Source organism: Mesobacillus jeotgali, from assembly GCF_031759225.1.
GTDB classification, from domain to species: Bacteria; Bacillota; Bacilli; order Bacillales; family Cytobacillaceae; genus Mesobacillus; species Mesobacillus jeotgali_B.
Genome location: NZ_CP134494.1, coordinates 1,685,595 through 1,743,265, shown reverse-complemented (window position 1 = coordinate 1,743,265; position 57,671 = coordinate 1,685,595). Strand labels below are relative to the sequence as shown.

At 43.2% G+C, this 57,671-nt stretch carries 58 protein-coding genes (2 of these 58 cut by a window edge); all 58 read right to left on the bottom strand.

The features are described from left to right. Nucleotides 1–610, bottom strand: the 5' portion of a protein-coding gene (dapA, locus tag RH061_RS08605) for a 4-hydroxy-tetrahydrodipicolinate synthase (RefSeq protein ID WP_311075385.1). Its footprint begins 257 nt before the window's first position; only the first 610 of its 867 coding nucleotides appear in the window; its start codon is at nt 608–610; the stop codon falls past the left edge of the window. A 59-nt stretch (nt 611–669) separates the two neighbouring features. Continuing rightward, nucleotides 670–1,914 (bottom strand): aspartate kinase, encoded by a 1,245-nt coding sequence (gene dapG / locus RH061_RS08600; protein WP_311075384.1) that lies wholly within the window; start codon nt 1,912–1,914, stop codon nt 670–672. 40 nt (nt 1,915–1,954) lie between these two features. After that, nucleotides 1,955–3,004, bottom strand: a complete 1,050-nt coding sequence (asd, locus tag RH061_RS08595) for an aspartate-semialdehyde dehydrogenase (RefSeq protein WP_311075381.1) — start codon at nt 3,002–3,004, stop codon at nt 1,955–1,957. A gap of 374 nt (nt 3,005–3,378) precedes the next feature. Continuing rightward, a complete protein-coding gene (dpaB, locus tag RH061_RS08590; RefSeq protein ID WP_311075379.1) occupies nt 3,379–3,975 on the bottom strand; it encodes a dipicolinate synthase subunit B in 597 nt (198 codons plus the stop codon). Continuing rightward, nucleotides 3,972–4,874: a dipicolinic acid synthetase subunit A gene (dpaA, locus tag RH061_RS08585; RefSeq protein WP_311076324.1), complete on the bottom strand. Its 903-nt coding sequence runs from the start codon at nt 4,872–4,874 to the stop codon at nt 3,972–3,974. Before dpaA ends, dpaB begins: the two co-directional genes overlap by 4 nt. A 212-nt stretch (nt 4,875–5,086) precedes the next feature. Continuing rightward, nucleotides 5,087–5,332: a YlmC/YmxH family sporulation protein gene (locus tag RH061_RS08580; protein WP_167832858.1), complete on the bottom strand. Its 246-nt coding sequence runs from the start codon at nt 5,330–5,332 to the stop codon at nt 5,087–5,089. Nucleotides 5,333–6,281: 949 nt separating this feature from the next. Further along, on the bottom strand, nt 6,282–7,514 hold the full coding sequence (locus RH061_RS08575; protein WP_311075376.1) for a M16 family metallopeptidase: 1,233 nt from the start codon (nt 7,512–7,514) through the stop codon (nt 6,282–6,284). Between the two features lie 84 nt (nt 7,515–7,598). Beyond that, nucleotides 7,599–8,564: a polysaccharide deacetylase family protein gene (locus RH061_RS08570; protein WP_311075375.1), complete on the bottom strand. Its 966-nt coding sequence runs from the start codon at nt 8,562–8,564 to the stop codon at nt 7,599–7,601. 212 nt (nt 8,565–8,776) lie between these two features. Next, nucleotides 8,777–10,894, bottom strand: a complete 2,118-nt coding sequence (gene pnp, locus RH061_RS08565) for a polyribonucleotide nucleotidyltransferase (RefSeq protein ID WP_311075373.1) — start codon at nt 10,892–10,894, stop codon at nt 8,777–8,779. Between the two features lie 298 nt (nt 10,895–11,192). After that, nucleotides 11,193–11,462, bottom strand: a complete 270-nt coding sequence (gene rpsO / locus RH061_RS08560) for a 30S ribosomal protein S15 (RefSeq protein ID WP_167831706.1) — start codon at nt 11,460–11,462, stop codon at nt 11,193–11,195. A gap of 123 nt (nt 11,463–11,585) precedes the next feature. Next, complete coding sequence (gene ribF, locus RH061_RS08555) at nt 11,586–12,539, bottom strand: bifunctional riboflavin kinase/FAD synthetase (protein ID WP_311075371.1); 954 nt, start codon at nt 12,537–12,539, stop codon at nt 11,586–11,588. 97 nt (nt 12,540–12,636) lie between these two features. Further along, nucleotides 12,637–13,554, bottom strand: a complete 918-nt coding sequence (gene truB / locus RH061_RS08550) for a tRNA pseudouridine(55) synthase TruB (RefSeq protein ID WP_311075369.1) — start codon at nt 13,552–13,554, stop codon at nt 12,637–12,639. Between the two features lie 120 nt (nt 13,555–13,674). Continuing rightward, on the bottom strand, nt 13,675–14,055 hold the full coding sequence (gene rbfA / locus RH061_RS08545) for a 30S ribosome-binding factor RbfA (RefSeq protein ID WP_311075368.1): 381 nt from the start codon (nt 14,053–14,055) through the stop codon (nt 13,675–13,677). A gap of 19 nt (nt 14,056–14,074) precedes the next feature. Next, nucleotides 14,075–14,356, bottom strand: coding sequence for a DUF503 domain-containing protein (locus RH061_RS08540; protein WP_167831710.1), 282 nt, complete (start codon nt 14,354–14,356; stop codon nt 14,075–14,077). Then, on the bottom strand, nt 14,356–16,647 hold the full coding sequence (gene infB, locus RH061_RS08535; RefSeq protein WP_311075367.1) for a translation initiation factor IF-2: 2,292 nt from the start codon (nt 16,645–16,647) through the stop codon (nt 14,356–14,358). Before infB ends, RH061_RS08540 begins: the two co-directional genes overlap by 1 nt. Nucleotides 16,648–16,666: 19 nt before the next feature. Next, on the bottom strand, nt 16,667–16,969 hold the full coding sequence (locus tag RH061_RS08530) for a YlxQ family RNA-binding protein (protein ID WP_226643846.1): 303 nt from the start codon (nt 16,967–16,969) through the stop codon (nt 16,667–16,669). After that, nucleotides 16,969–17,250, bottom strand: a complete 282-nt coding sequence (rnpM, locus tag RH061_RS08525) for an RNase P modulator RnpM (protein WP_311075365.1) — start codon at nt 17,248–17,250, stop codon at nt 16,969–16,971. Before rnpM ends, RH061_RS08530 begins: the two co-directional genes overlap by 1 nt. A 16-nt stretch (nt 17,251–17,266) precedes the next feature. Further along, the gene (gene nusA, locus RH061_RS08520) at nt 17,267–18,376 is read right to left on the bottom strand and encodes a transcription termination factor NusA (protein ID WP_311075363.1); all 1,110 of its coding nucleotides are present in this window, start codon (nt 18,374–18,376) and stop codon (nt 17,267–17,269) included. 199 nt (nt 18,377–18,575) lie between these two features. Continuing rightward, complete coding sequence (gene rimP, locus RH061_RS08515) at nt 18,576–19,046, bottom strand: ribosome maturation factor RimP (RefSeq protein WP_311075361.1); 471 nt, start codon at nt 19,044–19,046, stop codon at nt 18,576–18,578. 214 nt (nt 19,047–19,260) lie between these two features. Further along, entirely contained in the window at nt 19,261–23,586 is a 4,326-nt protein-coding gene (locus tag RH061_RS08510) for a PolC-type DNA polymerase III (RefSeq protein ID WP_311075359.1), read from the bottom strand. Between the two features lie 648 nt (nt 23,587–24,234). Further along, complete coding sequence (locus RH061_RS08505; RefSeq protein ID WP_311075357.1) at nt 24,235–25,938, bottom strand: proline--tRNA ligase; 1,704 nt, start codon at nt 25,936–25,938, stop codon at nt 24,235–24,237. Nucleotides 25,939–26,016: 78 nt separating this feature from the next. Next, on the bottom strand, nt 26,017–27,279 hold the full coding sequence (gene rseP, locus RH061_RS08500) for an RIP metalloprotease RseP (RefSeq protein ID WP_311075355.1): 1,263 nt from the start codon (nt 27,277–27,279) through the stop codon (nt 26,017–26,019). A gap of 50 nt (nt 27,280–27,329) precedes the next feature. Then, entirely contained in the window at nt 27,330–28,472 is a 1,143-nt protein-coding gene (dxr, locus tag RH061_RS08495; protein ID WP_311075353.1) for a 1-deoxy-D-xylulose-5-phosphate reductoisomerase, read from the bottom strand. Nucleotides 28,473–28,568: 96 nt separating this feature from the next. Beyond that, nucleotides 28,569–29,357: a phosphatidate cytidylyltransferase gene (locus RH061_RS08490; RefSeq protein ID WP_311075352.1), complete on the bottom strand. Its 789-nt coding sequence runs from the start codon at nt 29,355–29,357 to the stop codon at nt 28,569–28,571. Between the two features lie 19 nt (nt 29,358–29,376). Beyond that, entirely contained in the window at nt 29,377–30,153 is a 777-nt protein-coding gene (locus RH061_RS08485; protein ID WP_311075350.1) for an undecaprenyl pyrophosphate synthase, read from the bottom strand. Between the two features lie 426 nt (nt 30,154–30,579). Continuing rightward, on the bottom strand, nt 30,580–31,137 hold the full coding sequence (gene frr, locus RH061_RS08480; RefSeq protein ID WP_311075349.1) for a ribosome recycling factor: 558 nt from the start codon (nt 31,135–31,137) through the stop codon (nt 30,580–30,582). After that, entirely contained in the window at nt 31,137–31,862 is a 726-nt protein-coding gene (gene pyrH / locus RH061_RS08475; RefSeq protein ID WP_167831722.1) for a UMP kinase, read from the bottom strand. The genes frr and pyrH overlap by 1 nt, the downstream gene beginning before the upstream one ends. A gap of 126 nt (nt 31,863–31,988) precedes the next feature. After that, the gene (gene tsf / locus RH061_RS08470) at nt 31,989–32,873 is read right to left on the bottom strand and encodes a translation elongation factor Ts (RefSeq protein WP_311075347.1); all 885 of its coding nucleotides are present in this window, start codon (nt 32,871–32,873) and stop codon (nt 31,989–31,991) included. A 149-nt stretch (nt 32,874–33,022) separates the two neighbouring features. Continuing rightward, nucleotides 33,023–33,733 (bottom strand): 30S ribosomal protein S2, encoded by a 711-nt coding sequence (gene rpsB / locus RH061_RS08465; RefSeq protein WP_311075345.1) that lies wholly within the window; start codon nt 33,731–33,733, stop codon nt 33,023–33,025. Nucleotides 33,734–33,877: 144 nt separating this feature from the next. Next, nucleotides 33,878–34,480, bottom strand: coding sequence for a hypothetical protein (locus RH061_RS08460; RefSeq protein WP_311075344.1), 603 nt, complete (start codon nt 34,478–34,480; stop codon nt 33,878–33,880). A gap of 9 nt (nt 34,481–34,489) precedes the next feature. Further along, nucleotides 34,490–34,804 carry a hypothetical protein gene (locus tag RH061_RS08455; protein WP_311075342.1) on the bottom strand — a complete coding sequence of 105 codons (315 nt, stop codon included), beginning with the start codon at nt 34,802–34,804 and terminating at the stop codon, nt 34,490–34,492. Between the two features lie 12 nt (nt 34,805–34,816). Then, on the bottom strand, nt 34,817–36,187 hold the full coding sequence (locus RH061_RS08450; protein ID WP_311075340.1) for a flagellar assembly protein A: 1,371 nt from the start codon (nt 36,185–36,187) through the stop codon (nt 34,817–34,819). A gap of 20 nt (nt 36,188–36,207) precedes the next feature. Then, the gene (locus RH061_RS08445; protein ID WP_311075338.1) at nt 36,208–36,969 is read right to left on the bottom strand and encodes a FliA/WhiG family RNA polymerase sigma factor; all 762 of its coding nucleotides are present in this window, start codon (nt 36,967–36,969) and stop codon (nt 36,208–36,210) included. Nucleotides 36,970–37,031: 62 nt separating this feature from the next. Further along, nucleotides 37,032–37,529 carry a chemotaxis protein CheD gene (locus RH061_RS08440; RefSeq protein ID WP_311075336.1) on the bottom strand — a complete coding sequence of 166 codons (498 nt, stop codon included), beginning with the start codon at nt 37,527–37,529 and terminating at the stop codon, nt 37,032–37,034. Beyond that, complete coding sequence (locus RH061_RS08435; protein WP_311075334.1) at nt 37,522–38,163, bottom strand: chemotaxis protein CheC; 642 nt, start codon at nt 38,161–38,163, stop codon at nt 37,522–37,524. The genes RH061_RS08440 and RH061_RS08435 overlap by 8 nt, the downstream gene beginning before the upstream one ends. A gap of 17 nt (nt 38,164–38,180) precedes the next feature. Continuing rightward, nucleotides 38,181–38,636, bottom strand: a complete 456-nt coding sequence (locus RH061_RS08430) for a chemotaxis protein CheW (protein WP_311075332.1) — start codon at nt 38,634–38,636, stop codon at nt 38,181–38,183. 45 nt (nt 38,637–38,681) lie between these two features. Further along, the gene (locus RH061_RS08425; RefSeq protein ID WP_311075330.1) at nt 38,682–40,745 is read right to left on the bottom strand and encodes a chemotaxis protein CheW; all 2,064 of its coding nucleotides are present in this window, start codon (nt 40,743–40,745) and stop codon (nt 38,682–38,684) included. Between the two features lie 19 nt (nt 40,746–40,764). Next, nucleotides 40,765–41,850, bottom strand: a complete 1,086-nt coding sequence (locus RH061_RS08420) for a protein-glutamate methylesterase/protein-glutamine glutaminase (protein WP_311075329.1) — start codon at nt 41,848–41,850, stop codon at nt 40,765–40,767. Between the two features lie 7 nt (nt 41,851–41,857). After that, nucleotides 41,858–42,724, bottom strand: a complete 867-nt coding sequence (locus tag RH061_RS08415) for a MinD/ParA family protein (RefSeq protein ID WP_311075327.1) — start codon at nt 42,722–42,724, stop codon at nt 41,858–41,860. Next, on the bottom strand, nt 42,717–43,895 hold the full coding sequence (flhF, locus tag RH061_RS08410) for a flagellar biosynthesis GTPase FlhF (protein ID WP_311075325.1): 1,179 nt from the start codon (nt 43,893–43,895) through the stop codon (nt 42,717–42,719). The genes RH061_RS08415 and flhF overlap by 8 nt, the downstream gene beginning before the upstream one ends. After that, on the bottom strand, nt 43,892–45,928 hold the full coding sequence (gene flhA / locus RH061_RS08405; RefSeq protein WP_311075323.1) for a flagellar biosynthesis protein FlhA: 2,037 nt from the start codon (nt 45,926–45,928) through the stop codon (nt 43,892–43,894). The genes flhF and flhA overlap by 4 nt, the downstream gene beginning before the upstream one ends. A 32-nt stretch (nt 45,929–45,960) precedes the next feature. Then, on the bottom strand, nt 45,961–47,046 hold the full coding sequence (flhB, locus tag RH061_RS08400) for a flagellar biosynthesis protein FlhB (protein WP_311075321.1): 1,086 nt from the start codon (nt 47,044–47,046) through the stop codon (nt 45,961–45,963). Beyond that, a complete protein-coding gene (fliR, locus tag RH061_RS08395; protein WP_311075320.1) occupies nt 47,047–47,823 on the bottom strand; it encodes a flagellar biosynthetic protein FliR in 777 nt (258 codons plus the stop codon). A 4-nt stretch (nt 47,824–47,827) separates the two neighbouring features. Next, entirely contained in the window at nt 47,828–48,097 is a 270-nt protein-coding gene (fliQ, locus tag RH061_RS08390; RefSeq protein ID WP_167831738.1) for a flagellar biosynthesis protein FliQ, read from the bottom strand. Between the two features lie 14 nt (nt 48,098–48,111). Further along, the gene (fliP, locus tag RH061_RS08385) at nt 48,112–48,777 is read right to left on the bottom strand and encodes a flagellar type III secretion system pore protein FliP (protein WP_167831739.1); all 666 of its coding nucleotides are present in this window, start codon (nt 48,775–48,777) and stop codon (nt 48,112–48,114) included. Next, nucleotides 48,770–49,435 (bottom strand): flagellar biosynthetic protein FliO, encoded by a 666-nt coding sequence (locus tag RH061_RS08380; RefSeq protein WP_396654864.1) that lies wholly within the window; start codon nt 49,433–49,435, stop codon nt 48,770–48,772. Before RH061_RS08380 ends, fliP begins: the two co-directional genes overlap by 8 nt. A gap of 20 nt (nt 49,436–49,455) precedes the next feature. Beyond that, the gene (locus tag RH061_RS08375) at nt 49,456–49,818 is read right to left on the bottom strand and encodes a response regulator (RefSeq protein ID WP_079508438.1); all 363 of its coding nucleotides are present in this window, start codon (nt 49,816–49,818) and stop codon (nt 49,456–49,458) included. Nucleotides 49,819–49,836: 18 nt separating this feature from the next. Then, nucleotides 49,837–51,102 carry a flagellar motor switch phosphatase FliY gene (gene fliY, locus RH061_RS08370; protein WP_311076323.1) on the bottom strand — a complete coding sequence of 422 codons (1,266 nt, stop codon included), beginning with the start codon at nt 51,100–51,102 and terminating at the stop codon, nt 49,837–49,839. Next, nucleotides 51,089–52,090 (bottom strand): flagellar motor switch protein FliM, encoded by a 1,002-nt coding sequence (gene fliM, locus RH061_RS08365; protein WP_311075316.1) that lies wholly within the window; start codon nt 52,088–52,090, stop codon nt 51,089–51,091. The genes fliY and fliM overlap by 14 nt, the downstream gene beginning before the upstream one ends. Before the next feature lie 41 nt (nt 52,091–52,131). Next, the gene (gene fliL / locus RH061_RS08360; RefSeq protein WP_311075314.1) at nt 52,132–52,560 is read right to left on the bottom strand and encodes a flagellar basal body-associated protein FliL; all 429 of its coding nucleotides are present in this window, start codon (nt 52,558–52,560) and stop codon (nt 52,132–52,134) included. Further along, on the bottom strand, nt 52,550–52,771 hold the full coding sequence (locus RH061_RS08355) for a flagellar FlbD family protein (protein ID WP_311075312.1): 222 nt from the start codon (nt 52,769–52,771) through the stop codon (nt 52,550–52,552). Before RH061_RS08355 ends, fliL begins: the two co-directional genes overlap by 11 nt. 54 nt (nt 52,772–52,825) lie before the next feature. Further along, entirely contained in the window at nt 52,826–54,049 is a 1,224-nt protein-coding gene (locus RH061_RS08350; RefSeq protein ID WP_311075310.1) for a flagellar hook protein FlgE, read from the bottom strand. An 81-nt stretch (nt 54,050–54,130) separates the two neighbouring features. Then, nucleotides 54,131–54,520, bottom strand: coding sequence for a TIGR02530 family flagellar biosynthesis protein (locus RH061_RS08345; RefSeq protein WP_311075308.1), 390 nt, complete (start codon nt 54,518–54,520; stop codon nt 54,131–54,133). 17 nt (nt 54,521–54,537) lie between these two features. After that, nucleotides 54,538–55,167 (bottom strand): flagellar hook assembly protein FlgD, encoded by a 630-nt coding sequence (flgD, locus tag RH061_RS08340; protein ID WP_311075306.1) that lies wholly within the window; start codon nt 55,165–55,167, stop codon nt 54,538–54,540. A gap of 10 nt (nt 55,168–55,177) precedes the next feature. After that, a complete protein-coding gene (locus RH061_RS08335; RefSeq protein WP_311075305.1) occupies nt 55,178–56,407 on the bottom strand; it encodes a flagellar hook-length control protein FliK in 1,230 nt (409 codons plus the stop codon). 29 nt (nt 56,408–56,436) lie between these two features. Continuing rightward, nucleotides 56,437–57,036, bottom strand: coding sequence for a MotE family protein (locus RH061_RS08330; protein WP_311075303.1), 600 nt, complete (start codon nt 57,034–57,036; stop codon nt 56,437–56,439). A gap of 4 nt (nt 57,037–57,040) precedes the next feature. After that, complete coding sequence (fliJ, locus tag RH061_RS08325; protein WP_311075302.1) at nt 57,041–57,487, bottom strand: flagellar export protein FliJ; 447 nt, start codon at nt 57,485–57,487, stop codon at nt 57,041–57,043. A gap of 7 nt (nt 57,488–57,494) precedes the next feature. Beyond that, nucleotides 57,495–57,671 carry the 3' portion of a flagellar protein export ATPase FliI gene (gene fliI / locus RH061_RS08320; protein ID WP_396654889.1) on the bottom strand. The gene runs 1,119 nt beyond the window's last position, so 177 of the gene's 1,296 nt are visible here — the last part of the coding sequence; its start codon lies beyond the right edge, outside the window; the stop codon is at nt 57,495–57,497.

Sequence of the window (57,671 nt, the reverse complement as noted above, 5' to 3'; positions counted from 1 at the left end):
TACCTGTACCGCCGATTGCGAGAACCGGCAGGGTCAATCCGTCATCACCACTGTATAAAAGGAAATCATCTGGTGTATTTGCAATGATTTTAGTCATGGCATTCAAGTCACCACTAGCTTCCTTTACAGCGACAACATTTGGGATTTCAGCCAGCTTGATCACTGTTTCGGGCAGGATATTCACGACTGATCTTCCCGGAATATTGTAAACCATCACAGGCAGAGATGTAGCTTCTGCTGCTGCTTTAAAGTGCTGGTATAAGCCTTCCTGGTTCGGCTTGTTATAGTATGGTGCTACGATCATGATTGCATCTACACCAATTTCTTCTGCCTTTTTTGTCAGTTCGATGGTGGCATAGGTGTTATTGCTGCCTGTTCCTGCAATGACAGGCACCCTCTTGTCTACAACCTTCACGACGTGCTGGAATAATGCGATTTTCTCTTCTTTGGAAAGAGTCGGGGATTCACCTGTTGTCCCTGCAACCACGAGTGAATCTGATCCGTTATCAATCAAATGGTTAACTAGCTGGGTCGTTTTAGCGAAATCAATGTGACCTTTGTGATCAAATGGGGTCACCATTGCTGTGGATACTCTTCCGAATTGAACCATTCCTGTTCACTCCTCTTCTGAAAGGCTTCCGACAGCAAATGCTGGGAAGCAAGATCTTTTTATATGTCTTGACGCTCGAACTCTGCTGTTTCTTCCTCGAGCTGGAAGGCATCATGCAAAGCATTTACTGCCTTTCCTAAATCCTCTTGTTTCACCAACACCCAAATGGTTGTATGGCTGTCAGCGGATTGAAGGATGCGAATGCCTTTTTCTGATAAAGCTGTTACAATTTTCGAAGTTACCCCTGGTACTCCCGCCATACCTGCTCCGACAACGGAGACCTTTGCGCAATGCTTCTCAATTTGCGGCGTGTGTCCCAAGCCTTCCAACACCCTTACCGCTCGATCCGTCATTTCATCAAGGACCGTGTAGACCACCCCATTTGGGGAAATATTGATAAAATCTACACTGATGTTTTCATTTGCCATTGCCTTGAAAACTTCAGATTGAAGATTATATTGGTCTTTTTTTGCAAAAACCTTAATCTGGCTGACATTTGAAACATGCGCTATTCCTGTTACAGGTCGTTCCTTAATGTCAGTCCCTTTATTTTCACGATTAAGAGCCGTAACCAGCGTTCCGAGGCCATCGGAATAGGTAGACCTGATTCTGATCGGCACTTTTGCCTGCATGGCAATCTCTACGGCACGAGGATGGATTACCTTTGCTCCCTGATATGCCATATTGCAAACTTCAGTATACGTGACCACTGAAAGAGGTCTTGCATTTTCTGCAATCCTTGGATCGGCTGTCATGATGCCCTCAACATCGGTAAAGATGTCAATCCATTCCGCGTTTAACGCTGCGCCAAGTGCTGCAGCAGATGTGTCACTGCCGCCCCTGCCGATTGTTGTCACATCTCCATTTTTCGCAGCCCCCTGGAATCCAGCTACGACGACCACATCGACTTGATCAAGTTCCCGCAACAGACGGTCGCATTTCATATCAAGGATCCTGGCGTTTGTATGCTCGCTATTTGTCCTGAACCCTGCCTGGGCACCTGTGAGGGCCGTTGCACTGATCCCATTCTCAAGCAGCATGTTTGTAAAAACGATACTGGAAATCGTTTCTCCGCATGATAACAGCAGATCATGCTCGCGCTTGCTGATCTTGCTGTCACTTCCACCTAACAGGCTGAGAAGGGTGTCTGTTGCATACGGATCCCCTTTCCTACCCATCGCAGAAACGACCACAACAGCTTTATATCCATCAGAGATTGCTTTCTTTATATGTCTCATCGCCTGGCTGCGGCTTTGTTCGTCCCGTACAGATGTACCGCCAAATTTTTGAACGATTATCTTCATCGTAACACCTCAGAAATTCTGTCATTAATCAATTATGCTTTTATTTTACCAACCCAAGCTTCACAAGGCTTTCAGCAATCTGGACTGAGTTCCATGCAGCACCTTTTAACAGATTGTCAGAAACAACCCACATATGGAAGCCCTTTTCATTGTCCAGATCCTTCCTGATTCTGCCGACAAATACGTCATTTTTGCCGACACAGAATGCAGGCATTGGATAAAGCTGCTGTGCAGGGTCATCCTGAAGGACTACTCCTGGTGCATCAGACATAAGTTCTTTAATGTCTGCTGCTGAAACACCGTCCTGGCCAATCTCAATATAAACAGACTCTGAATGACCAGTGCCAACCGGCAGCCTTACACATGTTGCAGCAACCTGAAGCTCAGGCATGTGCATGATTTTCTTCGTTTCATTGATCATTTTCATCTCTTCGTATGTGAATCCGTTATCTACGAATGTATCGATCTGTGGGATCGCATTGAATGCAATTTGGTAGTGCTTTTCCGCTGACTTCACCGGAAGAATCTTTGGTTCATATTCTTCTCCGTTCAGGATTGCCTGTGTCTGTTCCTCCAGCTCCTCGACAGCCGCCGCACCTGCACCTGATACTGCCTGGTAAGTTGATACAATGATCTTTTCCAGGCCGAACTTCTTACGTAATGGCTCCAGAGCAACAACCATTTGGATCGTAGAGCAGTTCGGGTTAGCAATGATTCCGTTATGAGAATGCAAATCTTCCTCATTCACTTCAGGCACAACAAGCGGAGTGTTCTCATCCATGCGGAATGCACTTGTGTTATCAACAACGATCGCTCCGCGTTTGACTGCTTCGGGTGCCAGCGCTTTTGAAACACTTCCTCCTGCGCTGAACAGGGCAATATCCACACCTTCAAAGCTTTCTGGCTTGGCTTCCTGTACTGTTATCTCTTTTCCTTTATACTGGACCTTTGTACCAGCTGACCTTGAAGATGACAATAATAAAAGCTCGGATACAGGAAAGTCCCTGCTTTCGAGCGTCTGGATCATCTGCTGTCCTACTGCTCCTGTTGCTCCCACTACTGCTATACGGTAACCTTTTCTCTCTGACATTGCTGTTTCCCCTTCCACTACAATTATCGTTTAATATCCCCGCATTTCAGCTGGGGTTGTTTGAACCATAAGTAAACCGGTGGTCTAATAGAATGCGCAAGCGCCTTGTTCAGTCCACCTAGTATATTATCCTATATTTTATCATAATCAATCATTAAGAAAAGAAACATTTTGCTTCACTGCCGGAGAAAAGCATTTCCAAATTAAATTGGTCGTATTTGGGACAGGATTGGTTGTGATTCAAGCTTTCTGGAACCTATTTTTTCTGGCTTCTAATACGATTCCAGACCCTTTCCGTTGTTGCCTGTATCCTGATTGCGCAATATTTAACTGCGCAAATAACAAGGCGTGCGAAAAGAGCCTGGTATTAAGCATTAATTATCCTTATAACGTTCCACTAGTACTGGCTGAAGCTGATTTCCGTTCATTGCTTCAATGATTGTTTCGGAAAGCATCCCCATTCTTGCAACCATGGAATTTGGCTTTTTAACTGGATCATCCTGGCCAAAAGGAATCATGTAAATGTTTTTTGTCGCCATTAACCTCATAAGATTGACGCCGTTAAGCCCTAAAGCGTCATTAGTCGAAATACCCAGTACAACCGGCTTTTGGTTCCTTAATGTAGCTTTTGCAGCCATTAGAACTGGTGAATCTGTCATTGCATTCGCAAACTTGCTCATGGAGTTACCCGTAAGCGGCGCAATGACCATACAGTCAAGCGGGATTTTGGGACCAAGAGGTTCTGCCTTCACAATCGAGTCTATCACATTATTGCCAGTGAGTTCCTCAATCCGCTGTACCCAATCTTCTCCTTTACCAAATCGTGTTTCTGTATTTTTTACAGTGAATGTGACAACAGGTAAAACTTCAGCACCAGCATTCACCAGCTTTTCAATTTCAGGAAATACAGCATCATACGTACAATGCGAGCCCGTTAATCCGAATCCGATCTTTTTTCCTTTTAAACTCATACTTCTTTCTCCTTTCGGTCATTAAAGTCTTCCATAAGCAGCTGAGAAAGAACGTTCGCCAATATTTGCCCTGCAGTTTTCGGGGCTACGATCCCCGGCAAGCCTGGCGCAAGCAAAGCTTTGATTCCGCGCTTTTCCGCATAGCGAAAATCCGTTCCACCTGGTTTGGATGCAAGGTCAATGATCAAGGTATGAGCTGGCATCCTCGAAATGACGGAGGCAGTAACGATTTGATGAGGAACCGTATTGATGCAAATATCGATATCTGACACTTCTTTTCCAATATCTGATAGCAGGAACGGCTTTAATCCCATTTCCGAAATCCTTGCAATATGTTCACTTTTTCTTGCTCCGACCTTTACCTTGGCACCAAGGGCATGGAAGGTCCTGGCTACACTCATACCAACTCTGCCTAATCCGAGGACGGCAACTTTAGAGCCGTGAATGGTGAAATCTGTATGTTGGATTGCCATCATGATCGTTCCTTCGACAGTCGGGATTGAGTTGTAAATTGCTACATCATCTCTAGCAAAAAGCTGTACAAGTTTCCTGTTAGCTTGCTTAGTAATCCCGGTCAAATATGAATTACTGATGCCCGAGTAAACTGTGCAATGATCAGGGGTCTTTTCAATCATTTCTTTAATAATAACTACTTTTTCATTCGAGAAAATCGTTTCGACCTGACCCTCCAAACTTGTTCCTGGCACAGGCAGGATCAAAGCGTCCTGGACGGAAAAATCAACTTCATCTATCTTTTCTTTTGAGGCACCTGTGAAAGCATGGTCCAACTGCTCGAAGCCTATTAAAGAAAGCTTTGCATCAAGCTCTGTCAGCTTGCGAATAATCTCCAGCTGTCTCGCATCACCGCCGATAACTGCGATTTGCATTCCTGTCAGCATGAGAACAATCACCTTCTTTTCCATTAATCCTGGAATATATATTTCATCCAATTTGAACTACTTCAACATCATATGTATCTAACTTCCAATAGGTGAGTTTTCCATAAAAGAAAAGCGCCAGCCTTATGGCCAGCGCTTGAAACAATATTATAAGGGTAGATTTTTATTGAATAATAATGGCAAAAAAAATAAAGCCGGCTCTGTGCCCGCTTTTACTCTTCATCATCAGGAATATCAATGATAATCATGTCTGTACCTATTTTCTTTATATGCTTCCACGGAACCCTAACTTCTCCTGACTGTTTGCGAAGTCCGAACCATTTTAAAGATGGAATGATCAAAGCTTCAATTTGGCCCGAACGTTCATTGATTTCTAAATCCGTCTGACCAAGAACACCCAATCTTTCTGCCCTTTTTGCATCGACGATTTCCTTTCCGCCAAGTTCACTTAATTTCATGATGCCCCTCCCTGTCACTTTGTCCTTATTCTATATGTATCAATATGATAATGTTTTTAGAATACATTTGCGTGAAAAAAGGGGTGAATTGTTGTGGAGGTAGGGATAACATGTTCAAATTTTTCGGTTTCTTGACAGCTTTTCAGCTGCAGAGGCTAAACCTGTCATAATTCCTTCGTTTTCTTGACAGCTTTTCAGCTGCAGAGGTTAAACCTGTCACAATTCACTCGTTTTCTTGACAGCTTTTCAACTGCAGAGAACAAAGCTGTCATAATTCCCTCGTTTTCTTGACAGCTTTTCAGCAACAGAGGCCAAACCTGTCATAATTCCTTCGTTTTCTTGACAGCTTTTCATCTACAGAGACCAAACCTGTCATAATTCCTTCGTTTTTTTGACAGCTTTTCAGCTGCAGAGGCTAAACCTGTCATAATTCCTTCGTTTTCTTGACAGCTTTTCATCTACAGAGGCCAAACCTGTCATAATTCCTTCGTTTTCTTGACAGCTTTTCAGCTGCAGAGAACAAACCTGTCATAATTCCTTCGTTTTTTGACAGCTTCTCATCTACAGAGGCCAAACCTGTCATAATTCTCTCGTTTTCTTGACAGCTTTTCAGCAACAGAGGCCAAACCTGTCATAATTCCTTCGTTTTCTTGACAGCTTTTCAGCTGCAGAGGCCAAACCTGTCACAATTCACTCGTTTTCTTGACAGCTTTTCATCTACAGAGACCAAACCTGTCATAATTCCTTCGTTTTCTTGACAGCTTTTCATCTACAGAGACCAAACCTGTCACAATTCTCTCGTTTTCTTGACAGCTTTTCAGCAACAGAGGCCAAACCTGTCACGATTCCTGCTCGTCTTTCATCTTTCCGGGGGCTGTAACTTGTAGGGCTAAATTACCTTAAAATTAAAACAGCAGCTTCACAAGGAAACTGCTGTTTTAGTCATATCTTATAAATTTGGCATTTCGCCATTTGGACTGATCAAGGAAACGGAATATTTGTCTGTGAAAATCTTATTGGCCATTCCGTCGACGCTGTCCTTGGTCACTTGATCGATTTGTTCGACGATTTCATCAAGGGAGCGATGCCTTCCGAGCAGAAGTTCATTTTTTCCGTTCCTGCTCATGCGGCTGTTGGTGCTTTCAAGGCTTAACATCAGGCTGCCTTTTAGCTGTTCTTTGCTGTTGTTGAGTTCTTTCTCGGTAATTCCTTCCGCACGCAGCTTCGCGAGCGTGTCCTGGATTGTTTCATATAGAACATTCAGTTGATTAGCGCCGGTCCCGCCGTAAATCGTTACCATACCGCTATCCCTGTAAGCTGAGTGATAGGAGAATACAGAATAAGCTAGACCACGCTGTTCCCTTACTTCCTGGAACAATCTGCTGCTCATGCTGCCCCCCAGTACATTGTTCAAGACGATCAGGCTATAGACATCAGAGTGGCCGATCTGCAATCCTTCGAACCCAAGGCACAGGTGGGCTTGTTCAGTTTCTTTTTTCCTGGAAGCATGTGTTGCATGGAAGTCCGGTTTTATGTACTCCATCTTTTCCTTGCTCGCTTCATATGAGCCAAAGAAGTCTTCAGCATTCTTAATGAAAGATTCAGGTACGTTCCCAGCAATGGAAATGACCACATTTTCTGGTCTATAGGTATCATGCATATACTGTTCGAGCTTTTCACCGGTGAAACTTTGGAGCGTTTCTTCTGTACCAAGGATTGGATAACCAAGCGGATGGTCACCGTATACAGCCTGGCTTAGCAAATCGTGGACGATATCATCAGGAGTATCTTCATACATCTTGATTTCTTCATTCACAACGTTCTTCTCTTTATTCAATTCCTCTGAATCAAAAGTAGAGTTAAAGAACATGTCCGCTAAAACTTCTAGCGCGAATGGTGCATGATTATCCAACACCTTGGCGTAATAGCAAGTATACTCCTTGGAAGTGAATGCGTTCACTTGGCCGCCAATGCTATCAAAGGATTCTGCAATCTCTCTTGCAGTCCTTGTTTTGGTGCCTTTGAAAAACATATGCTCAAGAAAATGTGAAATCCCATTGTTCTCCGGATTCTCATTACGGGAGCCCGTTCCGATCCATACACCGATAGCGACTGAACGGACAGTCGGGATTTGTTCTAGTACGATTCTTACACCATTTTGACATGTATATTTCTTTATCATTATATTCCTCCTCTGGAACCAGCTGCTAAAACTACCGCATTTACTTAGTATAGTCCATTTAACTTACTTTTTCCAAATACAATGCTATTCTTTCATTTTTTTTGGCGTTATTATCCGGTTTTCACTTAATAAATCGGAAACAGTTCCTATCTGCAGGTCCTTGGCTTTAATTTGAGTGATCAATTGATCAAGCGAGACAGCAGTAGACTCTGTTGGATGCATCAGGATCATTGCGCCATTATGGATCTTCCCCATCACCCTGTTGATCAGTTTATCTGGAGTGGGCTTCTGCCAATCGATCGTGTCGACGCTCCACATTACGGTCCCTAATTTATGTGCTGCAGCAATTTCAACCACTTCATCCTTGTATGAACCACTCGGGGGTGCAAACCACTTAGTCTTGACCCCAGTCACTGCTTCAATCACTTCATTCGTCTTGCGAATTTCTTCATTGATTTTTGGAGCAGAAAGCTGCTTCATGTTAGGATGCGTGAATGAATGATTCCCTATCTCATGGCCCGCATCCGAAATCATCTTAGCCATGCCCGGGTTATTCTTTACCCATCTGCCTTCAAGGAAAAAACTTGCGGTGACATTATGCTTCTTCAATGTCGCCAGCATGCCTGTCAAATATTCATTTCCCCATGCAACATTAATAATGAAGCTTACCATCGGCTTCTCAGGATGTCCTTTATAAATGGCCATTGGCGGTAAATCACTTAAATGGACTTGAGGGGGTACCTGCTTGAAAACCAGCTTTTGCGGATCGAATTTATCTTCCTTCTCCATTTTGCTGTAGGACTTTTTGATATCTACTTTAAGCCCATTATAGCCGGGAACTACCTTCCAGACTGGATCTTTTCTGGCATCAGATGGTTCGATTTCATATTCTATTGCCTTCATTTCAATTTCTGACATCAACGAGTTCTTATTCCCTGCCACTTCAAGTGTCCCGCTTTTAAGTCCTGATACATATGTATGGGAGAATGGATTATTGACGATGATCCACGCAGCAATCAATAAAACAGAAATTAATACAAGCTTTCTCATTTAATATGCCTCCTCTTCTGTAAAGGCCCCCCATAATCATGCTGACAACGAAAAGGGCCTTATTTTACTTTATGAAGCCGAAGGACAAGGTAGAACGGCAGGCACTGGGAAGAGAACAGAAAAACGATCTTACACAAGAGCCCGGCGAGCGTAAATACTGTTCATGGAAAAAGAATATAAAAAGGCCGGGGTTGCCCCCGGCCTTTACTATCTTAAGATTGCTTTTCAGCTTTTTCGCGTTGTTCTTTCAAGACTGCCTTGCGTGAAAGGTTGACTCTGCCTTGCTTGTCGATTTCAGTTACCTTGACGAGGAGTTCATCTCCCAGCTTCAGTACGTCTTCTACTTTGCCAACTCGTTCTTCAGCAAGCTCAGAGATATGGACTAAGCCATCCTTACCAGGGAAGATTTCAACGAACGCACCAAACTTTTCAATACGGCGGACCTTTCCAAGGTACATTTCTCCGACTTCAACTTCACGGACAATGTCTTCAATGATTTTCTTCGCTCTTTGGATCATTTCTTCATCTACTGAGCCAATGAATACCGTACCATCTTGTTCGATATCGATTTTCACGCCAGTTTCTTCAATGATCTTGTTGATTTGTTTTCCGCTTGGCCCAATGACGTCGCGGATTTTATCAGGTTTGATCCACATAGTGATGATTTTTGGTGCATATTTTGAAAGCTGTTCACGCGGTTCTTTGATCGTTGCCAGCATGGATTCAAGAATATGCATACGGCCTTTTTTCGCCTGTTGTAAAGCTTCCTCAAGAATCTCACGGGATAATCCTTCAATCTTAATATCCATCTGCAAGGCTGTAACACCTTTTGCAGTTCCAGCTACTTTAAAGTCCATGTCCCCAAGGTGGTCTTCCATACCCTGGATATCTGAAAGAATAGAATAATGTACTCCAGATTTGATCAGACCCATTGCAATACCGGCAACCGGTGCTTTGATTGGCACCCCTGCATCCATAAGCGCTAATGTACTAGCACAAATACTTGCCTGTGAAGTAGAACCATTCGATTCGAGTACTTCTGATACAAGACGGACAGTGTAAGGGAAGTCTTTCTCATTCGGAATTACAGGCTCAAGAGCTCTTTCACCAAGTGCACCGTGCCCGATTTCACGTCGTCCCGGCCCACGGATTGGACCCGTTTCGCCAACAGAGAATAATGGGAAATTGTAATGGTGCATGAATCGTTTTTCTTCTTCGATTCCAAGACCGTCAAGGATCTGAACATCACCCATTGCACCTAGTGTACAGATGCTTAGTGCCTGAGTTTGTCCCCTGGTGAACAATCCAGAACCATGTGTTCTAGGAAGCAAGCCTACTTCAGAAGAAAGCGGTCGGATTTCATCGACTCCACGGCCGTCTGGACGTACTTTTTCTTCCGTAATCAAGCGGCGGACTTCACCTTTGACGATTTTATCAAGGATTTGTTTCACTTGCTTAAGCTTGTCATCATCCGCTTCCTGCTCTTCATAGCGTGCGACGACTGCATTCTTCACTTCTTTGATCGCATCTTCGCGAGCATGCTTTTCCTGTACCTGGATAGCAGAAATCATATCCTGCTCACAAACTCCGCGAACTTCAGCTTCAAGATCTTTATCTAATTCAAAAAGTTTAATCTCTCTTTTTTCTTTACCTACTTGCGCGACGATTTCCTGTTGGAAGGCAATCAGACGCTTGATTTCGTCATGTCCGAACATGATCGCTTCAAGCATGACTTCTTCAGGCACCTCTTCCGCACCAGCTTCAACCATGTTGATTGCATCCATTGTACCTGCTACAACCAAATGCATATCACTCTTTTCTGTTTCTTCAACAGATGGGTTGATCACAAACTTGCCATCAATCCTTCCCACTGTGACACCAGCGATTGGTCCTCCAAATGGGATATCTGAAACGGATAGAGCTAATGAAGATCCAAACATAGCGGCCATTTCTGATGAACAATCCTGATCCACACTCATGACAATGCTGATTACCTGGACATCGTTGCGGAATCCATCAGGGAATAACGGACGGATTGGACGGTCAATTAATCGGCTCGCAAGAATCGCCTTTTCACTTGGACGTCCTTCACGTTTAATGAATCCGCCTGGAATTTTTCCGACAGCATATAGTCTCTCTTCATAATTGACAGTCAATGGGAAGAAATCTAAATTCTTCGGTTCTTTTGATGCAGTAGCTGTACTTAATACAGCTGTATCTCCGTAACGGACAAGGACTGCACCATTTGCTTGCTTTGCAAGCTGTCCAATTTCGACTGTTAGCTTGCGCCCTGCCCAGTCGAAGGAAAAACTTTGTTTTTCTTGTTCCATGCTTTTTTAGCCCCTCTCTACCACTAAGTACACCCTGGCTCTGCCCGGGTATTTATTTAAAACAGCAAACGCATGTCTTATATAACAAATATACCTTTATAATGAATGATAAAACCATGAACGACCCAACCAGCCTGTTTTATACAGAACTTGTCCAACAGAGAATGGGGCTCCCATGTTAAAATGTCTTTTATGTTATATTATGCTCAAAAAAGGAGCACTTCATATCAATGAATCGTTATGTACACTACAAAAAATTTGCCTAATAAAAAAGCGGGAAAAATCCCGCTTTTACAGACTATCTACGTAGACCAAGCTTGTTGATTAACTCGCGGTAGCGAGCAACGTCCTTGTTACGAAGGTAAGTCAAAAGATTACGACGCTTACCTACCATTTTCAAAAGACCGCGACGTGAGTGGTGGTCCTTCTTATGAACGCGCAAGTGGTCGTTCAAAGTGTTGATTTCTGCAGTAAGGACAGCGATTTGAACTTCTGGAGATCCAGTATCACTTTCGTGAGTCTTGAATTCATTGATAAGTTCGTTTTTACGTACTTTTGAGATTGCCATCCGTATTCACCTCCATTTAATAATCCCCTGTTACCGAGCAAGCGTCGGTGACTCGACTTGCCAAGCAAAGGTTCTTTTTTGATACGTTAATAAGAATACATCTTTTTACGACAAAAAGCAAGTCTAACCCTTGTTTTTTTCAAAGTATAGGAGTGCTTCTTGCTTATCTTTTTCGATTTGGGCAACAAGCTGCTGTATTCCCTCGAATTTTCGTTCACTTCTCAGGCGAAGGTGCCACTCGATTGTTGCGGGTTCACCGTAAATCTCTTTGTTGAAATTGAAGATGTGGACTTCAACAGAAGGTTTGTCCTTTTTTTCCTTGTGGAAGGTTGGTTTATAGCCAACATTGCAGACACCTTCATGCCATGCCCCTTCTACTTGAATCTTTACAGCGTATACTCCAGTTGGCGGGAGAATGTAATGGTCTTCGATGCCTACATTCGCAGTCGGGAAACCAATTGTACGGCCTCGGCGCTCTCCATTTATAACGGTTCCCTTTGTCGTATAAAATCTCCCCAGCAAACCTGGCATTTCATCCACCTTTCCGTCTCTTAAAAAGGAACGGATCAAGGTAGAGCTGACCTTCTCTTCTTCTTGAGTGGAAAGCTTGGATACTACAGTGGAATCAAACTTGCCTCTAGAATGGAACTGGATTGTCTCCATATTCCCTTTCCCCATTTTTCCGTAGGAATAGTCGAATCCTGCTATGACATGTTGAACATTCAAGCCGATGATATATTGATCGACAAATTCCTGAGGCAGCAGACTCGAAAAATCCGTTGAGAAATGAACGACAAATAAGTAGTCCACTCCCATTTCTTCAATAATTCGAGCCTTGTCATCCAATGGTGTTATATATTCCATGTGCTGAACACTCTTGCTAAGGACTACTGAAGGATGAGGGTCAAATGTCATGACCGCACTCTTCAGTCCTTTGGCTGCTGCCTCTTTTCTTGCTTCTTCGATGACCTGCTGGTGGCCTAAGTGGACTCCGTCAAAATAGCCCAATGCCATGGCCATGGGAGGGAAATCTTCTTTTTTATGTTCATGAGGATGTTTTAGCATAATCATTTCCACGATATTGTTCACCTTTTCTGACCCAGCTGCTCTATTAATCAAGACTAATTGTTCACATCGCTCATTTGTACATTAGCACAAATTTTAACCGATCGTCTTATTGATCATTTCTCAAAACTTTATCAGGCTTCATCATCCCTGTTTTTGTAGGATGTGACCTATAGATTGCGAGCGCTTTTCCGTCTTCTGTTACTACGATAATCGGGCCGCTAATCCCCACAAATTCCTCTGGAATCTGCAGCAGCGCCCCATTTTTCACTTTCTCTGCTACTTTATCATTAATGCGATATTTCGGCAAATAAGAAATACCAGCTTCCAATGGTTGCAATGCATCTGCCAGATTGCCTTCTGCAGCCATTTCCTCCAGCTGTTCAAATGTATAGCAATCCTCGATGGTGAAGTCCGCGGATTGTATTCTCACAAGGGATGACATATGCGCTGGATATCCCAGCTTTTCTCCAATCGTCACTGCCAGAGTCCGAATATACGTCCCTTTGCTGCACGATACCCGGAATTTAAAGCTAACCTGTTCACCTTCAAATGATTCTCTGTTATCAAGAAGCTCGATGGCATAAATAATGACCTTTCTAGTAGGCCTTTCAACTTCGATCCCTTGTCTCGCGTATTCATATAGTTTTTTTCCATTTACTTTTACTGCTGAATACATAGGAGGAGTCTGTTCGATTTCACCTGTCAGCGATTGCAGGACCTGTTCGATCTCTTTCCTTGTTATTGTCCTGTCCACTGGCTTTTCTTCAACCTTCTCACCCGATGCATCTTCTGTCGTTGTCGTGAAGCCCAGGGTTACTTCTCCCTCATATGCTTTTCCAGCATCCGTTATGTATTCGGCAATCTTGGTCGCCTTGCCTACACATATAGGCAATACCCCGGTGACATCCGGGTCAAGGGTGCCTGTATGTCCCACCTTCTTCGTTCTTAACAGTTTCCTGAGTTTAAACACACAATCATGTGAAGTCATTCCCGCTGGCTTAAAAAGAGGCAGAATCCCTTCCATTTCATTCACCTTCATTTTCTTATGTATTGATGGTAGCTTATCGAAAAAAATGGATAGACATAATTGTCTATCCATTTTTCATATCAAGATCAATGGTGCTGACATATATGTCAACTCCGGTTAATCATTGTCCTTTTCTTGCGTTTCTTCTCCAGGCTGCTCATCCCTGTGCAACTCATGGATCAATGAATTGATACGATTACCATAAGCCATCGTTTCATCAAACTCAAAGATCAGTTCAGGCGTTTTTCTCAGGCGGATCCTTTGGCCAATTTCTGTCCTGATGAAGCCTTTGGCCTTGGCTAATCCTTTAAGAGTGTCCTCTCTTTGTTGTTCGTCGCCTAAAACAGAGATATAGACCTTTGCCTGTTGAAGGTCCCCAGTAACCTGGACATCTGTTACTGTTACGAAACCTACTCGCGGATCCTTGATTTTGCGGCTGATGATATCGCCTAATTCTTTTTTCATTTGTTCGCCAACACGATTTACTCTATGACCCATTTTCAATCACCTCGTTCTATCAAAGCCATTCTATTTCGGTGATGGTACGTTCGATCTCTGGAAAAGAGTCAATCATTTTCAAGGCATTCTGAAGTTCTCTTTCGGTTGACACCTTCGAAGCTGAAACAGCTGCAACGGCAATTGTCGTCCGCTGCCAAACATCTTGATGATCCACTTCAGAAACCGAAATATTGTACTTCTGCTTCAGCCTTGTGATGATCCGCTGTAGGACAGCTCTTTTTTCCTTTAGAGAATGAGCATCATAGATGATGCATTCACAGGCTGCTAAGCCTACTACCATTAACGTTCCACTTCTTCCATGATATATGCTTCAATAACATCGCCTTCTTTGACGTCATTGAAGTTTTTAATGGTAATACCACACTCATAACCCTGTGCTACTTCCTTTGCATCGTCTTTGAAGCGCTTCAGTGCATCGACTTCACCTTCGAAGATGACGACTCCGTCACGGATCAAACGAACACCGCTGTCACGAGTGATTTTACCGTCGGTCACATATGAACCGGCAATCATGCCAATCTTTGATACCTTGAAGGTCTGGCGTACTTCAGCCTGGCCGATGACCTTTTCGGCATAAACCGGATCAAGCATGCCCTTCATCGCTGATTCGATTTCTTCAATCACTTTGTAAATAATGCGGTGCAGTCTGATATCGACGCTCTCTGACTCTGCAGCGCGCTTCGCGTTATTATCCGGACGGACGTTGAAGCCGATGACGATACCATTAGAAGCTGCCGCAAGTGTGATGTCAGACTCGTTGATCGCACCAACACCAGTGTGAATGATTCTTACATTTACACCTTCCACATCCAGTTTTTGCAATGCTGCTGCAAGTGCTTCAACTGATCCTTGGACGTCGGCTTTAATAATTAGATTTAGGTCTTTCATTTCCCCTTGTTTCATATGTTCAAACAAATTATCGAGGCTTACGCGCGCTTTTTCGCTTCGCTGTGCCTGCAATGCCTGCTGTGAACGCATTTCACCAATCTGACGCGCAGTTTTCTCGTCTTCAAATACGACAAAGCGGTCACCGGCTTGCGGAACATCACTAAGACCAGTAATTTCAACTGGTGCTGATGGACCTGCTTCTTTGACGCGGCGCCCTAAATCATTCACCATTGCACGGACACGGCCGAACGTGTTTCCGACAACGATTGGATCGCCGATTTTCAATGTACCGTTCTGTACTAGCAATGTGGCAACTGAACCACGGCCTTTATCAAGCTGTGCCTCGATAACCGTACCAATTGCGTTCCTGTCAGGATTTGCTTTGTATTCTTCCACTTCACCAACAAGCAGAATCATTTCAAGCAGGCTGTCAATGCCTTCGCCAGTTAGCGCGGAAATTGGAACAAAGATCGTGTCGCCGCCCCATGCTTCTGGAACAAGGCCATACTCTGTCAGTTCCTGCATAACTCGGTCTGGATTCGCTGTCGGTTTGTCCATTTTATTTACCGCTACGATGATCGGAACCTCAGCAGCTTTAGCGTGGTTCAAAGCTTCTACAGTCTGAGGCTTGACACCATCATCAGCAGCTACGACAAGGATAGTGATATCGGTAATCTTTGCACCACGAGCACGCATTGTTGTAAACGCCGCGTGACCAGGAGTATCAAGGAAAGTGATCTTCTTGCCGTTCTCTTCGACCTGGTAAGCACCGATATGCTGAGTGATGCCACCGGCTTCCCCTGCCGTAACCTTCGTATTACGGATTGAATCAAGCAAAGTTGTTTTACCATGGTCAACGTGGCCCATGATTGTGACAACCGATGGTCTTTCAACCAATGATGCTTCATCATCTTCTGTGAAATAAACTTCAAGATCAGTTGTGTCAATCTTGATTTCCTCTTCCACTTCAACACCGTAATCAGTAGCAATCAGTTCGATCGCATCTTTATCGAGGTCCTGGTTGATTGTAGCCATGACACCTAGCATGAAGAGCTTTTTGATAATTTCAGATGGCTCACGGTTCAACTTCTTAGCCAGTTCAGCAACTGTCAATGATTCACTGAAAGTGATTTTTGAAGGAAGCTCTTTGACCTTTTTCGGCTGCTGTTGAGCCGGCTGCTGATTCTGTCTGCCTTTATTCTGGTTTTGCTGGTTTCTGTTCTTATTATTCTGTTTGTTCTTATTGTTGTTTTTATTGAAAGGCTGGGAGTTACCAGGCTTTTTGGCAGCTGCTGAGGTTTTCACCTTTTCAGGAGTTGTAGCACGGCGCTCATCGTCTGAAAAAGCACTGGCTGTTGTCTTCAGCTGAGCTTTTGGCTGTCCCTGGTTGTTTCTTTGCTGGTTTTGGTTTTGGGATTGATTGTGATTCTGGCCCTGATTAGGCTTTTGGCCTTGATTGCGGTTCTGGGCTTGCTTCTGTCCCTGTGAAGCCTTTTGCTGGCTTTGCTGCTGTGGCTTATCTTCTTTCTTGTTATAGACAGCATCAAGCTTCTTCACGGTTTCATCTTCCATAGCAGTCATATGGTTAGAAACCTCAATGTTCATTTCTTTTAATTTTATAATCACGTCTTTACTCGATAAATTATGCTTCTTTGCATATTCATAAACGCGTGTTTTACTCATATTTTCACCCCCGCTAGAATTAATCGAGCAACGTCAACAGTTTTTTTGCAAAACCCTCGTCCAACAGGGCTACTACAACACGTGCTTCCTTGCCGATCGCCTGGCCAAGCTGGTGCCGGTCCGGGACCACTTTATAAGGTACATTATAGGATTTGCACTTGTCGGTAATCTTCTTTGTAGTATTTGCGGATGCATCCGCAGAAAGCAAAATGAGTTTCGCCTTCCCGCTTCTGATTTCTTTGACGGAAAGCTCTTCCCCTGAGATGATTTTCCGTGCTCGATTGGCTAAGCCAAGCAATGACATCCATTGATTTGAGTTCATCAGGATAGTCTGCTCTCCTTTTCGATGAGATCATTCAGCTCATCGTATATTGCATCGTCCACTTGTGTGTCAAGCTGTCTGGACAATATATTTCGTTTCTTTGCTAATTGCACTGCTTCTTTATCTTTAGAAAGATAAGCGCCACGGCCCGATTTCTTGCCTGTCAGGTCAATGGAAACTTCTCCTTCCTTTGAGCGAACGATGCGAACTAGTTCTTTCTTCGGTCTCATTTCACCGGTTGCGACACATTTTCGCATAGGAACCTTTTTACGGCTGTTCACGATCATTCACCTCACATTAATCGATGTCTTCATCTTCAAAATCGTCGTCTGCAGTCAAAAGCGGCTCATTGTCACGAGGGTAAATCCCGGACTCCCTTGCGTCAGTCTCTGCTTTGATATCAATCTTCCAGCCAGTCAGCTTGGCAGCAAGACGAGCATTTTGTCCGCGCTTACCGATTGCAAGCGACAGCTGATAATCAGGTACGATAACGGTAGTCGCTTTTTCTTCTTCATTGACAATGACATCCAAAACCTTCGATGGGCTCAATGCATTGGCAACAAATACAACTGGGTCTTCAGACCATTTCACAATATCGATTTTTTCACCCTTAAGTTCATTGACGACAGCCTGGACACGAGTTCCACGTGGGCCGACACATGAACCAACCGGATCTACTTCCGGATTATCTGAGTGAACAGAAATCTTCGAACGGTCGCCTGCTTCGCGCGCAACTGATTTAATTTCAACTGTTCCATCATAGATTTCAGGAACTTCAATCTCAAATAGTCTCTTTAACAGTCCCGGATGGGTTCTGGAAACGAAGATTTGTGGACCTTTAGTGGTTTTTTCAACCTTGGTGATGAATACTTTGATGCGGTCGTGAGGCTTGTAGTGCTCGTTCGGCATCTGTTCATTCGCTGGCAGGATCGCCTCGATTTTGCCAAGGCTTACATAGATGAACTTAGGATCCTGGCGCTGAACGATACCTGTCATGATATCTTCTTCACGATCGATGAACTCAGAATAGATGATTCCTCTTTCTGCTTCACGGACACGCTGAGTCACTACCTGCTTGGCAGTCTGGGCAGCTATCCTTCCGAAATCCTTAGGCGTAACTTCCAGTTCAACGACATCTTCAACCACGTAGTTCGGATTGATCTTTTGTGCATCTTCTAATGAGATTTCCAGACGTGGATCGAATACTTCGTCAACAACTTCCTTCCTTGCAAAAACGCGCATTGAACCATTTCCAAGATTCAAATCGATACGTACGTTTTGTGCCTGGTTAAAGTTGCGGCGGTATGCAGAAATCAACGCTGCTTCGATCGCATCAATTAAGATGTCCCTCGAAATTCCTTTTTCTTTTTCAAGAATCGTAAGAGCATCCAACAATTCGCTGCTCATGAGATATAAATCCCCCTTTTTTACTACCCTACTTTGTAAGGCTCTTTTCGAAACTCTGCCCTTTGACCGCCAGTTCACACCGAAACGTTTTCACCTTCCTGTGAAGGATGCACACGTTTTAGCGTTTAGAACTTTTGCTTAAAAAAGAAGGGTTCGAAACGATCCTTTAATTATTAACTGCAGATATTTTCTGGACAGATTATGAAAAAGTGACTGCAAGCCTCGCGCTGGCAACCTTATCAAATGGGATGACAACTGTCTTCTTGCGAGTTTTGATCTTCATTTCAACAGTGACGGTTTCCCCGTTGTATTCAGTCAAGATCCCTTCGAAAGCCTTTTCACCATCAATTGGTTCATAGGTTTTGATGAAGACATTCTTGCCGATTGCTTTTTGATAATCCTTCTCCTTTTTCAGCGGGCGTTCTGCACCTGGTGAGGAGACTTCCAAAAAGTAGTTATGCGGGATTGGGTCAATGGCATCGAGCTTTTCGCTAAGGCGCTCACTGACGATGCCGCATTCTTCGATATCAATTCCGCTGTCCTTATCAATGTATACGCGCAGGAACCAGTTCTTTCCTTCTTTGACATATTCGATGTCTACTAATTCTAGTTCGTTTTCATTTAAGATGGGAGTTACTAGCTCTTCCACAACTTCGGTAATCTTGCTCATAAAATCCCTCCTTTGACACAACCTCATGACTTAATCACTATTTGGTTTTTATCCCCGTAAAAGTGCCTAACAAACAAGAAAGAGCGGGTTGCCCCACTCTCATCTGCCAGAGATATCCTTAGTATTTCCAATAAAAATATAACATAACCAGATATTTATTGCAAACAAACGGCAGTTATGGCGTGCCTATCCAGTAGTTTTTTAAAAAACTCAATTAAAATAATGACAACTGGTTCTGGTCAGGCATGCCTTCCAGGCAGCCATGGTTATCGAGGTATTCCAGAATTGTCTTGGAAATCTTGCCTCGCTGCTGAAGATCTTCTTTGGAAAGGAATTCTCCTTCTTCACGTGCTTTAACGATATTTATTGCCGCGTTCGTTCCGAGTCCAGGAATCGCATTGAATGGCGGGATGAGCTTATCGCCTTCGATAATGAACTCTGACGCACTCGATTTGTATAGATCTACCTTTGCAAATCCAAATCCTCGCTCACACATTTCCAGCGCGAGTTCCATTACGGTCATCAAGTTCTTCTCTTTTGTCGACGCCTCCAGACCCTTGGCATTGATTTCTTCAATCACTGCCCGGATGCTTTCGGAGCCGCGAACCATTGCATCGACATCGAAGTCATCTGCTCTGACCGTGAAATAGGCTGCATAATACATGAGCGGATGGTGCACTTTGAAATAAGCAATCCTCACGGCCATTAAAACATAAGCTGCGGCGTGAGCTTTAGGGAACATGTACTTGATTTTTTTACAAGAATCGATATACCATTCAGGCACTTTATTCTTGCGCATTTCCTCTTCCATTTCATCCGACAGCCCTTTTCCTTTACGGACCGATTCCATGATTTTAAACGCGAATGCCGGCTCTAACCCCTGGTAAATCAGGTAGACCATGATATCATCACGGCAGCCGATAACTTCGCTGAGGTTACAGATATTGTTATGGATCAATTCCTGGGCATTACCGAGCCAAACGTCCGTACCGTGGGACAGACCTGAGATCTGTACCAGCTCCGAGAAGGTCGTCGGCTTTGTATCCTCAAGCATCTGGCGAACAAAGCGCGTACCGAATTCAGGGATTCCCAAAGATCCCGTCTTTGACATGATTTGTTGTTCAGTCACCCCGAGCGACTCTGTTCCGCTGAAAATCTTCATCACTTCAGGGTCATCAGTCGGGATGGTCTTAGGATCAATCCCGCTTAAATCCTGAAGCATCCTGATAACAGTCGGGTCATCGTGCCCGAGAATATCCAGTTTCAACAAGTTATCATGAATCGAATGGAAATCAAAGTGAGTTGTTTTCCATTCGGACGTGCTGCTGTCTGCAGGGAACTGGATTGGCGAAAAATCAAAAATGTCCATGTAATCAGGAACAACAATGATTCCCCCCGGGTGCTGTCCAGTCGTCCTTTTTACACCGGTACAGCCAGATGCAAGACGGTCAATTTCCGCTCCGCGAAGCTGCAAGTTATTATCGCCCTGGTAGCCTTTTACATAACCATAAGCCGTCTTATCCGCAACGGTACCTATTGTACCTGCACGATAAACATAATCCTCACCAAACAGGACTTTCGTATAGTTATGGGCACGAGGCTGGTATTCACCCGAGAAGTTCAAGTCGATATCGGGTACCTTGTCCCCTTTGAAACCAAGGAAGGTTTCAAACGGTATGTCATGGCCGTCTTTTTTATATTTGATTCCGCAATCCGGGCAATCCTTATCTGGAAGGTCAAAACCTGAACCGACTGACCCATCATTGAAGAACTCAGATTTCTTGCACTTAGGGCATACATAATGCGGCGGCAGTGGATTAACTTCGGTGATCTCCGTCATCGTCGCTACGAAAGAAGATCCGACCGATCCACGCGACCCTACCAGATAGCCATCATCCAGAGACTTTTTAACAAGTTTATGAGAAATCAAATAGATAACGGCAAATCCATTGTCAATGATACTCTTCAATTCTTTTTCAAGACGGGCCTCAACGATTTCAGGAAGGTCATCCCCATAGATGCTGCGGGCCATTCCATAGCTCATGCTGCGCATTTCTTCATCTGCGCCCTCGATTTTCGGCGTGTAAAGATCGTCTTTGATCGGCTTGATGACATCGATCATGTCTGCGATCTTATTTGTATTTTCAACAACAATCTCTTTCGCCTTTGCCTCTCCTAAAAACTTAAAAGCATCCAGCATTTCATTCGTTGTCCTGAAGTGCACGTCAGGAAGCTGATGGCGATTTAGCGGGTTAGCTCCACCCTGGGAATTAATAAGGATTTTCCGATAGATTTTATCATTTTCATTTAAGTAATGAACATTCCCGGTCGCTACTACCGGCAAGTCCAATTTCTCCCCTAGCTTGACGATATTGTTAATGATATCTTCAAGTGCTTTCTGGTCCCGCACTAATTCAAGCTCAAGCAGGTGGGCATAAACAGCTTTCGGATGGACCTCAAGGTAATCATAAAACTGTGCTGCTTCTTCGACCTCTTCAGGCCCTTTTTGCATCATGCCTTCAAAAACTTCACCCTTGTCACATGCGGAACCTATAAGGATCCCTTCACGGTGCTTATTCAGAACGGATCGAGGAATCCTCGGCACTCTGTAAAAGTAATCAATATGAGAAATCGATACAAGTTTGAAGATGTTTTTCATGCCGACTTCGTTTTTAGCCAGCAAAGTAGCATGATATGGGCGCGCTCTCTGGAATGCTTTTCCTTGCCCCATATTGTCATTAAGCTGATCGTGGTATTCCAGTCCTTTTTCGGCTGCATCCTTGAGCATTTTCAGCAATAGATAGCCGGTAGCTTCAGCATCATAGATTGCACGGTGATGCTGAGTCAGTTCAATATCGAATTTTTTCGCCAAGGTATTCAATCTATGGTTTTTCATATCAGGATACAGAAAACGGCCAAGCTCCAATGTATCGATAACCGGGTTTGGCGATTTCCCCAATCCAATCTTTTTATAGCCGACGTTCAGGAAGCCCATATCGAATGATGCGTTGTGGGCAACCAGGACGCTGTCGCCTGTCCATTCATGGAACTTTTGCAGTACTTCACTTACTTCCGGTGCATTGCGGACCATATCATCGGTAATACCGGTAAGGTTGATGGTTGTCGCTGATAAACGGTGATGCGGATTTGCGAATGACTCAAACCGGTCGATGATTTCACCGCCGCGGATTTTGACCGCAGCCAATTCAATGATTGTATCGTATACGGCGGACAGCCCTGTTGTTTCTACGTCGAATACGACATACGTGTCGTCTGCAAGCACTCTGTGCGCGTCGTTGTAAGCAATCGGCACCCCATCATCAACAAGGTTAATTTCCACACCGTAAAGGATCTTGATGTCATTTTTCTTTCCCGCCCCGAATGCTTCAGGGTAGGATTGCACAACTGCATGATCAGTGATGGCCACGGCTTTGTGGCCCCACTTAGCTGCCTGGCTTACCAGTGCGCTGACAGGTGATACCGCGTCCATCTGGCTCATTGGTGTATGAAGGTGAAGCTCGACTCTTTTTTCGCCTTCTGGCGCAGAATCGATTCTTCCTTTAGGTTTGATTTCGTTCACGTCATTTCCTATCATGACAAGATCGCGGACAAAGGTGTCATTCTGGATGCTTCCTCTTACCTTTAGCCACATCCCTTTTGTGATGCGCTGGTAAATTGCCGCGTCTTCTTTATCACGAGAGAACATTTTTACCATGATGGAGCTTGTATAGTCCGTAATCTTGAAGGTCAAAAGCGTCCTGCCGCTGCGAAGCTCTTTTGTTTCGGCAAAGAATACAAAGCCCTCAACTGCTACACGGCGCTCTTCATCAACGATGTCTTCAAGCTTGCGGAAGTCAGCATCATCCTTAATCGTAAGCCCGATGTTAACAGGACCATCCTGCGGCACTCCATCTCCCTTGGCTTGTTCTGCTTCCTTTTTCTGCATTTCGATCATCGCCATCAAACCGCGTTCCTGGTCTTCCTTCTCTTTAGCCTTCATGAATTTTTCGTATTCATCTGAAGAACTTTCTTCACTTACAATCGTATCAATCGTCAGTAAAGGGAATCCGAAACTCTGGTAAATCTCCGCGATCATGCCGCCATATTTACGCTTAAGCGCAAGTCCTTCAGCTTCATTCCTTGCTGTTAAAACAAGTTTTGTTCCCTGGACTTGCGGAACTTGCTCATTCAGGAGCTTCAACAACGGAGGGGCGATTCCATCTATTTCTTTAATGCATGACTTCCAGTAATCAAGGATTTCCTGGTCACTGATTGCCTGTTCAAGTACTTTTACCGAGTATGATATTTTCGCAATATGCGAGAAAGTCTGTTCCAGCTTGCCAATGAATGTGTTATACAGATGACAAGGAATGATTTTTTCAAACTGGAAAAAGAAATGCCATTTCCTTGCCTGTTTCTCAATCACTACCCTATCGATTTCAGCGTTTTGAAAATGAGTGACAATTGCATCTTCTGTTAGCTGCAGCTGCTGCAGCAGGAGCTGAAACCTTTCTTTTTTCCCTGAAGAAAGATCACCCATGGTTATTTCTCTCCCATCTGAAAAGCTTAAATTCTATCTATCAGGCGAATTTGCCCGTTTAAAAACAACTCTAGTTGGATGTTATGGTGTTTAATAGCAAAGGTAATTATAACATAAAATGCTAGTACCGTTACCTGTGTTTGATATTACCATTTCGATTAATCAACAAAAATATCTTTTATCTAGACCGTAAACAAACTCAGCAATCATTAAGCTCTTGATTTGCTAATTTAAGCAGTGAAGAGCAGGGGAATGTGTCCTTATGGGGAGTGAAAATGATGCACAAGAGCATGTATAGATGCTTAATTTACCCTTATCTGGAGCAAAGGGGAGGCATAAAGGGTACGTTTATACCGTATAGGGAGTGAAGAGGAGGCATAAGGGTACGTTTTGCAGGGGAAGTATATCTGCAATTGGGGTTTCACATACTGGAAAAATTATTCTCTTATACATGACTGATAATTTCTTAAAACAAGCTAATATTTTCTTAAATATCTGCATTAATCTCTCAAAGCAGAGCGATAATTTATCAAAAAGCCACTATAATTGCGTCCTCTTCCAATTATCAGGGAAATACCATCTCTTTGGAATGAAGTTTTCCGCGAATAACTAAAAAAAGCGGACCCTGATAAAGGATCCGCCATCTGATTATAGTTCTTGCAAAATATTTTTCAAGACTCCTGCTAAGTCGTCTTTTTGCACTTCTTGCATTTCGCCGTTTTTACGGACTTTCACTTCGACGATTCCTTCGCTTGCTTTCTTGCCGACTGTAACCCTTACAGGTAAACCAATCAAGTCTGAATCCGCGAATTTGACTCCAGGTCTTTCCTGACGATCATCAAGAAGTACTTCCATTCCTGCAGCCTGCAGGCTGGAGTATAACTCTTGTGCTAATTCTGCCTGGGCGCTGTCCTTCATGTTCACTGCAATAAGATGGACATCGAACGGTGAGATATTGGTTGGCCATACGAGGCCGTTTTCATCATTGAATTGTTCTGCTACTGCAGCCATTGTACGGGAAACACCAATTCCGTAGCAGCCCATGATCATTGGCTTTGTTCTTCCATTCTCATCAAGAATCTCTGCATTCATTGCCTCACTGTATCTCGTGCCAAGCTTGAATACATGTCCTACCTCAATGCCTTTGGCGAAAACAATTGTTCCCTGGCCATCCGGAGATGGATCTCCCTCTTGAATGAAGCGCAGGTCGGTAAAGGCTGCAACCTTGAAGTCACGTTCAGGATTAACATTTGTATAATGATAATCTTCTTCATTTGCTCCGCAGACACCATTTACGATAGCCTGTATAGCATTGTCAGCGATTACCTCGACACTTTCTACTCCGACCGGTCCTAATGAGCCTACTGAGCAGCCAAGAACCTCTCTTGTTGTCGCTGTGTCGGCAAGCTCAACAACAGAAGCCTCAAAGTAATTTTTCAATTTGATATCGTTCACATCATGGTCACCCCGGACTAAAACAAGGACATAGCGATCATCCACTTTGAAAAGGAGAGACTTGATGCAATCTTTTGCTTCAACATTAAGGAAGGAAGATACTTCATCGATTGTCTTCTTGTTTTCAGTGTGTACTTTTTCAAGTTCCTTAACTGGTTCGCTGCTCTTCTCATAAACAGCTGTTACTGGTGCCATTTCAATATTCGCTGCAAATTCAGATGTATCGGAATAGGCAATTGTATCTTCTCCGATATCTGAAAGGACCATGAATTCATGTGTATCCTTTCCTCCCATTGCTCCTGAATCGGCAATAACTGCACGGAAGTTCAATCCACAGCGTCTGAATACGTTCGAATAAGCCTGGAAAATACGCTCATACACCTCATCAAGACTCTCTTGTGTTGCATGGAAGGAGTAGGCATCCTTCATGATGAATTCACGGCCGCGTAATAGTCCGAATCTTGGACGTTTTTCATCACGGAATTTAGTCTGGATCTGATAAAGTGTCAGTGGAAGACGCTTATAAGATTTCACTTCATCACGCACAAGGCTTGTGATCACCTCTTCATGTGTCGCGCCAAGCGCAAACTCCCGGTCATGCCTGTCCTTTAGTCTCATAAGTTCTGGGCCATAGGAATACCAGCGGCCAGATTCCTGCCATAGTTCAGCTTGCTGCAGCGCTGGCATGAATAGCTCAGCTGCACCTGCGTTATTCATTTCTTCCCTGATGATGGCCTCTACTTTTTGCAGGACCTTGCGCCCTAAAGGCATGTATGTATAAACACCGCTCGCGGTTTGGCGGATGAATCCAGCTCTGAGCAAAAGCTGATGGCTTTTGACTTCTGCATCTGATGGTACTTCTCTTAAAGTAGGAATAAGCGACATACTTTGCTTCATTGATTAACACCTCATTAGGATAAGTTCATGTTTTTAAAAATTTTCCTGCCCGATGGAGACCGGGCAGGAAGTTATATGTTACAGGAAGAATCTTTGAATATCATTCCAGGTAACCACCAGCATCAGCAGCATTAACAAAGCGAAGCCGATGAAGTGGACCATTCCTTCTTTTTGCTTATCGATTGGCTTGCCTCTCAGCGCTTCCACTGCAAAGAAGGTCAGCCTGCCGCCATCCAGTGCCGGGAATGGAAGCAGGTTCATGATTCCCAGGTTGATACTCAGGATTGCCGCCCATTTCATTAGATAGAAGATGCCGGATTTAGCAACCGTGTCAGTTGAGACATAAATACCCACAGGTCCCGATAAGGCATCGATTGAGAATTGGCCGGTCAGCAATTTCCCTAGCATGCTGAAAATTTCTTTTGTCCAGAAGTAAGTTTCCTTCACACCATAGGATATCGATTTCAATGGCGACTTTTCTACCGGGCTGTAGACGCCGATCAATCCGATTTTTTCCCCTTCAACATCCTTTACTTCAGGTGTAACAGGCATCTCAATGTTTTGTCCTTCACGAACAATTGAGAAATCCAATTCATTCCCAGGATTCTTGCGGATGATTTCAACCACATCCTGCCAGCTTGATACCTCTGAGCCTTCAATGCTGTTAATGACGTCACCCTCTTGCAGACCTGCCTTAAGGGCACTGCCATCCGGGGTCAACTTTCCTAAAATGGGTTCGTTAGACGGGATCCCCTGAAAAATGGCCAGGATGATGAAAATAACCATTGCAAGGAGGAAGTTCATCATTGGTCCAGCAAAGATAGCCATCGTACGCTGCCCAAGCGTTTTTGATCCGAACTGTCTGTCAAATGGAGCAATTTGTGTTTCTACTCCATTCTCTACAAGCACCGCTGATTTACTGATAGGGAAAGAGGCCAGCTGGCTGTCATCCTCCCCTTCTTCATAACCTTTAATATAAAGGTCGCGTTCGATATCGGCTCTTTCCACTTCGATAATTCTTGCGTCTGGATACTTTTCCTTATTATTCAGAATGATTTTATGAACTTCTTCACTGTTATTAAAAAGCAAACCTACTCTATGCCCTGGCTTGATCTCAATCATTTCCGGATCTTCGCCAGCCATTCTGACAAACCCGCCGATAGGCAGGAGGCGGATGGTATAAGTCGTTTCATTTTTCTTGAATGAAAAGACTTTTGGACCGAATCCAATTGCAAATTCACGGCAGAGGATCCCTGCACGTTTGGCGAAAATCAAGTGCCCAAGTTCATGGAAGAACACAAGGGCGCCAAAAATGACGATAAAGGCAATAACTGTATTCAAATTTTCTAACCACCTTTTAATAGGATAAGAATCCACTATAGAGACTTAAATTATAGTAGTGACTTTACATACCTTCTTGTCTCTTTGTCAACCTCTTGAATCGTTTCAAGGTCAGGTCCTTCTATGATGTTATGGTTTTCCATTGCTTTCTCTATCAAGTCTTCAATTTGGAGGAAAGTGATTCTGTCATCCAAAAAGGCGGCTACTGCTGCTTCATTAGCGGCATTCATGACCGCCGGCAAAGTGCCGCCCGCCCGGCCAGCATCATAAGCAAACTTCAGGCAGCGAAAACGGTTAAAGTCCATTTCCGAAAAGTGGAGCTGCCCAATTTCCGCCAGGTTCAATCTTTTCCCCGATACTAACGGCAGCCTGTCTGGATATGTAAGGGCGTATTGAATGGGCACTTTCATATCTGGTGTTCCCAGTTGAGCCATAATACTTGTGTCATGGAACTCTACCATCGAATGAATGATGCTCTCACGATGGAGAAGCACAGATATATCGTCATAAGGAAGTGAGAAAAGCCAATGAGCTTCAATGACTTCCAGACCCTTATTCATCATCGTAGCGGAATCGATCGTGATTTTTGCTCCCATCGACCAGTTTGGATGGTTCAATGCATCTGCTTTCGTCACACCTTGCAGTTCATCTCTTTTCCGGTCTCTGAAGCTTCCGCCTGATGCCGTTAGGATCAATCTCTCGATATTTTTTTCCCTTTCGCCTTGCAAGGCCTGAAAAATCGCCGAATGCTCGCTGTCAACAGGAAGGATCGGCACATTATGGCGTTTTGCCTCAGCCATAACAATATGGCCTGCGGTTACAAGCGTTTCCTTATTGGCAATCGCAATCGTTTTTCCTGATTTAATTGCCTCCAATGTCGGCCCTAAACCAACACTTCCGAGTACTGCATTCACAAGAATATCTGCCTTTTGAAAAACGGCTACTTCTTCGAGGCCTTCTTGTCCAAATACAATCTTCATCTGTGGAAACTCTGATTTTAGCTTTTCAGCATCGTCTTTCTCCTGTACAGAAACAAGTTCTGGCAAAAATTCAGATATGATTTTCCTGGTAAGTTCCATGTTCCTGCCAGAAGACATCGATACTAGCTTGAACTCTTCAGGATGCTCCCTGATTACATCGAGAGTTTGGATCCCAATTGATCCTGTTGCTCCCAACAAGCTGATTCTTTTCACAAATTTCACTCCTAATATCTCCAACGGGAAACGGTGCACCCGGTATTATCAAAATTAATTGGTTGCTGTCTCTTTTTCACCGTGAAAATCAAGACATTATAACAAATGGAACAGATGGATTAATGGCCAGACAAACAGCAAGCTGTCAAAGCGGTCAAGCATGCCTCCGTGGCCTGGAAGGATATTGCCTGAGTCCTTCACATTGTAATGTCGCTTCAGAGCTGACTCAACAAGATCACCAATCTGGCCAAATACTGATAAAAAGGCTGTCGCTATCAGCAGTATCAGTGTCGGGGTCTTCATATCACCAAACAAACTGAACAGTGCAGCAACAATGAGTGCAGATACTACACCGCCAAAGAAGCCTTCTGTTGTCTTGTTAGGACTGATTTCAGGCCATAGCTTATTTTTGCCAATTGCACGTCCGATAAAATAGGCTCCTGAATCGGTTGCCCATATAATGAATAGTGAGTAAAACACATAGATCAGACTTTCTTCCCTTGTTTCAATGAAGAAATAAAAACCGAGCCCGACATAAAGTGTTGACAGGATTGAAAAGCCAACATCCTCAAAAGTGAAGCGATTCTTTGTTATGACAGTATACGTCAGAAATAAAAGCACTCCAAGGAAGAAAAGCTCTAGTTTTGTATAATTTAATTCATCAACGAGATTGCTGTATTGTTCAGGAATAAGGAAAATCCATAATAACAGCAATGAAAGAATTCCCGGAACGGAAAGAAGCTTTATATGCTTCATCTTCAATGCTTCGTACAATGCTACGGATGCTATAAGATACACCATTGCGATAAATGGCAAGCCTCCGAAAATAACGATTGGAAGAAAAACAGCTGCTGCTATGACTGCTGTAATGATTCTTTGCTTCATCTATTAATTCACACCTTTTTTATACTCCTCCAAAACGCCGCTGCCGGCCCTGGAATGCTTCAATTGCTTCGACAAAGTGTTCTTCATTGAAGTCCGGCCACAAAACATCAGTAAACCAGAACTCCGTGTATGCTAGCTGCCAAAGCATAAAATTGCTTAAGCGGATTTCTCCACTTGTCCGGATCAACAAGTCGGGGTCATCCAGATCTTTTGTCATCAAGTAAGATGAAAAGACTTCTTCAGTTAACTCACTTTCTGACATCTTTCCATTTTTTACATCATCCATGACTCTTTTGACTCCATCAATGATTTCTGCGCGGCTTCCATAGTTAAGGGCAAAATTCAATACAAGACCTGTATTATCCTTCGTGTCTTCCATTGCTTTTCCGACAGCCCTTTTGGTATGCTCAGGAAGTTTATCCATATAACCAATCATTTCGACACGGACATTTTCTTCGATCAATTCAGGGAGGAAGGTGCCTAGGAATTCTTCAGGCAGCTTCATCAGGAAATCAACTTCCATTTTCGGCCTTTTCCAGTTTTCAGTAGAAAAAGCATAAACAGTTAGCGTTTTGACACCAAGCTCGTTGGCCAGCTTGGTTATTTTGCGGACAACCTTCATGCCTTCATGATGGCCAGCAACCCGGGGCAAAGCACGCTTTTTAGCCCAGCGTCCGTTACCATCCATAATAATGGCAACATGAGAAGGAACTTCGTGATCTTTAATTTGAAGTATGCGATCTCGGAAACTGGCAGGATTTTGATCCTTCTTCCACGGATTCATTTTATTTAACATTGTGACAGCTCCCCCAAAAGATTATCTTTAGCTCCAATGAGTCATTGATCCCGGCTGACTGTACCAGGGATCGGTTTGGCGCTGAAGCTGGACTGCTCATTAAAAGCGATAGAGTAATCCTTTTCTTCTCTCTTTCAATTCCATATGCCACTATCATACCAAAAAAGAAAAAAGATATCTCTATAAACGGATGGTCTCACATGAATATTCTACAATTCCAGCCTGCCCCTGAACAGAAGGAGCCTTATATACAGATTATGTGGTTCGGAAGTAAAACAGAATAATACAGCCAATATTATTATATTCTATCATTCATGGTGTTTTCGTAAACTTATTGTTTTTATATCTTTTAGTTCACCGGTATATGTATAGAGAAAAAACCCCCTGGAAAACAGAGGGTTTTCGATGTTGCTGCAAAGGCAGTGATTACACTTCCATAATTTCTTTTTCTTTGTCTTTTGTAATTTGATCGACTTTAGCGATATGATCGTCTGTAAGCTTTTGGATATCATCTGAATATCCACGAAGGTCATCTTCTGTGATTTCCCCATTCTTTTCAAGCTTTTTAAGATCTTCGTTTCCATCGCGGCGAATATTGCGGATAGCGATTTTTGCTTCTTCAGCTTCCTTTTTAACCAGCTTTGCAAGTTCCTTGCGTCGCTCCTCCGTCAGCTGTGGAATTGCGATCCTTATGATTGATCCATCATTTGAAGGGTTCAAACCAAGATCAGATTTAAGGATTGCTTTTTCGATTTCACCAAGGATTGACTTATCATATGGCTGGATGACCAAAAGACGAGCTTCAGGAACTGAGATACCAGCAAGTTGATTGACTGGAGTTGGCGCTCCATAGTAGTCGACCTGGATTCTGTCTAATAGAGATGCGCTAGCCCTCCCTGCTCGGATGCTCGCAAGTTCGCGAGTGTAAGCTTGGATCGCTTTTGACATTCTTTCTTTTGCGTTAGCAATGGCTTGTTTTGGCATTAGTTTTTCCCCCTCACTGTTGTTCCGATTGTTTCGCCCATAACGGCTCGTTTAATGTTACCTTTTTCCATGATTGAGAATACAATCAACGGGATATCATTGTCCATACACAAGGATGAAGCTGTTGAGTCCATGACAGCCAGACCTTCCTTGAGCACATCCAGGTATGAAAGTTCTTCATATTTAGTTGCGTTCTTGTCAACTCGAGGATCAGCTGAGTATACGCCATCTACGTTATTCTTAGCCATAAGGATCACATCTGCTTCGATCTCAGCAGCGCGCAAGGCAGCTGTTGTGTCCGTTGAGAAGTACGGATTTCCTGTTCCTGCTGCAAAAATGACCACGCGCTTTTTCTCCAGGTGCCTGATTGCCCTTCTTCTTATGTATGGCTCCGCTACCTGACGCATTTCGATGGAAGTTTGAACCCTTGTCTCGATTCCCGCCTGTTCAAGGCTGTCTTGCAATGACAGGGAATTCATGACGGTAGCGAGCATGCCCATATAGTCTGCCGTCGCTCTGTCCATTCCCATTTCTTCACCGATTTTGCCTCTCCAGATGTTTCCTCCGCCTACTACAACAGCGACCTCGACATCCAGTTCAGCAATCTCCTTCACCTGGTCTGCAACATTTTTGATTACCGACGGATTGATGCCAAATCCTTGTTCTCCGGCTAATGCTTCTCCACTTAACTTTAAAACAACTCTTTTGTATTTAGGGCTCGTCATAGGGTACCTCCATATGTAATTTCAGGCTTACTCCAGCATACTTGCTGACAGTATAGCCTATTTAAAGCTATGTCCAAAAACAGGGAACACTGGAGTGTTCCCTGCAATTACATAGGCTAGTAAAAATTATTTCTTGTTAACTTGGTTCATTACTTCTTCAGCAAAGTTATCTTCACGCTTTTCGATGCCTTCGCCTACTTCGTAACGAGTGAACCCGCGAAGTGTTGCGCCTTTTGATTCAACGAACTGGCGTACTTTTTGGTCAGGATTCTTAACGAATGCCTGGTCAAGAACACATACATCTTCAAAATATTTGCTTAGGCGGCCTTCAACCATTTTAGCAACGATATTTTCAGGCTTGCCTTCGTTAAGAGCTTGCTGTGTAAGGATTTGACGCTCGTGTTCAACTTCTTCCTGAGAAACTTCATCACGAGAAACATATTTAGGATTCAATGCAGCGATGTGCATGGAAACGTCTTTAGCAGCTGCTTCGTCTGTAGTTCCTTCAAGAACAGATAGTACGCCAATGCGGCCGCCCATGTGAAGGTAAGCACCGAATGCATCGCTGTCAGTTTTAGTTTTCACTTCAAAGCGGCGAAGGGAAAGCTTCTCACCGATTTTAGCGATTGCATTGTTGATGCGAGTTTCAACAGTTTCGCCATTTTCCATTGTTTGAGCGTTAGCTTCTTCAACAGATGCAGGCTTGTTCTTAAGAAGGTGCTCAGCGATTTCCTTAACAAGAACCTGGAAGCCTTCGTTCTTTGCTACGAAGTCTGTCTCAGAGTTCACTTCAAGGATTACAGCTTCATTTCCTTCTGCAAGGATGTAAGTTGTACCTTCAGCAGCGATACGGTCAGCTTTTTTCGCAGCTTTAGCGATTCCTTTTTCACGTAGGAAATCGATCGCCTGGTCCATATCACCATTTGTTTCCTGAAGTGCTTTTTTGCAATCCATCATACCCGCGCCAGTTTTTTCGCGCAATTCTTTAACCATTTGTGCAGTAATTGCCATAATGAAATTCCTCCTAAAATCTCGGTTATATGTAACTATACTTTATTTTAACTTGATTTCGCCAATATAAACCCAACCTGAAGCTATATCGAATATAAGTCTTAAAAAAAGGTGATAAAGGGTGCTTCCCTATATCACCTTATTTTAAATTAAGCTTCTACAGCTTCTGTAGTTTCTTCGCCTTGCTTAGCTTCGATAATAGCATCAGCCATTTTAGATGTAAGCAATTTAACAGCGCGGATCGCGTCGTCGTTCGCAGGGATAACTACGTCGATTTCGTCTGGATCACAGTTTGTATCAACAATTCCTACGATAGGAATGTTCAATTTGCGTGCTTCAGCAACAGCGATGCGCTCTTTGCGTGGGTCAATGATGAATAGAGCATCAGGAAGGCCCTTCATGTCCTTGATTCCGCCTAAGAACTTTTCTAAACGCTCTTGTTCTTTCTTCAATTGAACTACTTCTTTCTTAGGAAGCACTTCAAATGTGCCATCTTCAGACATTCTTTCAATGTCCTTAAGGCGAGCGATACGCTTTTGGATTGTTTCAAAGTTTGTTAATGTGCCACCCAACCAGCGTTGGTTCACATAGTACATACCAGAACGAGCTGCTTCTTCTTTAACAGAATCTTGAGCTTGTTTCTTAGTACCTACGAAAAGAACAGTACCGCCGTTAACAGCTAGTTCCTTCACATAGTTGTACGCTTCTTCAACCTTCTTAACAGTCTTTTGAAGGTCGATGATGTAGATGCCGTTACGCTCAGTGAAGATGTATTTCTTCATCTTAGGGTTCCAACGGCGAGTCTGGTGACCGAAGTGTACACCAGCTTCAAGCAGTTGCTTCATAGAAATTACTGACATTGTGTTTCCTCCTAATGGTTTTGATTTCCTCCGTCCATCTCATCTTCAGCCAGGAACTGCCTTTGCAGCACCATCTGGCCAAATCAATGAACGTGTGTATTAACACCATGAGATAATATAGCATAAATAAAACTGACATTCAAGCTATTCTTGCGTATTTTGCCGAAATTTAAGTAAAAGTTCTATTTCTGTTTTCCCTTTATCCAATTTCCTGGCAATTTCTTCAATCGTCATCCCTTGATTTTTCATATGAAGAACCTGATCAAAAAGACTTGATTGTATAAATTCTTCTTTATCCTCCTCTGGAACTACTTCAGTCAACTCGACACCAGTATCAGGTACAGATGAGGTTTGTTCCCTATTTTGCTGATAAGCCTTCCTGGCAGCGTGGTAGGAAATACCTTTGCCTAGCCGCTGTTGAATATCATTGCTATTATCAGCATCTGATTCCGGCTTTTCAACTGCTGTTTTGATTCGAACGTCTTTTTTTTCAGAGGCGTCAGCAGCGGCCATTTTAATTGAAGGTTGCTCCTGAGTATTGGTTTCAGCCATCAATTGAATAAATTTATCATTTTCTTCTTTCAATTCAAAAAGGTAAGCTGAAAAGATCTCTTCAATTTCCTTGATGATTTTGTCCTGCTTTTTTTCAGCTTCTACAAGCCGGTTCTGCCGTAAATATAATAGGATGATTGCGAAGATTGCTGCACCGTTTAATATGAGGCTTAAGAGTAGTAGAAAAGTGGTCATAACATCCCTCTATCCGCTGTAATCAATCACCTTCCCTTTATAAGGGTGGTGTGGCTGATCGGGTTGATCATTCTTGTCTTTTGGATCTCGCCGGCCATTTTGCTGCTGCTTTCCTGATGGGCTGCCCTCCTGATTGAGGCGGGCTTCCTGCTTTTGATTATTTTTAACCACGGCCTTGCGCTTTAAATCATCTTCCTTTGTCACACTTTGTGCCGCATGCTCCTGAAGATGCTGTCCCCGCTGCTGAAGTTGTTCCTGAATCTTGCCGGCATCATGTGTCCTCGGAAGCGCAATCTGCATTTCGATTGCTTTGAGGCTCATCATGTCACTTCCTAACTAGTGGTTTTCTTTTTCAACAATCGGTTGTATCGAAATTTCACTATTTTCAAGATGAAAACCAACTTTCTTATAAAGCTGGTTGGTCAGGAACGCATACTTCCCGAAAAATACCTTTGTATTTGGGAACACTCTATCAAAAACAAATAAGGATGAGTATAATCTGTCCTGCTTCTCATGTTGCAGAAACTCTAATTCTGCGAGTAATTCCGATAAACCAGCTTCAACGTTCCGTCTTGTATTTCTCTGTTTTAAAATCATTTGCTGCTGTTCAGCCGCAAGTCCTCCTGACCGGTTGCCGATCTCGGCCAGCTTCACTTCAATTTCAGTAAGTTTTCTGATATTGTCTTTTGCTGTTTCGATGGATTGGATAGTTTCAAGTTCCGCTTTTTCAAGCAAAGGATCCCAGCCAACAGCTAATTCCGTTTTTGTAAAAAGCTCATTGCCTAATTCCTTGACGAAAATATTGCGGCCAGCAGAGATGACTCCCCCAATGATCGTGCCTGTTCGGCAATCCACATTTCCAGAAGCCGTCACTTTACTATGCAATATCGATGACTTCACAATAATGTCCTGAGCTGATTTTACGTTAGCCTGGTTAAGATAATTCGCCAGCACACTGCCTCCAGCAGTAACCTTCCCCTTCATTGCCCCGGCCACGCCGCCTTTAATGATGATGTTCCCTTCTGCTTGGAGATTGGCCGCTTCTACGAGACCATCGACTATGATGTCCCCGCCAGCTTTCAGCTCATACCCGCTTGGCACATTCCCTTTGATAGAGATATTCCCGACAAAATCAATATTGCCAATTTTTAGATCCAGATCCCCTTTGACCTCGAATACTGGATTGACTGAGATTGCCTTTTCTGTGATGCTGACCTGTCCATCGCATGTTGCAAAGAACTTCGCCGATTCGAACAAGACATTTTTCCCGGGTTTTACCCTGAGGGGACGGCCTGGCTTTGCCGGTATGATCCTCCCAGTGACATCTGTCCCGTGGGCTCCATTCGTGGGCGAGACTACAGATGCCAACAACTGTCCTTTTCTCACTGAGGGAATTTGCAGTACAGAACGAAAGTTAAAGACTTTATGGTCGTGAGGACTGCTATGGTGGAGTTCGTTACGCAGATATGCATCAGCACCATCCACTTTTGGCTCTCCGACAGCAATGGTGACTGGATACTCGAATGAAAAAGGATTCTCAGAGATTTGAGCTAACACATCCGTTTTAACACCAAACACAATTTTTTCTGCTTTCAGAATTGAAAATAATTCGTCTGCGGAAAAAGCCAACTCTTTATTCGTGAAATCCAGAATCAAATCAGCAGTAAGCCTGTCATGGGATAACTTCACCTTATACTCCGTCGCCAAAGTTGATCTCCTGCCTTCTGTTAGGCTGTCTCCAGCCATTTTCTCAGTTTAAAAATCGCTTTAGAATGGATCTGCGAAATTCTTGAGGTTGATAGATTCATGACTTGGCCAATCTCCGTCAGCGTCAATTCTTCTTTATAAAATAAACTAAGTACGAGTTGCTCTTTCTCATTCAACTTTGAGACTTTTTCAGCGATTTCTTCCAGCATTTCTGACTTTAAAAGTTTATCTTCAGGAATTTCAGCTTTTTCATCCTTGATCACGAATGACTGGTTATCGCGATCGTCATTTTCAATGGGATGTTCATCTATGGATAATACATTCGCAAAAAAATGTTCATTTATTGTTGTGTAAATTTCTGTTTCATCCATATTCAGTTCACTGGCAATTTCTTCGATGGTCGCATTGCGCATATATCTCTGCTCTAGTCTCTCGATGGCCGCATCAATCTTCTTTGCTTTTTCTCTAGTACTTCTTGGCAGCCAGTCTTCCTTTCTTAGTCCGTCCAATATTGCTCCCCGGATCCGGAAAGAAGAATATGTATCGAATTTCAAATCCCTGTTTGGATCGAATTTTTCCAGAGCATCATATAAACCAATCATGCCAAGACTTCTTAAATCATCTCTAGACACACTTTTCGGAAGACTCACTGAGATTCTTTGCACATGGTAGGAAACAAGTGGCATATATTTTTTTATCAGTAAATTACCTGCATCCGGATCACGGAACTGTACCCATTTATCCCATGTTACCTGTTCTTCCGATGTGGATCCTCGCACCATTGTCATCCTCCTCACGCGCATCACGCATTATTCATGGAAGCTAATTACAATTCAACATGAATTTATATTTCACTATTCCCTTTATTAACAGTCCTGATTTGCATCAAACCGGTTTTTGGGTCAAACTCGATTGTCCTTCCGCTATTACCTCCTACATCCGAGGATATAACGGGGATCCTGAGCTCCCTCAATTCCTGTAAAACAGCCTCTACATTCCTTGGTCCAATTCTCATCATGTCACTGCTTCCGGAAAATTGGAACATTTGAGCACCACCGGCAAGCTTGGCTTTTATTCCCGATGGCCTTGCACCTGCTCTAATCAATGCCTCTAAAAGTTCCTTAATCGCAGTATTGGCAAATTTCGCTTTGTTCAGCGGTTCTGTCCTTGATAAAGACGAATCAGGCAGCATGATATGCGCCATTCCAGCAATTTCTCTTGTCTGATCATACAATACCACACCAACACATGAGCCTAGGCCAGTGGTTCGAATTAGATCCGGAACTTTAACAATATTCATATCAGCAATTCCAACCTTGATGATTTCTGCTGTTTTATGCATCAACCTTTACTCCTAGTGCAGAAAAAATAGTATGGAATGAATCCGGGTCTGGCAGAAGGAAGAAATGCCCATTCACACTGTCAGGCATTTGAGTATCTTCTTCATCCAGAGCTGTATCGATCACGATTGCATAGTCGCTTACCTGTGACAATTCCAATAGCCCAAAACTGATGACAGCACCTACCATATCAATACTTAACGCGGGTACAGATGGATACAGGCTCAGTTGTGTGAAATCTGAAAGAGACGATAAATATGATCCAGATAATATATTCCCCAGTTCCTGGAGAGCAGACAATGCCAGCTCATTTTCCTGTTCTTCTGCAAACGTGAATGATTGTTTTTTTATAAGCTGGCCAATGTATTTCTCTGCCTGTGGAAGCGGCAGGATGAAAAACATGCTTCCCGGGGCATCCCCCTCGATTCGGAGGAAGACGCTGGCAACCACATTGTCTGCCCCGCCAGCCAGTTCCATCACTTCATCGAACGATACGACCCTTACTCTGGGCACTCTCATATCGATCTTTGTATTCAATAAGGTTGATAATGCCGTTGCAGCATGACCTGCGCCAATATTTCCTACCTCTTTTAAAATATCGAGATGTACGTCCGAAATACTTTTTAAAAAAGTCATAGTTTTATTCCCTTCAATTACAAAGCTATTGCTTCATCGGACTCAAGGATTTTGTTCAAATCTATTAAAATCAATAACCTCTTATCCAGGTTGGCCACTCCGTCAATGAATCCTTCAGCTGCCATGCCAACGACCTCAGGTGGAGGTTCAATCTTGCTTGTTGGGATATCTATGACATCATTTGCTCCATCTACGATCAAACCTACTTCTTTATCTTCTATTGAAACGATAATGACACGAGTTCCTTCGTTGTATGCTTCTTCTTCCATGCCGAATCTGACACGCAAGTCCAAAAGCGGAGTCACTACCCCGCGAAGGTTCATGACACCTTTTACAAAAGGATTCGTATGTGGAACCCTTGTGATATGCATGATTTTTTCAATAGATTTAACCTGGCTTACAGGAACACCGTACTCTTTATCATTCAACTGGAACACGATCACTTTTAAGTCTGAAACCTCGTTTTCAGCCATATTCATCACTCCTAAAATATCATCGTCATTCGTTAAAGCAGGAATCTATTTAATTAAGGCATTGCAATCGACAATCAAAGCTACCTGTCCATCTCCGAGGATTGTAGCTCCAGAAATCGCGAATACATTTGTTAAATAATTTCCCAATGATTTAAGGACTACTTCTTGCTGTCCGATGAATGAGTCTACAACCAAGCCAGCCATTTTATCTCCTTTTCGAACGATAATGACAGAGTGGAATGGATCCACGGCTGGTTCTGAAGGCACCTCGAAGATATCCTTTAAGAACAGCAGCGGTACGACCTTGCCTCTAAAATCAATCACTTTTTGATTATGCGCATTCATGATGTCAGTGTCTTTGATTATTGCCGTCTCAATGATGGAGGACAAAGGAATGGCAAATTTCTCTTTCTGGATTTCGACTAACATAACCGAAATGATTGATAATGTCAGAGGAAGCTGGATTGAGAAAATAGTTCCCTCATTTTCCTTTGAATCAATCGAGATGGAGCCTCCCAAAGATTCGATTGTATTCTTGACAACATCCAAACCTACTCCACGCCCGGAGATATCAGATATTTTCTCCGCGGTAGAGAAGCCAGATGAAAGGATTAATTCATATGCCTGTTTATCAGTGAAGCCTGCAGCAGCTTGTTCGGTGATGATTCCCTTGCTGATGGCCTTCTTCAATACCTTGTCCCTGCTTATTCCAGCGCCATCATCTTCGATCTCAATGAATACATGATTGCCACTGTGGAAGGCACGCAGCACAACAGTACCCTCTTCATTTTTACCTTTGGCCTTACGCTCTTGAGGTGATTCAATCCCATGATCAACTGAATTCCTTAATAAATGCACAAGCGGATCGCCGATTTCGTCAATTACAGTACGATCCAATTCTGTTTCAGCACCAACGATTTCGAGGTTGATTTTCTTGTTTAAATCTCTTGCTAACTGACGAATCATTCTCGGGAAGCGATTGAATACTGTTTCTACCTGGACCATCCGCATATTCAGAATAATATTTTGCAAGTCACCGGATATCCTCGACATTCTTTCGACCGTTTCAGTAAGCTCACCATTATCAAGATCTTTTGAGATTTGCTCCAGTCTGCCGCGGTCAATGACGAGCTCTTCAAATAAATTCATTAGAATATCAAGCCGTTCAATATTTACCCTTATCGTTTTGCTGCTATTATTTTGCTGTTTTGCACTGCCTTTTTTCTCAGCAACCGGGGCTGTCTCTGCTTCAATCGATTGAGTTTTTTCAGAAGAAGTTGAACCAAGTACTTCAGGTGCAGGTGTCTCTGAGTTGGAGAAAACCTCACCATCTGTATCATCGCTCTCTTGATCAAAAACTAATGACTTGATTTCGGTTTTGACAACTTCTGAAACCTTCATGATCTTGGCTTTAATATCCTCGGGATCCTCTTTGGATACAATCGTGATCGAAAATTCCTGGTCAAATTGTTCTTCTTCCAGCTGCTCCACTGATGGGTTTGCTTTGATCACTTCCCCAATCTTCTCCAGTACCTCAAAAACCATATACACTCGTGCAGCTTTCAGTAAGCAATCTTCACGCAGAGCAATTCCAATCTCATATACACCAAATCCCTGTTCTTTGGACTGCTTCAGAACAGTCAGTTCAAATTCATCATAGTGGGATTCCTGATCAGCTTCTAAAACGGCTGAAGCTGCCACCTCTTTATTAGCAGACCCTGACAGCGGTTCTCCCTTTTCAATGAGCTTTAACTTTTCAACTGTTTCCGTTACGTCCTTTTTCCCATCGCCCCCAGCCGCTATCGACTGAACCATATCCTCGAGATGATCAACCGCCATGAAAATCACATCAATTATTTCAGGAGTTGTTGTCAATTTGTTATTGCGAATCGCATCCAGTACATTTTCCATTTGATGGGTAAGGCTTGCTAGATCCTCATACCCCATGGTCGCTGACATCCCTTTAAGAGTATGAGCTGACCTGAAGATTTCATTAATGATTGATACATCCTGTGGATTCTTCTCTAGTTCCAACAATTGTTGATTACAGGCCTGTAAATGTTCTTTACTTTCTTCAATAAAGACTTCAAGATATTGATTCAATTCCATGTGCACAGCACCTCCGGCCTCATATATAATCCATGATTTTTTGCGCGATGTTTTCTACATTCACTACTTCATCAACCAAATTTGTTGCTATTGCTGCTTTTGGCATCCCGAAAACAATTGATGTTTCCTGTGATTCAGCGATCGCTTTAACGATGCCGTTCTTTTTCATTTCTACCAGTCCCTTAGAACCATCTGCTCCCATTCCTGTCATGATGACAGCAATTTTGGAATAGTTCTTGATAGCACTGATTGATTCGAACATCACATCCACGGATGGACGATGTCCATTACGAGGCGGTGATTGGCTAAGCGAAATTGCCAGCGATGAGCCTAAACTCTTGACCATCAAGTGAAATCCGCCTGGTGCTATGTATGCAGTGCCTTTTTGAAGCAGCTCACCATCTTCCGCTTCTTTGACTCTGATTTCACTTAAGGAATCCAGTCGATTGGCAAGCGACTTGGTAAAACCGGGCGGCATATGCTGGACAATGAGCACAGGCACATCCAAACCTTTTGGTAATGAAGATATCACTTGCTGCAACGCTCTCGGTCCCCCGGTAGAAGTTCCTATACAGACAACCTTTTTAGATTGTGTCAATCTCCTTGTTGTTACATAGTCCGCTGGCTGTAGCTTCGTATCAATGGAAATGTCCGTTTGCTTTTTAGCAGTTTTCGAATCTTCTAGAATGCTTATTTTTGTTAAGTTAGCTTTACTTGCCGATAACACTTTTTGAATTAACTCAGATTTGATTTTATGTAAATCTATTGAAATGGATCCTGAAGGCTTTGCCACAAAGTCCACAGCCCCCGCCTGAATCGCCTGAAGAGTCGTCTCTGCACCTTCTTTCGTGGTGCTGGAAAGCATGACAACCGGCAGCGGCTTTTCCTCCATGATCTGCTTTAAGACTTCCAAGCCGTTTAGTTTCGGCATTTCGACATCAAGTGTAATGACATCGGGACGTAATTCCCGCCATTTCTTTATGGCGTCCTCTCCGTTACGTGCCGTGCCAATAACCTCTATCTGCTGGTGTTCTGATAGAAAGTCGTTGATTAGCTTTCGCATGAAAGCTGAATCATCTACGATGAGAACTCTGATTTTTGCCACTCGACCACTACCTTTCGAAAAGGAATTGCTTCAATCTCGCTGTAAAACTCCTGTTATCTCTCTTTTCGGCATTGTAGCTCGCTTTATTGATATATTTTTCGATAATCGCGGCCATTCCTTTAGAAGCTTGTGACCGTTCATTGAACATGGTAAAAGGAATCTGGCGTTTTACTGCTTCCTGGACCGTTTTATCATCCGGGAGCATTCCAAGCTTGATCGGTGTCCTTCCTAAAAACTTACCCAGAACATCGTCCAGCCTTGCCAGCGTTTCATTCCCTTCCTTGACAGACCCAGCCCTGTTGACTACCAAATAGAAAGGCAATTCTGAATCTGAAAGGTGGATGTATTTCATAGTGGCATAGGCGTCCATCAAAGAAGTTGGCTCTGTTGTTGTGATAACGAATATCTCATTCACAGACAGGAGGATTGATAAAGTCTCCTCGTTCAATCCGGCTCCCATATCAAAAATGAGATAATCATACTTTCTTAGAACCTCACTCAAGCTGGAAGTGAAGTACTCGACGCTGGAACGGTCCATCCTGACTAACTGGCTTAAACCTGTTCCGCCTGAAATATACTCGACACCGTGTGGCCCAGGGAAAATAACCTCCTCAATTGATGATTTCCCTGAAAGAAAATCAGCAATGGAGAGTGAAGAACTTTTCCCCATCAAAATCTCGATATTTCCCATACCGATGTCAAGGTCAAACAGCAAGACTTTATAGCCTTTTTTGGCTAGGGAAATCGAAAAATTTAGTGAAAAATTCGATTTCCCGACGCCGCCTTTCCCGCTTACCACTGCCAGAGTTTTCGCTTCCTTAGCCAGAGTGTTCGTTTTAAGTCGGTTCCTTAATTTTTCTGCCTGGTCATTCATAGGTGCTGACTCCAAGAATTGTATTGGCGATCATCTTTGGGTTCGCCTCGATCAAGTCATCCGGGACATCTTGTCCATTGGTCAAATAGGCAATTCCAGTAGAGAATTTTATTGCCATATTGAGCATTGCTCCATTCACAGAAGTTTCATCCAGTTTTGTAAAAATGAATTTATCAATATGAATCAAGGAGAATTGCTTCCTGATTTCTTCCATATCTTTTTGTTTTGCCGTCAATGCAAGGACAAGATAAGTTTCCATATCCTTTCCAAAATCAATAACATTTTTTAAATCGTTAACATACTTTTGATTTCTGAAATTTCGTCCGGCTGTATCGATAAACACAAGATCATAGTCTGAGAAATTATCTGTTGCAGCCCTGAAATCATCCATGTTGTAGCAAACTTCTATTGGGACATCGAGAATTTTCGCATATGTTTTCAACTGCTCGATCGCAGCGATTCGATAGGTGTCTGTTGTAATAAAAGCAACTTTCTTTTGATGCTTCAATACACAATCAGCAGCGATTTTCGCAAGTGTTGTCGTTTTTCCAACTCCTGTAGGGCCAATTACGTTGACAAACTTCTTTTTAAAGGAAACTCCCGCGAAGTTTATAGGTGAGAGCCTTTTTTCGATAGCTGCAACAATCCACTTTTTAATTTCGTCATCATTCGCAGCACCACCACCGATATACCACTTTTCAAGCAAAGCTGCAGTCAATTCGTCAATGATCTCCTGGTCAATTTCTTGATCCCTCAGATGTTGAATTTCCCTGCTTACCGGTCCCGGCAAATTGATGCCTTCGATTTTCCCAGCACCCTTCAACAGTTCCTTCAACTGAGCTATCTCTTTTAAAAGCTCCTCATCAGCTTTTTGAGGTGTTTCTGCTATTGGTTTCAACTGCACAGCAGGTGTATCTTTTTTAGGCGCATCTCCCATTGTCGCAGGGCGAGCAAATTTGGGAGCTTGGTCCACAGCGGCCGGCTTTGCACTTATGTCGGTGTCCGGGTCAATAGCAGCAATAACCTCAATGCTATTTTTCTTAAAAAAACCCATAAATCCTCCTGTTTGGACGACACGGGAATTTAGGATCACTGCATCACTGCCCAGCTCAGCCCTGACGAGTTTCATTGCTTCAGGCATGGATGAAGCAGTATACTTTTTCACTTTCATTCTACGTTCACCACCCCGACACTTTGGACTTCAACATTTGCTTCGAGCTCGTTATATGACAAAACAGGGATTTGCGCGAAATATCTTTCTGTCAACTGGCGTACATACATCCTTACCGCGGGTGAGCAGAGGATTATCGGTGTTTGTTCCATTATGCTCAATTGCTCTACCTGGTTTGCCACCGATTCCAATATCCCCTGAGAAACTGCTGGGTCAAGTGATAAGTAGTTGCCGTGCTCTGTTTGCTGAACACCTTCCGCAATCACCTTTTCCACCCTTCCTGACAATGTAATCACCTTAAGGGTTTCTCCGTTACGCGAATACTGGTTCGTAATTTGCCTTGCAAGTGCCTGGCGAACGTATTCAGCAAGGATGTCAGTATCTGTTGTGACTTTACCGTAATCAGCAAGAGTCTCGAATATGATTGGCAGATTCCTGATGGATACATTTTCCCTAAGGAGCTTGCCGAGTACTTTTTGGATTTCACCAACTGATAAAGGATTAGGAGTCGCTTCCTCCACAAGAATCGGATAGCTTTCGCGAAGGTGATCGATCAGCTGCTTTGTTTCCTGTCTGCCCAGAAGCTCATGTGCATTAGCCTTTATGACTTCAGTTATATGGGTGGAAACAACAGAAGGCGGATCAACAACCGTATAGCCAAAGATTTCTGCCTGCTCTTTCATTTCTTCTGTAATCCATTTAGCAGGCAAACCGAAGCTTGGTTCGATTGTATCGATTCCTTCAATCGAATCATCATCAATCCCAGGACTCATCGCCAGATAATGATCGAGAAGCAATTCTCCCCTGGCCATTTCGTTTCCTTTGATTTTCAGTCTGTATTCATTCGGCTGGAGCTGGATATTGTCTCGGATCCTGACTACCGGAATGACCAGTCCCAGCTCAATGGCCAGCTGTCTTCTGATCATGACGATCCTGTCTAGAAGATCCCCTCCCTGGTTAGCGTCAGCAAGGGGTATCAAACCATATCCGAATTCAAACTCGATTGGATCAACATTTAATAAATTGACAACACTTTCAGGACTCTTCATTTCGTCCATCTGAATGTCTTCTTCCATTTCCTGCAGCTGCTGCGTATCCGGCTCGCGAACACGCGAGAAGGAGTAGCCTCCGAACACCATCAAAGCAGCAAGTGGAATGGTCAGTAAATCCGTGATTGGTGTAAACAGCCCAAGCAAGAATATGGTTCCTCCTGCAACATACAGCATTTTGGGATAAGCCATCAGCTGTGAGGTGATATCAAAGCCAAGATTGCCATCTGACGCAGCTCGTGTAACGACAATGCCTGTGGCTGTAGATATCAATAAGGCCGGAATTTGGCTGACTATACCGTCTCCTACTGTTAAAAGAGAATATCTCTGTGCCGCTTCTCCAATTGCCAGCCCCTGCTGAGTCATTCCAATTACAATGCCAAAAATTAAATTGATCAGGACGATAATAATCCCTGCAATGGCGTCTCCTTTTACAAATTTACTGGCACCGTCCATCGCTCCGTAAAAATCAGACTCTCTGCTTACTTTTTCACGACGTTCGCGAGCCTGCTGCTCAGAAATCATTCCTGCGTTCAAGTCTGCATCAATACTCATTTGTTTTCCAGGCATAGCATCGAGGGTAAAACGGGCTGCAACTTCAGAGACACGCTCAGACCCCTTAGTGATAACGATGAATTGTATGATAATCAAAATAAGGAAGACAACCATCCCTACAACTACATTTCCGCCTACTACGAACGAGCCAAATACCTCAACAACTCCGCCAGCCTCTCCATGTGAAAGGATGGAACGAGTTGTGGAGACATTCAAGCCCAAACGAAACAAAGTTAAAATTAACAGCAAGGAAGGAAAAACAGAAAATTGCAGTGGTTCAGTCATATTCATTGTGTTCAAGAGCACCAGCAGAGCTATTGAGATATTGACCATGATCAATATACTTAAGAGCCAGGATGGAAAAGGAATGATTAACATCGCAACTATTAATATGACACCAAATATGACAGATAAGTCTTTTCCTGACATTGCTATTCTCCTAACACTGCATTACTTGAAAATTACAGCACTTTATTTTTTGTTTGATACACATAGGCCAGGATTTCTGCCACAGCCTTGAAAAATTCCTCTGGGATGGCATCACCGATTTCAGCCTGGCTGTATAAAGCCCTGGCCAGGGGTCGATTCTCAACAGACATAATATCATTTTCCTTGGCAATCAATTTGATCTTCTGTGCGACAAAGTCAACACCTTTCGCCACTACGATTGGGGCATCAGACTTCTGTTCGTCATACTTTAACGCAATCGCGAAGTGGGTAGGATTCGTAATGACCACATCCGCCTTGGGAACTTCTTGCATCATCCGCCGCATTGCCATCTCTCTTTGCTTCTGCTTGATCTTAGACTTGACAAGAGGATCACCTTCAATATTTTTATACTCATCCTTCAAGTCTTGCTTTGACATACGGATACTTTTTTCATAATCATATTTTTGGTACAGATAGTCCAATAATGATAAAAATAGCAATGCTCCGGAAGCAAAAAGGCCCATTTGCAGCGTAAGCCCGGCAATGGTTGCCAATGCCGCACCAACACTCTTATTAGCGAGCAGAAGAACCTCGTCTAATCTCAACCACAGGACTGAGAAAGCGATCAAACCTACAAAGGTGATTTTGAGGATCGATTTTAGCAGTTCGACAATTGCTCTCATGGAAAAAATTCTTTTGAAACCGCTGATCGGATTAATTTTCTCAAGCTTCATCTGTATCGCTTCAGTAGAGAACATAAATCCGACTTGCATGTAATTAGCAGCCACCCCTGCGATCAACGCAACAATCATGACCGGACCGAGGAAGATGACCAATTCAGCCAATATTTCTAGAACGATGGATTCGATATTACTCGCAGTCAATTCCATAAACATATAATTCTGCAACGAATGGCGAAGGACTCCAATCAGCCTCTCCATCATCACTTGGCCAAAGAACATCAAAAACAAAAACACAGAGAGCAGGACAATGGCAGTATTGACATCCTGGCTTTTGGCAACCTGTCCTTTTTTCCGCGCGTCCTGTCTCTTTTTGGGAGTCGCTTTTTCTGTTTTCTCACCTGCAAAAAACTGCAGGTCTAACCTTAAAAATTCCATTTAAGCTCCTCCGATCAATTCCATCAAGCCTCTCATCGTTGCAAGCGTCGTGGAAAACAGATCCGATATCACCATGATCAGCACGCCCATCACCGCAATAAGTACGAGAAAGCTGACAGCGATTTTAACCGGCAGCCCGACCACGAATATATTCAATTGCGGAACGGTCCTTGCTACAATACCGAGCGCAACATCAACCAGGAACAAACTGCCGACCACTGGCAAGGACATCTGGAAGGCAATGATGAACATTTTATTGAAAGAGAGGATGATGAATTCCGCGATATTTCCATTCCCAAACGGAATTGTCACCTGATCGATCGGGACGAAATTATAACTGTAAAAAATACCGTCTATCAACAGATGATGGCCATTGACTGTCAATAAAAACAAAAGAGCAATCGTATATAGATACTGTCCCATCAACGGACTCTGTGCCCCTGTCTGTGGATCGATGACATTCGCAATCGCAAAGCCCATTTGGAAATCGATGAATCCCCCGGCAATCTGTATGGCTGCCATCATTAATGCCGCAATAAAGCCTATGAATAAACCAACCATTGCTTCCTTGATGACGAGCAGGAAATAAGTGCTGTCTATTGCGATTTCAGGCGCCCCTATTGAAGTAAACATTATGATAGAAAGCATGAATCCAAGCCCTACTTTATGGGAGGCGGGAATCGTCCGATATGAAAATAAAGGCATCATCAAGAAAAAGGACGTAACCCTTACAAAAATCAGCAGGAATGCCGGAAACGAAGGAATGAAATCTAGCATCCCATCAGCCTACAAACCTTGTAAGATTTGAAAAAATCTCAGTCGCATAACTCAGCATATAACTTAGCATCCATGGACCAAAGAAAATGACTCCAACCAGGACGGCCACAATCTTTGGAACGAATGCCAGCGTCTGCTCCTGTATTTGCGTAGTAGCCTGAAAAATACTGACAATCAAACCCACGACCAGCGCTAGAATCAACAAAGGCCCTGAGATCATTAAAACTGTATAAATTCCTCGTTCTGCTATTGAGATAACACCTTCTGATGTCATTTTCATTCACCTGCTTAAAAACTTTGTAATAATGATTTCACGACTAAATACCATCCATCGACCATGACAAAAAGCAAGATCTTGAATGGAAGTGAAATCATGACTGGCGGAAGCATCATCATCCCCATCGACATCAGGACACTAGCCACTACCATATCGATGACCAGAAAGGGGATGAAAATCATGAACCCGATTTGGAATGCAGTTTTTATTTCACTGATCGCAAATGCCGGAACAAGAGCTGTCAAGGGAATATCCTGAACCGATTCAGGTGTGTCCGCCTTAGAGTATTCAAGAAATAACGCTAAGTCCTTCTGCCTCGTATGGGCACTCATGAATTCCTTGAAAGGTATTGAAGCCCTGTCATACGCTTGCTCCAAATTGATTTCTTCATTAAACAAAGGCGTCAGAGCTTGTTCATTCACTTCATGGAAAGTAGGTGCCATGATAAAGAATGAAAGGAACATCGCAAGTCCGACCAACACCTGGTTAGGCGGCATCTGCTGTGTTGCAAGCGCCGTTCTGACAAAGGAAAGAACGATGATGATCCTTGTAAAACTTGTCATTAAAATCAAGATGCCTGGCGCAATCGAAAGTACAGTCAGCAGGAGCATCAGCTTCACGGATGTCGAAACACTCTCAGGAGCACTGCTGTTGAAAAACTCCATAAACTCATTCATCTTTTTCTGACCCTTTCTTTTGTATCTCCTCAAGCATTTTCTTTCTTCCGCTCGCCATATCATTCAACTGATTCTTCAGCAATGCGGAAAACTCTGAACGCTGATTGCCGCCATCTTTTTTCGCTCTTTTAAGCAACCTTGTCACAATATCGCTTGGCTGCACAAGCTGATCCATTTTATTGTTATATTCCTGGATGACTTGGCTGTACTCTTCCGGGTCGTCAATTTCTTTTAATAGCTGTATATTTTCTCCCACACCCACTATGAGCAGTTTATTGCCAGCTTTGACGATCTGTACTGACCTGTTTGCGCCAAGGCTGGTACCTCCGAGATTCTCAACAAGCTGAGAGCTTTTATACATGATGCTCTTCTTATTGATGAATTTGAGAAGGAAGTATATTAACGCTGCCACAAAGGCTGTAGCAAGGATCATCCTGAGAAAATCAAGGAAACCGACCCCTACCTGGGATTTTGTATCGTCTGATTGCTTTGTTGTCTTATCTGCCTGTCCTTCGTCACACGACTCAGGGTTCTTCATACAATCCTGTACGCTTTTATTTAGCTGCTCTGCGCTCGCCAAGCCAATTGGACTGAACAGAGCAGCTAATAAGAAAAGAATTGTCGAGGCAGTTCGGATTAATCTTAACAATTGCCGCACCCTCTACATGATATTGTTCACTAACCTAGTGTTTTGGAAATCGCTTCAATAACGCGGTCTGCCTGGAATGGTTTAACGATGAAATCTTTAGCGCCTGCCTGGATTGCATCGATGACCATCGCTTGCTGGCCCATCGCTGAACACATGATAACCTTTGCATTCGGATTGATTTTTTTGATTTCCTTTAATGAAGTGATCCCATCCATTTCTGGCATGGTTATATCCATTGTGACAAGGTCAGGCTGGAATTCTTTGTATTTCTCAAGTGCCTGTGCACCATCTGCTGCTTCTGCGACGACCTCAAAGCCGTTCTTCGTCAAAATATCCTTAATCATCATTCTCATGAAAGCCGCATCATCTACGACTAAAATCTTGTTCGCCATTGAAATTCCCCCTGAAGATTATTTTAATTTTTTAATGCGGTCGCTCTGGCTGATTATATCGGTAACCCGGACACCAAAATTCTCATCGATGACTACAACTTCACCCTGGGCAATCAGTCGGTTGTTAACGAGGATATCGACTGGTTCTCCAGCGAGTTTGTCCAGTTCAATGATTGAACCTGAACCGAGTTCAAGGATATCTTTCACTGAACGTTTCGTCCTGCCGAGTTCTACTGTCACCTGCAGCGGGATATCAAGAAGCATATTCAGGTTCTTTGTTTCCGCCTGCTGCGGCTGTACCGTCTCAAAGCTGGAAAACACTACTGGCTGAACCGTAGGCTGTGCACCTGCCATTACATTGCCAAAGTGCTGAGGGCCTGACTGCATAGGCTGGGAATATCCATGTCCCTGCGGAATCCCCTGATAGGCTTGCTGCTGATAATAAGCTGGCTCCTGATGTCCTTGAAACTCCGGCTGTTGCACAGGCTGATAATAAGCATTATTTTGGTTTTCCTGTATTGGACTAGCATGGCTTTGTTCAACCGGATTGCTTTCCGGGATAGCTGGAGCCGGTTTTTCAGGTACTGTCTCCTGGGCTGCTCCTGGATTCAATAGTTCATCAACCAGGCTCTTCGCGAAAGTGACTGGCAAAAGCTGCATAATATTTGAATCTATTAAATTGCCAATCTTCAACGAGAATGATACCTTCACCAAAATATCATCTTCAGGAATCGACTCAGTGCCTTCCCCTTCAACCACATTCAACAAATTGATATTGGGAGGTGAAATATCCACTCTTTTACTAAATACTGTCGACATTGAGGTAGCTGCAGATCCCATCATCTGGTTCATGGCCTCTTGTACGGCACTTAGCTGTATTTCATCAAGTAAATCTCTTGGATTTAATCCATCACCGCCAAGCATAAGGTCGGCGATGATCGCCGCGTCATTTTGCTGGATGACAAGCATATTGCTGCCGGTAAAACCTTCTGTGTAATGAACCTGTACGGCCACATATGGATCTGGAAATGCATCTTCCAATTTTGACTTGTGCACCACTGTAACCGTAGGAGTATTAATTTCCACCTTCTGGTTCAGTAAAGTTGATAGTGCCGTGGCTGAACTGCCGAATGATATATTGCCTATTTCTCCTAATGCATCTCTTTCCATGAAAGAAAAATAGTCATCCACGTTCATTGTACTTTCAGTTTCTTCTGCTTCATCAGATGTTCCTCTTAGAAGCGCATCTATTTCATCTTGAGATAACATGTCATCGCTCACCATCATCGTCTCCCCCCTTAAATGTATCAAACACTTGAATGGCTAATTTTTTGTTCAATTTCCCTGGCTGTCCAACAAATTTAGGGATATCTCCGACTTTTATCAGTAAAGGCTGGTCTATTTGCTGATTCAGTTCAATTACATCACCTATATCAAGCATCAGGAAGTCCTGGACCGAGATTTCAGATGATCCTATCTCAGCTGTAATTGAAACATCAGCCTTCTGGATTTCACTCTGCAGTACTGAATTTTCGATAGGCAAGCTTTGTTTCTTATCGGACTGCATCCAATATTTCACTGATAACTTAGGAATGATTGGTTCAAGGACCACGTGAGGAATACAGATATTGATCATTCCGCTTGCTTCTCCGATTGTGGTATTCAGTGAAATGACCACGACGGTTTCATTTGGTGAAACCATCTGCAAGAATTGCGGATTGATTTCGAATTCTGAAAGCTGCGGATCGATATCGGAAATCGAGCCCCAAGCCTCCCGGAAATTTTCAAAAGCTTTCTCAAACATATTAGACATGATCCTGGTCTCGATCTCTGTCAAGCTGTCAACTTTGTTATGGCTTGCGCCTTTTCCTCCTAGCAGCCTGTCCATCATTGCGTAGGCAATGTTGGGATTAACCTCCATCAGGATCCTGCCCTCGAGTGGTTCTACATCAAAGACATTCAAGATTGTCATCTTTGGAATGGAGCGGATGAATTCCTCATAAGGAATTTGATCAGCGGATGCGACAGTAATATTGACATATGTCCTCAACTGAGCGGAGAAAAAAGTAGTCAATAACCTGGCAAAGTTTTCATGGATCCGGGTAAGGCTGCGGATTTGATCCTTCGAGAAACGCAGAGCTCTTCTAAAATCATAAACTTTAACCCTTTTCTCTACTTGTTCCTTCTTTAATTCATCGGCATCCATTTCACCTGTTGATAATGCTGATAACAAAGCATCAATTTCGCTTTGCGATAGTACCTCTCCCGACACACTCCTCACCTCCATATGGTTACGTAAATTTCATTCATCTGTTATTGGAGGAGAGAACCTGTTATGTAGACCTTTTCGACCTTTCCGTCAAGCATCAGGCCATTTATCTTCGCTTTGAGGGTTTCTTCAAGGTTCATCTTGCCTTCCTTGCCTTGCAGCTCTTCTGCCTTTTTCTCGGATAGTTCATAAATAATCAGGTTTTTCACCTGGAAATCTCTCTTTTCCAACTCTTCCTTAGCTTTTTTGCCGTCTGTTTCAATTTTAAAAGATATTTTAATAAAATCATTCGATGCAAGGTTCGTCGTGACCTCGGGAATGTCTACGGAAGCCTCCAGCACCTCATCGATGCTTGGCTCTTTTTCACCATCTTCAGCCGTAAGTTTCATAACTGCTACAACTGCTACAGTCCCTACGAGTAAAATGGCTACCAGCATGACCGACATAATCATTACTAGCTTATTATTCTTCATGATTCTGTTCCTCCACCATTCGCCCTCCAAGAAGGCCGACACTCTTATAAAATTCCTTGATCAACTTGCTCACTTCTTCTTCGCTTTCCTTTACGACATACTTTCGTCCATTGGTTAAAGTAATCGTTGTATCTGGAAAAGCCTCCACTACTTCGATAAATAATGAATTAATCCTAAATGATTTGCCGTTTAATTTCGTTACTTTGATCACATTAATTCACAGGGGCTAAAAGGATGACCCTATTAGCCCTGCTCCTCTCCTAGTCTATCGTTTTAAGTTTACGAGCTCCTGGAGGATTTCATCAGATGTTGTAATGATTCTTGTGTTTGCCTGGAAACCACGCTGAGCCGTAATCATTTCAGTAAATTCCTCAGAAAGGTCTACATTGGACATTTCAAGCGCTCCAGCCGCAATGGATCCTCTTCCTTCACCAGCAACATTGATATTGGCCGTTCCTGAGTTAACCGATTCCTGGAATGTGTTATTTCCTACTTTGGAAAGTCCTGATGGATTGCTGAATTTAGCAAGTGCCAATTGACCAAGTGTCAAAACCAGACCATTTGAGAAAACACCATTAATTTCACCAGTAGAGCCAATGTTGAAGCTTTCAAGTGCGCCCTGGGTGTTGCCGTCAGGGTAAGCGTTAGCGTCCATGCTGCCGCCTTCTTTTGTCAAATCCTTGACTGGCATTTGTACAGTCAGGTTTCTGACTCCATTATTCCCGTCATTAACCTTTAGGGTCAGTGGCAAATCTGCAGGTGGATTGGCAGGATCATAATCTGGAATAGTGATAGTTTGTTCAACAACATTGGCATTTGGATTATCAGGGTCCACAGTGATTGACCTATCTATAAAAGATAGATTCCAGGATCCTTGAGATGCGTTAACAGGCGAGATTTTCAAATCAATTACGTGCTCAATGCCTTGATCATCCACAACCTTGATTTGCTGAAGCAATTCAGAATTACCCTTAGCATCCTTCGGAAGGTTACCCTTCATCACAAGCTCAGTCGTCTGTTTAGCAGGCAACAAAGCATTTACATTGACAGTGATATCTTCCAACTGACCAATTTCATTATAGGATTGCACCTTCAAGCCCTCACCAGTAACGAGTGTTCCGTTATCATCCAAATAGAAGTTTCCGGCACGTGTGTACATTTGGGATTGGCCTTGTTTTACAACGAAATAGCCATCACCTGAGATCGCGAGGTCGAGTGCGCGCCCTGTTGTCTGCAAGCTGGATTGTGTATCGATCAAGTCGATGCTGGCAATCGTGGAACCGAGCCCAACCTGCATTGGGTTTTTTCCGCCCTTATTCTCCGTAGCAGCACTTGCGCCGGAAATCGTTTGGTTCATTGTGTCTTTAAAAGTAACACGGCCCTTTTTGAAACCGTAGGTATTTACATTGGCAATATTGTTGCCGATTACATCAAGTTTTGTTTGGAAGTTTTTCATTCCGCTGATTCCTGAGTACATTGAACGAAGCATTTCTTATAACTCCTTTCGATTTAGGGGCTGCTTCAATCAGTCCACAGCCCAGGCCTCCGTAAAGGTCCAGCCTATTCATTTTTAGTTTTCCATTACAATAGTTCCATTGATATTGGTGAATATTTGTTCCGCTGCTTCCTGCCTGCCCATCGCTGTGATGACCGTGTTATTTTTAGCACTGACAATCAACGCTGCGTCTTTCAGCAGTACAAGCGAATCACTCACGCCCTTGGCCTTCGCCTGACTAACTTTTTCCTCAATCCTGTTCCAGCGGTCCTGGGATATATTGATTCCCCGTTGCTCCATCCGTTCAGTTGCATGCTTGCTTATCGTAAGTCCATTCTTTGATTGAATTGCACTCTGCAATTGAATGGAAAAAGGTGTTTGTGTTAACGGATTGGCTTTTACAGGTTTTGGGTGATTCCTGTTAACAGGCAGTGAATGAATTGGACGAAAATTCGTTTTATCCATTACATCACTTCCTTGTGTTATTGAATTTTGGTTATCTGTGAAGAAATGATGCTTGTGCCATTTTCATCATCCAGCAAATAGGATGTTTTCCCGTTCTTAAAGGAAACTGAAAGGACATTTGCTGATTTCTCTTGCTGATTTCCATCTAGATAAGTAACAGCCTTTCCTATCAACATACTCGCCTGCAGCATGTGATTCTCACTTGATAATTCATTGATCTGGGAAATATTCGCCGGTTCCAGGGTCGTGCCGTCTTCTAGTACAAATGAAACAGTATCTTCCTTGAACTGGACAGAAGCTACTTTTCCATTCCCCTGTTTTACGGTTTCCTCACCATTGGCACTCTCTATCTTGTGCCAGGTAACATCCTTGCCCACGAACTGGCTGTAGGATATCATTTTATTCTGCTGTTCAGCCTGCACAAATCTGTCGATTGACTTACCCATATTCGTGATTTGCTCTAGAGTTGAAAATGTCGCCATTTGAGCAATAAAATCTTTATCCTGCATCGGGTTCATAGGATCCTGGTTCTGCAGCTGGGTCATCAGGATTTTTAAAAAGTCATCTTTCCCAAGAATATCCGAACCAGCTTTCCTGTCCTTTTGAAGATTGGACAGCAAATAAGTAGAATTAATCGTATTCACCATTGTCTATCTCCTAAACTTCAGTATTTAACAGTGCTTCTTCAAAGGAGAGATTAAAGTCCCTCTTTTCATCTTTCTTTTCTTGCTGACCTCTGTCTGGCTGTCTCTGCTGCTGCTCCGAATCCTTACTCAGGAATCGTTCCTGCTGCTGCTGAGTCACCTCAATCTTATCCACGGAAAGGTTCTGCGCTGCAAATGCCTGCTTCAGTCCATTGATTTGTGCTTCAAGCGTTTCTTTCGCCGTACCAGTTGAAGTAATAATTCTCGCCATCATACTTTGGTCCCTCTGCAAAATCTCGATGCGGATGCTGCCCAGATGCTCAGGGAATAATTTGATGAATAATTTTTGTGTTCCCCCATTGTTCATGAATTGCGATTTAGCCAGAATCGACTCAAATTGCTTCATGAGCTGTTCTGCTGAAACTGGCCTTTCCGGGCTGCTCATCGTTAATACCAGCTGCTCTACCCTTGTCATTTGTGGCAGGAAACCAAGTGTAGCTGCTGGCCCGTCCGTCTTTAAACCAGAGTTTTGGTCTACGAAACTAGCAACTTCAGTAAACGTTTGTTTCGTAACAAGGTTTAGTTCCCTTGCTAACTGGGTAAAACGTTTTTGTAAATAATCTGCATGGGCATTGTTATGATTTGTTTCCAAAAGGCCCTTTAGTGATTCACCAAGGTTTTTCAGCGATTCCTTTAAAGAATCAGAGGTTGTTGATACCTGGCCATCAGCATATCTGCTCATTAATTCAATTAGCTTTAATGCCTTTAAGGCTTGTACATCACTTTTGTCTAACTTCCCCAATAATTCATCTCCAGACTTATTGGCAATCCCTGATAGAATAAGCGCTAAAGATGACAGCAGCTCATCGTCAGAGGCAATGTTCAATCCTTCTTCATTAGTGGACCACTTTTGGATAAAAAGCCTAAGATCTTCTTCATTAATCCCTAAGTGTGATAGCGCCTTACTTAATAGATTCCCAGATTCCGAAGTCAATGAATCCAAAAGCTTCATTCCATCTTCCATTTCTGCGAGATCCGTTACGTTAATCATTTCTGCAAGCGCACTAAGAGCCTCTAGCTTTTCTCCAGCTTTACCAGTTTCCTCTGCAGCGGCTTGATGTGTTTTACCAGATAAAGCTGTCGACATAAATCCGGCAAAGCCTCCTTCAGCTCCTGCCTTTTGGACTGTTTTCTGGTTTCCCAACGTGAGGGCATTAACAGATCCAAGTGCTCCTATTTGCATTTTCTCACCTCCTCCCAAGTCCAGTACAACTAGTTTCCGCTCGTTTCGTTTGTCAATAATTCTGTATACTTCGCCGCTTCTTCGGCCGGGAGCTTTTCCATGATGGCAGCAAGTGATTCTGGCTTGATATTGGTCAGAATCTTTACCGCTTCTCCCGTTTCCATATTGGAAATGATCGGCGCAGCGCTTTTAGCTGACATTGTTTCATAGGTTTTGACGATCTCCCGGAAGGCTCGCTTATTTTCTTCCTGGATTGCTGTCAATTCCTCGATTTGTGCTTGCAGCTGTGCTTTTTCCAGTTCCATTCGTTTTAACTGTGTATCCTTGCTGTCGATTTTCGACTGCAGTTGGTCCATTTTTGCTTCCCGGTCTTTAATTTCCGCTTCAAGACTGATGATATTCCTTTCGAATTCCTCGGTAGATGGCTGGTTTTCTTCCTTCACGTACTGAGAGATGAAAGGCAACTTGCCTCCTATGTCTTTGGCTGTTTCAAAAATATTGATTCCCAGGATCGAAAGAGCAACCAGTGCAATTACGACCGCAAACAGGCTTGGTATAGCCACCACCATTAAAAACGCATGGAACTTATTGTCTTCCTGACTTTCCTTTTCCTCCACATTCTGTGCCATTTCATCACCTAATTTCCCGGTTCATGTATTGCTGAATCGAGACTTCGTCCATCATCATGTTTTCTGCATATTTTTCAGCTGCAAGAAATTGAAGATGGTCTTTCTCTTTGATTTTTTCGTACTTCTTTACTTCCTGATTTTTTTCCATCAGCTTCACTTGTTGAAAATTCATGATATTTCTCGCGTTCATCACGACTTTTTGATAGTGATCAATTGATTTTTCAAGATTTCCGATAAACTGTTGATGGTGTCGTATTTCCTGGACTGGCAAACCATCCAGTAGCCGGTCTGATTGGAAACTCTCAAGATCTTCTTTTTTCTTAAGGAGATGATAGAGCCTGTCAGCAGCTTCTTCGAATTTTTTGACTGAATCCTGGTAAACGACTTGAGCTTCATCCACTTCCCTTGTCTTGAGAGAAAGGATTTTATCAAACTTATATTGATAACGCATTGAACCATCAACCTTTCCTTACTAACTGCAATAAAGCCTGGACACTTTCATTGATTGAAACTCTTTCATTGGTCCCTTGTTTTAAAAAATTCAGTATCTGAGGGTATCTCATAATCGCTTCATCTATTTCGGCAGATGTTCCTTTTTTATATGCACCGATATTGATTAGGTCCTCGGCATTGAT

Bases quoted from the DNA above. Each gene is read 5' to 3' on its own strand.
- RH061_RS08350 (WP_311075310.1), bottom strand. From the start codon at position 54,049: ATGCTTCGTTCAATGTACTCAGGAATCAGCGGAATGAAAAACTTCCAA.
- RH061_RS08345 (WP_311075308.1), bottom strand. From the start codon at position 54,520: ATGGATAAAACGAATTTTCGTCCAATTCATTCACTGCCTGTTAACAGG.
- asd (WP_311075381.1), bottom strand. From the start codon at position 3,004: ATGTCAGAGAGAAAAGGTTACCGTATAGCAGTAGTGGGAGCAACAGGA.
- RH061_RS08575 (WP_311075376.1), bottom strand. From the start codon at position 7,514: ATGATAAAGAAATATACATGTCAAAATGGTGTAAGAATCGTACTAGAA.
- RH061_RS08335 (WP_311075305.1), bottom strand. From the start codon at position 56,407: ATGCAAATAGGAGCACTTGGATCTGTTAATGCCCTCACGTTGGGAAAC.
- RH061_RS08460 (WP_311075344.1), bottom strand. From the start codon at position 34,480: ATGACCACTTTTCTACTACTCTTAAGCCTCATATTAAACGGTGCAGCA.
- RH061_RS08330 (WP_311075303.1), bottom strand. From the start codon at position 57,036: ATGGCACAGAATGTGGAGGAAAAGGAAAGTCAGGAAGACAATAAGTTC.
- infB (WP_311075367.1), bottom strand. From the start codon at position 16,647: ATGAGTAAAACACGCGTTTATGAATATGCAAAGAAGCATAATTTATCG.
- RH061_RS08510 (WP_311075359.1), bottom strand. From the start codon at position 23,586: ATGGGTGATCTTTCTTCAGGGAAAAAAGAAAGGTTTCAGCTCCTGCTG.
- RH061_RS08415 (WP_311075327.1), bottom strand. From the start codon at position 42,724: ATGAATGACCAGGCAGAAAAATTAAGGAACCGACTTAAAACGAACACT.
- RH061_RS08540 (WP_167831710.1), bottom strand. From the start codon at position 14,356: ATGGTAGTAGGCTTAGCAGCCTGTGAATGCATCATCTATGATGCTCAT.
- flhF (WP_311075325.1), bottom strand. From the start codon at position 43,895: ATGAAAGTGAAAAAGTATACTGCTTCATCCATGCCTGAAGCAATGAAA.
- rimP (WP_311075361.1), bottom strand. From the start codon at position 19,046: ATGAGCAAGATTACCGAAGTTGTGGAAGAGCTAGTAACTCCCATCTTA.
- RH061_RS08445 (WP_311075338.1), bottom strand. From the start codon at position 36,969: ATGGTGCGAGGATCCACATCGGAAGAACAGGTAACATGGGATAAATGG.
- tsf (WP_311075347.1), bottom strand. From the start codon at position 32,873: ATGGCAATTACTGCACAAATGGTTAAAGAATTGCGCGAAAAAACTGGC.
- dpaB (WP_311075379.1), bottom strand. From the start codon at position 3,975: ATGAGTTTAAAAGGAAAAAAGATCGGATTCGGATTAACGGGCTCGCAT.
- RH061_RS08375 (WP_079508438.1), bottom strand. From the start codon at position 49,818: ATGGCGAACAAGATTTTAGTCGTAGATGATGCGGCTTTCATGAGAATG.
- RH061_RS08505 (WP_311075357.1), bottom strand. From the start codon at position 25,938: ATGAAGCAAAGTATGTCGCTTATTCCTACTTTAAGAGAAGTACCATCA.
- RH061_RS08430 (WP_311075332.1), bottom strand. From the start codon at position 38,636: ATGGCTGAAAACGAGGTTTCAGACTTAAAAGTGATCGTGTTCCAGTTG.
- flhB (WP_311075321.1), bottom strand. From the start codon at position 47,046: ATGGAATTTTTAAGGTTAGACCTGCAGTTTTTTGCAGGTGAGAAAACA.
- pnp (WP_311075373.1), bottom strand. From the start codon at position 10,894: ATGGAACAAGAAAAACAAAGTTTTTCCTTCGACTGGGCAGGGCGCAAG.
- RH061_RS08435 (WP_311075334.1), bottom strand. From the start codon at position 38,163: ATGACTTTTTTAAAAAGTATTTCGGACGTACATCTCGATATTTTAAAA.
- pyrH (WP_167831722.1), bottom strand. From the start codon at position 31,862: ATGACGAGCCCTAAATACAAAAGAGTTGTTTTAAAGTTAAGTGGAGAA.
- flgD (WP_311075306.1), bottom strand. From the start codon at position 55,167: ATGGTGAATACGATTAATTCTACTTATTTGCTGTCCAATCTTCAAAAG.
- RH061_RS08570 (WP_311075375.1), bottom strand. From the start codon at position 8,564: ATGAGAAAGCTTGTATTAATTTCTGTTTTATTGATTGCTGCGTGGATC.
- RH061_RS08440 (WP_311075336.1), bottom strand. From the start codon at position 37,529: ATGCATAAAACAGCAGAAATCATCAAGGTTGGAATTGCTGATATGAAT.
- RH061_RS08490 (WP_311075352.1), bottom strand. From the start codon at position 29,357: ATGAAGCAAAGAATCATTACAGCAGTCATAGCAGCAGCTGTTTTTCTT.
- RH061_RS08530 (WP_226643846.1), bottom strand. From the start codon at position 16,969: ATGAACTCAAATCAATGGATGTCATTGCTTGGCTTAGCCAATCGAGCA.
- frr (WP_311075349.1), bottom strand. From the start codon at position 31,137: ATGCCAAAACAAGCCATTGCTAACGCAAAAGAAAGAATGTCAAAAGCG.
- RH061_RS08425 (WP_311075330.1), bottom strand. From the start codon at position 40,745: ATGGAATTGAATCAATATCTTGAAGTCTTTATTGAAGAAAGTAAAGAA.
- fliY (WP_311076323.1), bottom strand. From the start codon at position 51,102: ATGGTGAGCGATGACATGTTATCTCAAGATGAAATAGATGCGCTTCTA.
- RH061_RS08580 (WP_167832858.1), bottom strand. From the start codon at position 5,332: ATGAAATTAAGTGAACTTGGCGGAAAGGAAATCGTCGATGCAAAAAGG.
- fliQ (WP_167831738.1), bottom strand. From the start codon at position 48,097: ATGACATCAGAAGGTGTTATCTCAATAGCAGAACGAGGAATTTATACA.
- dpaA (WP_311076324.1), bottom strand. From the start codon at position 4,874: ATGCTGACAGGAATGCAAATCGCAGTTATCGGCGGTGATGCGAGACAG.
- flhA (WP_311075323.1), bottom strand. From the start codon at position 45,928: ATGTCAGGAAAAGACTTATCTGTCATATTTGGTGTCATATTAATAGTT.
- rbfA (WP_311075368.1), bottom strand. From the start codon at position 14,055: ATGGGTCATAGAGTAAATCGTGTTGGCGAACAAATGAAAAAAGAATTA.
- fliJ (WP_311075302.1), bottom strand. From the start codon at position 57,487: ATGCGTTATCAATATAAGTTTGATAAAATCCTTTCTCTCAAGACAAGG.
- RH061_RS08455 (WP_311075342.1), bottom strand. From the start codon at position 34,804: ATGATGAGCCTCAAAGCAATCGAAATGCAGATTGCGCTTCCGAGGACA.
- fliR (WP_311075320.1), bottom strand. From the start codon at position 47,823: ATGCTAGATTTCATTCCTTCGTTTCCGGCATTCCTGCTGATTTTTGTA.
- dapG (WP_311075384.1), bottom strand. From the start codon at position 1,914: ATGAAGATAATCGTTCAAAAATTTGGCGGTACATCTGTACGGGACGAA.
- rpsB (WP_311075345.1), bottom strand. From the start codon at position 33,733: ATGTCAGTAATTTCTATGAAGCAACTGCTTGAAGCTGGTGTACACTTC.
- RH061_RS08485 (WP_311075350.1), bottom strand. From the start codon at position 30,153: ATGTTAAATAAAATGAATCCGTGGAAGAAGGATCAAAATCCTGCCAGT.
- truB (WP_311075369.1), bottom strand. From the start codon at position 13,554: ATGGAAGGGATTCTGCCTCTTTTTAAGCCAGCGGGAATGACTTCACAT.
- rpsO (WP_167831706.1), bottom strand. From the start codon at position 11,462: ATGGCAATCTCAAAAGTACGTAAAAACGAACTTATCAATGAATTCAAG.
- fliL (WP_311075314.1), bottom strand. From the start codon at position 52,560: ATGAAGAATAATAAGCTAGTAATGATTATGTCGGTCATGCTGGTAGCC.
- fliP (WP_167831739.1), bottom strand. From the start codon at position 48,777: ATGAATGAGTTTATGGAGTTTTTCAACAGCAGTGCTCCTGAGAGTGTT.
- nusA (WP_311075363.1), bottom strand. From the start codon at position 18,376: ATGAGCAGCGAATTGTTGGATGCTCTTACGATTCTTGAAAAAGAAAAA.